48 protein-coding genes (2 of these 48 cut by a window edge) are annotated in these 57,671 nt (G+C 46.4%); 13 read left to right on the top strand and 35 right to left on the bottom strand.

The genetic code is table 11. The features are described 5' to 3' along the window. On the top strand, positions 1 to 1,616 hold the 3' portion of the coding sequence (locus tag Q4Q50_RS05380; RefSeq protein ID WP_311889227.1) for a methyl-accepting chemotaxis protein. Its footprint begins 31 nt before the window's first position; only the last 1,616 of its 1,647 coding nucleotides appear in the window; its start codon lies beyond the left edge, outside the window; its stop codon occupies positions 1,614 to 1,616. Between the two features lie 200 nt (positions 1,617 to 1,816). Here the strand turns inward: Q4Q50_RS05380 and metA are convergent, their stop codons facing one another. Both metA and Q4Q50_RS05390 read right to left on the bottom strand, forming a co-directional pair. Beyond that, positions 1,817 to 2,758, bottom strand: coding sequence for a homoserine O-acetyltransferase MetA (gene metA, locus Q4Q50_RS05385; RefSeq protein ID WP_311898726.1), 942 nt, complete (start codon positions 2,756 to 2,758; stop codon positions 1,817 to 1,819). A 70-nt stretch (positions 2,759 to 2,828) separates the two neighbouring features. Further along, a complete protein-coding gene (locus tag Q4Q50_RS05390; protein ID WP_173245790.1) occupies positions 2,829 to 3,248 on the bottom strand; it encodes a YbaY family lipoprotein in 420 nt (139 codons plus the stop codon). A gap of 117 nt (positions 3,249 to 3,365) precedes the next feature. On the opposite strand from Q4Q50_RS05390, the gene Q4Q50_RS05395 reads away from it, so the two are divergent. Next, positions 3,366 to 4,109 carry an SDR family NAD(P)-dependent oxidoreductase gene (locus Q4Q50_RS05395; RefSeq protein WP_311889230.1) on the top strand — a complete coding sequence of 248 codons (744 nt, stop codon included), beginning with the start codon at positions 3,366 to 3,368 and terminating at the stop codon, positions 4,107 to 4,109. A 99-nt stretch (positions 4,110 to 4,208) separates the two neighbouring features. On the opposite strand, the gene ompW is transcribed toward Q4Q50_RS05395, so the two are convergent. Both ompW and Q4Q50_RS05405 read right to left on the bottom strand, forming a co-directional pair. Then, the gene (gene ompW, locus Q4Q50_RS05400) at positions 4,209 to 4,856 is read right to left on the bottom strand and encodes an outer membrane protein OmpW (protein ID WP_306682539.1); all 648 of its coding nucleotides are present in this window, start codon (positions 4,854 to 4,856) and stop codon (positions 4,209 to 4,211) included. Positions 4,857 to 5,374: 518 nt separating this feature from the next. After that, positions 5,375 to 6,046 carry a nucleotidyltransferase family protein gene (locus tag Q4Q50_RS05405; protein ID WP_311889231.1) on the bottom strand — a complete coding sequence of 224 codons (672 nt, stop codon included), beginning with the start codon at positions 6,044 to 6,046 and terminating at the stop codon, positions 5,375 to 5,377. A 214-nt stretch (positions 6,047 to 6,260) separates the two neighbouring features. On the opposite strand from Q4Q50_RS05405, the gene Q4Q50_RS05410 reads away from it, so the two are divergent. After that, positions 6,261 to 6,404: a hypothetical protein gene (locus Q4Q50_RS05410; protein ID WP_259563244.1), complete on the top strand. Its 144-nt coding sequence runs from the start codon at positions 6,261 to 6,263 to the stop codon at positions 6,402 to 6,404. 92 nt (positions 6,405 to 6,496) lie between these two features. On the opposite strand, the gene maiA is transcribed toward Q4Q50_RS05410, so the two are convergent. From maiA to phhA, 5 genes are all read right to left on the bottom strand, one after another. Continuing rightward, on the bottom strand, positions 6,497 to 7,147 hold the full coding sequence (gene maiA, locus Q4Q50_RS05415) for a maleylacetoacetate isomerase (RefSeq protein WP_012196845.1): 651 nt from the start codon (positions 7,145 to 7,147) through the stop codon (positions 6,497 to 6,499). A gap of 87 nt (positions 7,148 to 7,234) precedes the next feature. Continuing rightward, the gene (locus Q4Q50_RS05420) at positions 7,235 to 8,221 is read right to left on the bottom strand and encodes a fumarylacetoacetate hydrolase family protein (RefSeq protein WP_006085272.1); all 987 of its coding nucleotides are present in this window, start codon (positions 8,219 to 8,221) and stop codon (positions 7,235 to 7,237) included. Positions 8,222 to 8,607: 386 nt separating this feature from the next. Beyond that, positions 8,608 to 10,146: a transcriptional regulator TyrR gene (gene tyrR / locus Q4Q50_RS05425; RefSeq protein ID WP_006085271.1), complete on the bottom strand. Its 1,539-nt coding sequence runs from the start codon at positions 10,144 to 10,146 to the stop codon at positions 8,608 to 8,610. 267 nt (positions 10,147 to 10,413) lie between these two features. Further along, the gene (locus Q4Q50_RS05430; RefSeq protein ID WP_006081014.1) at positions 10,414 to 10,752 is read right to left on the bottom strand and encodes a 4a-hydroxytetrahydrobiopterin dehydratase; all 339 of its coding nucleotides are present in this window, start codon (positions 10,750 to 10,752) and stop codon (positions 10,414 to 10,416) included. A 137-nt stretch (positions 10,753 to 10,889) separates the two neighbouring features. Next, positions 10,890 to 11,690, bottom strand: a complete 801-nt coding sequence (gene phhA, locus Q4Q50_RS05435) for a phenylalanine 4-monooxygenase (protein ID WP_311898727.1) — start codon at positions 11,688 to 11,690, stop codon at positions 10,890 to 10,892. A 323-nt stretch (positions 11,691 to 12,013) separates the two neighbouring features. Here phhA and galU point away from each other — a divergent pair, with 323 nt between their 5' ends. The 6 genes from galU (at position 12,014) to Q4Q50_RS05465 (ending at position 19,172) form a co-directional block, all read left to right on the top strand. Beyond that, the gene (gene galU / locus Q4Q50_RS05440) at positions 12,014 to 12,922 is read left to right on the top strand and encodes a UTP--glucose-1-phosphate uridylyltransferase GalU (protein ID WP_028760578.1); all 909 of its coding nucleotides are present in this window, start codon (positions 12,014 to 12,016) and stop codon (positions 12,920 to 12,922) included. Further along, positions 12,922 to 13,935 (top strand): UDP-glucose 4-epimerase GalE, encoded by a 1,014-nt coding sequence (gene galE, locus Q4Q50_RS05445; protein WP_126492368.1) that lies wholly within the window; start codon positions 12,922 to 12,924, stop codon positions 13,933 to 13,935. Before galU ends, galE begins: the two co-directional genes overlap by 1 nt. Positions 13,936 to 14,030: 95 nt before the next feature. After that, on the top strand, positions 14,031 to 14,513 hold the full coding sequence (napF, locus tag Q4Q50_RS05450) for a ferredoxin-type protein NapF (RefSeq protein WP_107946976.1): 483 nt from the start codon (positions 14,031 to 14,033) through the stop codon (positions 14,511 to 14,513). Between the two features lie 111 nt (positions 14,514 to 14,624). Next, entirely contained in the window at positions 14,625 to 15,074 is a 450-nt protein-coding gene (locus Q4Q50_RS05455; protein WP_126492369.1) for a bactofilin family protein, read from the top strand. Between the two features lie 316 nt (positions 15,075 to 15,390). Continuing rightward, a complete protein-coding gene (locus Q4Q50_RS05460) occupies positions 15,391 to 16,365 on the top strand; it encodes a LysR family transcriptional regulator (RefSeq protein WP_311898731.1) in 975 nt (324 codons plus the stop codon). A gap of 512 nt (positions 16,366 to 16,877) precedes the next feature. Next, complete coding sequence (locus Q4Q50_RS05465) at positions 16,878 to 19,172, top strand: OmcA/MtrC family decaheme c-type cytochrome (protein ID WP_012196837.1); 2,295 nt, start codon at positions 16,878 to 16,880, stop codon at positions 19,170 to 19,172. A gap of 151 nt (positions 19,173 to 19,323) precedes the next feature. On the opposite strand, the gene Q4Q50_RS05470 is transcribed toward Q4Q50_RS05465, so the two are convergent. The 8 genes from Q4Q50_RS05470 to Q4Q50_RS05505 form a co-directional block, all read right to left on the bottom strand. Further along, a complete protein-coding gene (locus tag Q4Q50_RS05470; protein WP_011846369.1) occupies positions 19,324 to 20,007 on the bottom strand; it encodes a DUF2982 domain-containing protein in 684 nt (227 codons plus the stop codon). Positions 20,008 to 20,077: 70 nt separating this feature from the next. Then, on the bottom strand, positions 20,078 to 20,779 hold the full coding sequence (locus Q4Q50_RS05475; protein WP_311898843.1) for a YdcF family protein: 702 nt from the start codon (positions 20,777 to 20,779) through the stop codon (positions 20,078 to 20,080). Positions 20,780 to 20,996: 217 nt separating this feature from the next. Continuing rightward, complete coding sequence (gene mak, locus Q4Q50_RS05480; RefSeq protein ID WP_006081004.1) at positions 20,997 to 21,914, bottom strand: fructokinase; 918 nt, start codon at positions 21,912 to 21,914, stop codon at positions 20,997 to 20,999. A gap of 60 nt (positions 21,915 to 21,974) precedes the next feature. After that, on the bottom strand, positions 21,975 to 22,781 hold the full coding sequence (cysQ, locus tag Q4Q50_RS05485) for a 3'(2'),5'-bisphosphate nucleotidase CysQ (RefSeq protein ID WP_311898733.1): 807 nt from the start codon (positions 22,779 to 22,781) through the stop codon (positions 21,975 to 21,977). A gap of 367 nt (positions 22,782 to 23,148) precedes the next feature. Beyond that, positions 23,149 to 24,312, bottom strand: coding sequence for an SDR family oxidoreductase (locus Q4Q50_RS05490; protein ID WP_311898734.1), 1,164 nt, complete (start codon positions 24,310 to 24,312; stop codon positions 23,149 to 23,151). Positions 24,313 to 24,318: 6 nt separating this feature from the next. Beyond that, the gene (locus Q4Q50_RS05495; RefSeq protein WP_311898735.1) at positions 24,319 to 25,083 is read right to left on the bottom strand and encodes a phosphatase; all 765 of its coding nucleotides are present in this window, start codon (positions 25,081 to 25,083) and stop codon (positions 24,319 to 24,321) included. Positions 25,084 to 25,133: 50 nt separating this feature from the next. Further along, positions 25,134 to 28,355: a DEAD/DEAH box helicase gene (locus Q4Q50_RS05500; protein WP_311898737.1), complete on the bottom strand. Its 3,222-nt coding sequence runs from the start codon at positions 28,353 to 28,355 to the stop codon at positions 25,134 to 25,136. 287 nt (positions 28,356 to 28,642) lie between these two features. After that, complete coding sequence (locus tag Q4Q50_RS05505; RefSeq protein ID WP_311898739.1) at positions 28,643 to 30,487, bottom strand: DUF885 domain-containing protein; 1,845 nt, start codon at positions 30,485 to 30,487, stop codon at positions 28,643 to 28,645. A 570-nt stretch (positions 30,488 to 31,057) separates the two neighbouring features. Here Q4Q50_RS05505 and cspE point away from each other — a divergent pair. Beyond that, entirely contained in the window at positions 31,058 to 31,267 is a 210-nt protein-coding gene (cspE, locus tag Q4Q50_RS05510) for a transcription antiterminator/RNA stability regulator CspE (RefSeq protein WP_006080998.1), read from the top strand. Between the two features lie 108 nt (positions 31,268 to 31,375). On the opposite strand, the gene Q4Q50_RS05515 is transcribed toward cspE, so the two are convergent. Next, the gene (locus tag Q4Q50_RS05515; RefSeq protein ID WP_311898741.1) at positions 31,376 to 33,322 is read right to left on the bottom strand and encodes a monovalent cation:proton antiporter family protein; all 1,947 of its coding nucleotides are present in this window, start codon (positions 33,320 to 33,322) and stop codon (positions 31,376 to 31,378) included. 171 nt (positions 33,323 to 33,493) lie between these two features. On the opposite strand from Q4Q50_RS05515, the gene dgcS reads away from it, so the two are divergent. Beyond that, positions 33,494 to 34,384, top strand: coding sequence for a diguanylate cyclase DgcS (dgcS, locus tag Q4Q50_RS05520; protein WP_006080996.1), 891 nt, complete (start codon positions 33,494 to 33,496; stop codon positions 34,382 to 34,384). Positions 34,385 to 34,665: 281 nt separating this feature from the next. On the opposite strand, the gene tilS is transcribed toward dgcS, so the two are convergent. The 17 genes from tilS to rpsB form a co-directional block, all read right to left on the bottom strand. Then, on the bottom strand, positions 34,666 to 36,096 hold the full coding sequence (gene tilS, locus Q4Q50_RS05525; RefSeq protein ID WP_311898743.1) for a tRNA lysidine(34) synthetase TilS: 1,431 nt from the start codon (positions 36,094 to 36,096) through the stop codon (positions 34,666 to 34,668). A gap of 41 nt (positions 36,097 to 36,137) precedes the next feature. Continuing rightward, complete coding sequence (gene dnaE, locus Q4Q50_RS05530) at positions 36,138 to 39,611, bottom strand: DNA polymerase III subunit alpha (protein ID WP_220592478.1); 3,474 nt, start codon at positions 39,609 to 39,611, stop codon at positions 36,138 to 36,140. 164 nt (positions 39,612 to 39,775) lie between these two features. Beyond that, a complete protein-coding gene (rnhB, locus tag Q4Q50_RS05535) occupies positions 39,776 to 40,408 on the bottom strand; it encodes a ribonuclease HII (protein WP_220775779.1) in 633 nt (210 codons plus the stop codon). Next, complete coding sequence (lpxB, locus tag Q4Q50_RS05540; protein WP_311898746.1) at positions 40,408 to 41,586, bottom strand: lipid-A-disaccharide synthase; 1,179 nt, start codon at positions 41,584 to 41,586, stop codon at positions 40,408 to 40,410. The genes rnhB and lpxB overlap by 1 nt, the downstream gene beginning before the upstream one ends. A 220-nt stretch (positions 41,587 to 41,806) precedes the next feature. Then, positions 41,807 to 42,577, bottom strand: a complete 771-nt coding sequence (gene lpxA, locus Q4Q50_RS05545) for an acyl-ACP--UDP-N-acetylglucosamine O-acyltransferase (protein WP_126492384.1) — start codon at positions 42,575 to 42,577, stop codon at positions 41,807 to 41,809. Then, a complete protein-coding gene (gene fabZ, locus Q4Q50_RS05550; protein WP_106650029.1) occupies positions 42,574 to 43,038 on the bottom strand; it encodes a 3-hydroxyacyl-ACP dehydratase FabZ in 465 nt (154 codons plus the stop codon). Before fabZ ends, lpxA begins: the two co-directional genes overlap by 4 nt. Positions 43,039 to 43,069: 31 nt before the next feature. Then, positions 43,070 to 44,095 (bottom strand): UDP-3-O-(3-hydroxymyristoyl)glucosamine N-acyltransferase, encoded by a 1,026-nt coding sequence (gene lpxD, locus Q4Q50_RS05555; RefSeq protein ID WP_311898749.1) that lies wholly within the window; start codon positions 44,093 to 44,095, stop codon positions 43,070 to 43,072. A gap of 3 nt (positions 44,096 to 44,098) precedes the next feature. Further along, positions 44,099 to 44,596, bottom strand: coding sequence for an OmpH/Skp family outer membrane protein (locus Q4Q50_RS05560; RefSeq protein WP_011846353.1), 498 nt, complete (start codon positions 44,594 to 44,596; stop codon positions 44,099 to 44,101). A gap of 64 nt (positions 44,597 to 44,660) precedes the next feature. After that, positions 44,661 to 47,144, bottom strand: coding sequence for an outer membrane protein assembly factor BamA (bamA, locus tag Q4Q50_RS05565; RefSeq protein ID WP_311898750.1), 2,484 nt, complete (start codon positions 47,142 to 47,144; stop codon positions 44,661 to 44,663). A gap of 31 nt (positions 47,145 to 47,175) precedes the next feature. Next, complete coding sequence (rseP, locus tag Q4Q50_RS05570; RefSeq protein WP_311898751.1) at positions 47,176 to 48,546, bottom strand: sigma E protease regulator RseP; 1,371 nt, start codon at positions 48,544 to 48,546, stop codon at positions 47,176 to 47,178. 39 nt (positions 48,547 to 48,585) lie between these two features. Beyond that, complete coding sequence (gene ispC, locus Q4Q50_RS05575) at positions 48,586 to 49,776, bottom strand: 1-deoxy-D-xylulose-5-phosphate reductoisomerase (protein WP_311898753.1); 1,191 nt, start codon at positions 49,774 to 49,776, stop codon at positions 48,586 to 48,588. 4 nt (positions 49,777 to 49,780) lie between these two features. Beyond that, positions 49,781 to 50,638 carry a phosphatidate cytidylyltransferase gene (locus Q4Q50_RS05580; protein ID WP_106650024.1) on the bottom strand — a complete coding sequence of 286 codons (858 nt, stop codon included), beginning with the start codon at positions 50,636 to 50,638 and terminating at the stop codon, positions 49,781 to 49,783. A gap of 20 nt (positions 50,639 to 50,658) precedes the next feature. Further along, positions 50,659 to 51,486: a polyprenyl diphosphate synthase gene (gene uppS, locus Q4Q50_RS05585; protein WP_106650023.1), complete on the bottom strand. Its 828-nt coding sequence runs from the start codon at positions 51,484 to 51,486 to the stop codon at positions 50,659 to 50,661. 82 nt (positions 51,487 to 51,568) lie between these two features. Then, positions 51,569 to 52,126, bottom strand: coding sequence for a ribosome recycling factor (gene frr, locus Q4Q50_RS05590; RefSeq protein WP_311898755.1), 558 nt, complete (start codon positions 52,124 to 52,126; stop codon positions 51,569 to 51,571). Positions 52,127 to 52,147: 21 nt separating this feature from the next. Beyond that, positions 52,148 to 52,885 carry a UMP kinase gene (gene pyrH / locus Q4Q50_RS05595; RefSeq protein WP_106650021.1) on the bottom strand — a complete coding sequence of 246 codons (738 nt, stop codon included), beginning with the start codon at positions 52,883 to 52,885 and terminating at the stop codon, positions 52,148 to 52,150. A gap of 68 nt (positions 52,886 to 52,953) precedes the next feature. After that, entirely contained in the window at positions 52,954 to 53,805 is an 852-nt protein-coding gene (gene tsf / locus Q4Q50_RS05600) for a translation elongation factor Ts (protein ID WP_106650020.1), read from the bottom strand. A gap of 120 nt (positions 53,806 to 53,925) precedes the next feature. Beyond that, positions 53,926 to 54,654 (bottom strand): 30S ribosomal protein S2, encoded by a 729-nt coding sequence (gene rpsB / locus Q4Q50_RS05605; RefSeq protein ID WP_037458301.1) that lies wholly within the window; start codon positions 54,652 to 54,654, stop codon positions 53,926 to 53,928. A gap of 283 nt (positions 54,655 to 54,937) precedes the next feature. Here rpsB and map point away from each other — a divergent pair, with 283 nt between their 5' ends. Both map and glnD read left to right on the top strand, forming a co-directional pair. Then, on the top strand, positions 54,938 to 55,768 hold the full coding sequence (map, locus tag Q4Q50_RS05610) for a type I methionyl aminopeptidase (RefSeq protein WP_281422414.1): 831 nt from the start codon (positions 54,938 to 54,940) through the stop codon (positions 55,766 to 55,768). 33 nt (positions 55,769 to 55,801) lie between these two features. After that, positions 55,802 to 57,671 carry the 5' portion of a bifunctional uridylyltransferase/uridylyl-removing protein GlnD gene (gene glnD / locus Q4Q50_RS05615; RefSeq protein ID WP_311898757.1) on the top strand. 716 nt of this gene lie beyond the right edge of the window, so 1,870 of the gene's 2,586 nt are visible here — the first part of the coding sequence; its start codon is at positions 55,802 to 55,804; its stop codon lies off the right edge, out of view.

Genomic DNA, 57,671 nt, shown 5'->3' on the forward strand with positions numbered 1-57,671 from the left:
TTATCGGGGTCATCGCTATTCCCTGTATTGCTCTTATCTTAATCAGCTTAACAGCCATTCAAGGCTTATCTGGTATGCAAGATCAAACTAAAACACTCGCCGAAAATACCAGCGCGCCATTAAGGTCGATGGCGGAAGTTGCGTCCCGTATTCCTCGTATGCGAGTGGGCATTGATATTATTATCTTACAAGAAATCCCGACGATGAAGGATCAAAAAGGCGTATTAACCCGAGTAACAGAAACCCGTGCTGAGGACATTCCAGAAATGGATGCGGCATTAAAAGCTGCCCGTGACGCTCAGGTAAACCCCATTACCCGTGCCGAAGTACAAAAGTTGATCGACCTCTTTGATAAAGTCAAAAGTGACGAACTCGCGCCTATGCTTACAGCGATGGAAAAGGGGGAAGTGGCAAAATCGCAAGAAATCTATCGTAACCAGTTCGCAGCTAGCTACAACATAATGAGAAAGAGTACCGATGCCATTCTTGACTCATTGCTACAACAAGGCAACGCCAGCTTCGTTGACAGTCAAAAAAACTACCAAGAAACACGCATGGAAATGTTTGTTGTTTTAACCATCGCTTTGATTATTTCAATATTTCTAGGTTTTATTATGCTGCGTCGTCTACGACTTCGCGTGGCATCGTTACAACAGCATATTTCTTCTGCCAGTGACAAACTTGATTTGCATAATATGATCGAGTTAAAAGGCCAAGATGAACTCAGTGATATTGCCCTGCACTTTAATCAGTTTGTACTGAAGATACGTAATGCGATTGAAGCCGTAGCTGACAACTCACGCCAACTCGCCCATACGGCAAACGATGTCGCCAGCAAAGCCCAAGCAACCCATAGAAATTGTATTAACGAGCGCGATCGCACCACGCAAATCGCAACGGCAATCCATGAGATGGGCACCACAGTGGACAATATTGCTGGCAACGCAACCCAAGCGGCTAATGCAGCCAAAGAAGCAGATAATCAAGCGCATAATGGCGCGAGTGTGGTCGCCAAAGCTCGCCAGGGTGTCAGCTCGTTATCCATCGAAATTCAACACATCAGCACTGACATTACTTCGCTCGCGACGCAAACCAATTCGATCGGCAGTATTTTGGACACCATACGCAGCATTTCAGAACAAACTAACTTGCTGGCACTCAACGCAGCCATTGAAGCTGCACGTGCTGGCGAGACAGGTCGAGGTTTTGCCGTCGTCGCCGACGAAGTCCGAAACCTTGCCAGTCGTTCAGCGTCATCGACAGATGAAATTCAAACAATGATTAACAAGCTGCAGGAGCAATCGTCCAAAACAGTTACTGCCATCAAGCGGGGTCACGAACAAAGCGGTATGGTCGTCAAGCAGGCTGATGATGCCAATGACTCCTTAACCCTGATTACTTCGCATATTAGCCAAATCAGCGACATGAACATTCAAGTCGCCACCGCGACAGAAGAGCAGTCTATGGTGGTAGCGGAGATAAGCCGTAACGTCGAAGAGATAAATCAATTAACCACCGAGACCTCTGAGATTGCCGACGAGTTAACGGCATCCAGCGCAAACTTACAAAAACTATCGGTTCACTTAGATAAATTAGTGACCCAATTTAAGTTATAAGCGGTAAAAGTCATCATATACCGCAGGACGCTTAGTGCATTCAATCAACATAATGCTTCAAAAACATAGTGACTTTAAAAAACAGTGTCTTAAAACAGTTACTTAAAAACACAGAGCTTTAAAAACAGTGCCTTAAATCAATAAGGCACTGAAGCACTAAACGCTATCTTGACAGGAACTCACAGAAATAACTGCGTGAATTAACGCGACTCCCACGGTGTCATCGCCGTCATATCGCTTAAGTCGTAAGGGGTTAACTGATAGACGTAATAATTAAGCCAATTACTCACCAACAAACTACCGTGGCTGTGCCAGCGGGCAATGGCGTCGGCTTTAGGATTATCATTACGATAATAATTCTGCGGCACATTCGGGTCTAAGCCTTGGCTTAAGTCTCGCTGATATTCCTCGTTTAAGGTCGACTTTTGATATTCAGGATGACCCATCACAAACAAGTTACGATTATTCCGACTTAACACCAAATAAGCCCCTGCCTCATCGGACTCGGCCAATAGCTGCAGCTGTGGATGTTGTCTAATTTCTTCGACATCCATTTCGGCAAAACGGGAATGGGGTGCGAAAAATTCATCATCAAAACCGCGCAGTAACGGGAAATGCTGAGAGGTACGGCGATGCACAAACACGCCTGAACGCTTCTGCGGCAATACTTTTCGATTTAAACCATAGAGATGATACAAACCCGCATGGGCTGCCCAGCATAAAAACAACACTGAGGTGACATGCTCTTGCGACCAGTCGATGATTTCACGGATATGGTCCCAATAAACCACATCTTCGAAATCGATTTGTCCAAGCGGCGCACCTGTAATGATAAGACCATCGTAATTTTTATGGCGCACGGCTTCAAAGTCACGGTAGAAAGTATTCATGTGATCGATGGAAGTATGCTTGGATTCTTTGTCGTGAATACGCAGTAAATCCACATCGACTTGTAAAGGCGTGTTGCCCAGTAAACGCAGTAACTGGGTTTCTGTCTCGATTTTGTTCGGCATCAAGTTCAAAATCAGCACCTTCATCGGTCTGATATCTTGATTAGCCGCCCGCGTCTCGGACATAACGAAAATATTTTCTGACTCTAACACTTCTGCTGCGGGCAGATGATCTGGAATTCTAACCGGCATACCGCGCCTCTTCTGTTCGTAAATACCAACGGATTCGGCGCGTATGTCAGCTCACTTCTGAGCGGGCTAACTAGCCACCGACTTTCTCTAGCAGTATCGTCATTGGCTCAGTCGAATTGAGGTCAATGTGATAGGCTTGAGTATTAATAAACAATAACTTATCACCCAACATAATCCGGGCACCTATGGCATAAGTGTGACCGGGTTGGAACTGATCGCTACCAATCGCAAAACTGAATGGCGCGGGTGTCGCAGCACCTTGTTGCACGCGCTCCGCCATCACTATGGCTGGCACATCCATTTTTGAGACATCAAGCAGTTGCACTATGACCTTAGCATCGGCAGGTAAGGCTATCCGTTCGCGATATAAGGTCTCGCCTTTTATCTCAACGATAGCATTCGGTGTCGCACAACCCGATAACACCCCCATTACGGCCATTAATGCTAAGGCTGTTAATCTCAACGCGCTTAAACGCAACCATTTGTTCATTTTGTATCTCCTAATCATACATAAAGACTTCTAGATGTCCATACGCCCAAGCTATAAATCTTGTCTTGGTGAACATAACTTTCTATCATAAGCCACCATTTCGTTGCCGAAAAATCTATGACCCAAGCAACTGCAATCATTGTGGGAGCTAGCTCACAATTAAGTCGTGAACTTGCAAAGCAATTGGCAGATCAACAGGTTGAATTAGTCTTATTCGCCCAAGATCCAGAATCACTGCGCGATTTTGCCTTATCCTTGCCAACAAAAGTACAAGTTTTTGCACTTCAAATTGAACAACCTAAAGCCATCATCAACCAACTTGAATCAGTCTGGCAAACTCTTGGCGGCGCGCACTTAGTCTTAGTTAATACAGGCCTCAATAGCTATGACCCCGAGTTGCCTTGGCTACCGGAGCAAGACATTATCGATGTCAATGTGCGAGGTTTTGCTGCCATCTGCAATACGGCATTTAGACTATTTCGCGAGCAAGGTTATGGACAACTGGCGGCAATCAACTCGATTGCGGGCCTGCGCGGCGGGCCGAGTGTGGCCTATCACGCCTCAAAAGCCTTTGGGCAAAATTACCTTGAGGGCTTAAGTATGCATGCTCAGCGCCTTAAGTTACCGATTACGATTACCGATATCCAACTTGGTTTGCTCGATAAAGCCGCTATGCAGCAAAGTGCGATGTGGCTTGCACCATTGCCACAAGTCGCAGCGCAAATCATCAAGGCAATGAAACAAGGCAAACGCCGCGTCTATGTGACCAAACGCTGGCGCCTCGTCGCTTGGCTTACTGTGTTATTACCCGAATTTATCTATAACACTCGCCACTGGAAAGCTAAAAAGCCAAAGCGCTAAATCAGCTTAGCCTAAGTGGAACAGAACATAGCGCGATAAAAAGTGCAGAAACGAAAAAGGAGCCTAAGGCTCCTTTTTTACGCTTATCTAATCAGTGGATTAGAAAGTGTAACCCACGCTGACCATATAAACCCATGGATCAATATCGGTTTCGATGGTAACTGGGGTACCTTGGTATTTAAATTTAACGTCACTATCAATTTTGGCGTACCAAACGGAAGCGTTCACTAACCAGTTTTTGTTAACCTGATAGTCAACACCTGCTTGTGCCGCTAAGCCCCACGAAGTGCTCATGCTCAAGTCAGTTAACGCACCATTTAAATCGTTGGTGAACTCATTGTCGAAGAAATTAGTATAGTTAACACCGACACCCACGTATGGACGTAATTTAGATTGCGCATCACCAAAGTAGTACTGCGCCACTAAAGTGGGTGGTAAATGTTTAGTTTCAGCAATCTTACCTACGCCAGCCAAAGAAACATCGTGGCTAAAAGGTGTGGCAGCTAATAACTCAACCCCAAAGTTATCTGTCAGCATGTAGCCAAAGTTTAAACCCACTTGAGTGTTATTGCTGATTTGGAACTCGCCGTTACCCGCAACATCATCACTTGATTCATTTGGCGCAACAACCACAGCACCCGCACGAACGATAATGTCACCCGCTTGATGAGCCGATACAGAGGCAGAAAAACCAGCGGCTAAAAGGGTGGCAGCGACCAGTGTAGAAACAGTGTTTTTATTCATCATCATACTCCATATGTACAACATAGGTTTTTGTTTTAAATTACATCCTTAACAATTGACGCCTACACTGCCAGAGAAGCGCGACCACTTTATTGATCCAAATCAAAGTGAAGGGCCAATACTCATTTCTAGGTACAACCTATGGGATCTAAATCACGAAATTCAAACATTTATCGACAGTACACCTTTGTTTTCTGTGAGATCAGTTCTGTATTAGTCATCACTAATGACTACAGCAAGAGGTAGAGAACACTAGTAAAATAAACATTTAAGTAACAATAAAAAGCACTTAGCTGAGGGGGATTTGGCCATTAAGTTCAAATTGATGGGACTAAATGAGGAAGAATAGAAGCAGAAAACGGCCGAACCCAAACGGCTTAAGGATGATACCCATACTGTTAGCGGTCTTAATTAGTGAGTAACTCAATTGAGTTGCTAAATTGAATAGCTTTATTGTGTCGCTAAATTGCTTGGGGCAATTGAGTGAGCAGCATGGTTCGAATTAAGAATGAGTGAGCAGATCAGCTTGTGCGGTAACACTCAAGCAAAGGGTACCGAGTGAGCCAACCCTTAGTCGCGACTCTGTGATCAAACACGGATAATCCCCGCTTTGGATTGGCGCTCAGTTTGAGTGCAAACAAAGAGTTCAGCCCAAAAGGAGCCACCAGCTCAATATCGTAAGACGCGGGATGATTTTTCATCCCAACACAAGTCTGAGTATCAGATTCTGTATCAACAACTTGATAGCTTACCCCGATTGCGGTTTCAAGCTCTGGCCAATAGGCCATAGCATCAACACAAGATGTGTAAGCCGTGTCTTGATTTCGAACATGCATGCGCGCCTGATTCTTCACCGACCAAGGTAACTCAGGGGCAAGCTGATTAAGATAGGTTTCAATTGCCAGATCCCGCTCGGGACTGATATCTAACGGGCAAAAATAGATCAGATCGATATCGTTCAGTGGACTCAACTCAAATCCGTGCAAGCGATCCCAGACTAGATTACGGACAAATCCCGCCGCAAGGCACCACTGCGGCATTGAGTGTACTTTGGCGCATTGGAGCGCAAGTTCAAGCGCCCTCACCCGCTCGCAATCCTGAACGATCCATTCGAGTAATCGATGCTTTAGCTCTGCTTCACACATAGCCTCATCCATAACATTATTCATAGCACCATTCAGAACATGACTCATACATTACTCATAACAGTATCGTTGGCTTCAATGTCAGATAACACCACGGGAATGACATTCGGCTTACTCCACTTCGCCATCGGTTTCTGAGCACTTTACGACCTCATGACAGAGTAGATAAACGAGACTATAAATAGGTACCATTACCGCAAAACAAATCCAAAACCCATAGACATCTTTGTCTAGCAGATTAACGCTAACAGTAAAGATGGGCATGAACAGTAGCATCCATTTTATTACATTGAGTTTGTACCGTATCGGCTGTTCACAGTGGCAGCAGCGTCCTTCCTTAATCGGCACATCCTTAGCGCCGAGTTTACCTTTGCAATACGGACATTTTTTACTGAAAAGCATTTAAACTCCATCGCTGAGATAAGACTCGCAAAACAAGCCTCATCATCCATTCTTTCAATTGGTAAACACTATATCCGCACTATTCGTTACAAAGCATCACACCGCATCCGCTTGGCGCTCTGGGGCCGCATCGGCAAAGGCTTCTAGCTGATTACACTCAGTCCACACGCGCATGATATTGGGATAAGGCGTTAAATCCACATTAAAACGCTGGGCGTTATACACCTGCGGCACTAAACATAAGTCGGCTAATGTCACTGTATCCCCAAAGCAATAACGACCGCTGTGCCTTACCAACAAGGTTTCTAGGGCTGCAAAGCCACTCGCGACCCAGTGGTGATACCAAGTATTTTTAGCCGCTTCATCGACCCCTAAGGTTTGGGTTAAATACTGCAATACCCGCAAATTGTTTAATGGGTGAATTTCACAGGCTACCGTGAGTGCCATGGCGCGCACATGGGCACGCTCAAGAGCCGATGCAGGCAATAATGGTGACTGAGGGTGTATCTCATCAAGATATTCGATAATGGCTAAGGATTGCGACAATGCATCCGCATCCAGCTCATCATCCAACGTTAAGGTTGGCACTAACTCCAGCGGATTAAGCGCACTGTAGGCCGCTTTATGTTGCTCGCCGCCATCACGTACAAGATGCACAGACAACTGCTCGGCTGAAATCCCCTTAAGATTGAGGGCGATGCGAACTCTGTACGCCGCGCTTGAGCGCCAATAACCATAAAGTTTCATATTTTCATGTCCTTATAAAAGTCTGTATAAAAACGGGGCAATTAAGCCCCGTTAGTTTGAGTCGATGTAGCCCTTTAAGGGAAAGCCTTAGGCTTTGTATTCAACCACTTTTTGATCGATAGAACCGAAAATCGTTACATCGTTGTCATCGAGCATTTCGATGCGCACAGTATCGCCAAAACGCATAAATGGCGTAGTAGCTTTGCCTTCAGCAATCACTTCTAACATACGTTTTTCCGCTAAACAGCTAGAGCCTGCGCTACGGTCATAGTTAGAAATAGTACCTGAGCCAATAATCGCGCCTGCACCCAATGGACGGGTTTTTGCAACATGTGAAACTAACTGGCTGAAATTAAAGGTCATATCGACGCCCGCATTCGGACGACCAAATAACTCACCGTTTAAATGGGTGATCAACGGTAAATGCACTTTAGAATCTTCCCAACGTGCGCCCAGTTCATCCGGCGTCACTGCCACAGGTGAAAAACTGCTCGATGGCTTAGATTGGAAGAAACCAAACCCTTTCGCCAACTCACCAGGGATTAAGTTACGCAGTGACACATCGTTCACTAACATCAACAATTTAATGTGCTTAGCCGCATTGTCGCTGCTCACGCCCATAGGCACATCATCGGTAATGATCGCGATTTCAGATTCGAAATCGATACCCCAGTCTTCACTCGCCAGTGGAATATCGGCTTTAGGGGCAATAAAACTGTCTGACCCACCTTGATAAAACAGCGGATCTGTCCAGAATGTTTCTGGCATTTCTGCGCCGCGAGCCTTACGGACTAGCTCAACGTGATTCACATAAGCGCTGCCATCGGCCCATTGATAAGCACGCGGTAGTGGCGACAAGCACTTAGCTTCGTCAAACGCTTGGGCGTTATCTAACATGCCTTCATTTAACGCGTCGTACAATTCTTGCAATTGCGGTTTCAGTAAATCCCAACCGTCGAGTAATTGCTGCATTGTGTGGGCAATAGCAGGAACGGCAACCGTTTTAGTGAGATCGCGGCTAACTAACATCAACTGACCATCGCGGCGACCATTGTTATAACTTGCAAGTTTCATATTGGCTCCAGTGCTTCTAAGGCTAGGCGTACAATTTTATTGTGCTGGAAAACGCGCGGCGTCATTCAGCTTATATTCGGCGATTTTAATCGAGCTCTTTGACTCATTAAGGGCGCACACGTTACGCACTCCGCGCCAACAGAGGCACGCCCTTTTGCTTGCTTTAACGTATTTGTTGCGCGTAGAAATACCCGAAGCTGGCGCAGATTCCTATAGCGTGACCCAAATCACATTTAGGTCAATTATTTCACATTTCGTAAACTAATCATTACGTTTATAACCTAGTTGCCGCTTATCAATATCTCGGTAAGCAATATGCCTGAAAAGTCGGCAACTAAGTGGAACGATACTGTTACATCTATCGCGTCAAGCTAGCAATACTCGGCTTAACGACGCTTGGCTATCTTGTACTCACGCAGCTTATTGGCAATAGCGGTGTGCGACACCCCGAGCTTTTTCGCTAACTGCCGAGTACTCGGATAGGCTGGATATAACCGACGCAACAGACTCGCTTCAAACTGCTTCATTGCATCGTCGAGATTGCCTTCAAACTCATTGTCAAAGTAACCAAAACCTTCGGCGTAGGACGGCAGTTTTAATTGTTCTACCGTCAACTCGGCCGAACCATCCCACATAGACACAGCTCTAAATACTGCGTTCTTTAATTGGCGTACGTTACCTGGCCAAGCGTAGGTGAGCAAATGATCACGGCACTGGGCCGAAATCCGCCGCACTGGGCTAGACAACTGTTGGCTATAATGTTCGAGGAACATTTCTGTCAGTGGAATGATATCGACTTTACGCTCGCGCAGTGACGGTATGTGATAACTCAGCACATGGATCCGATAGTACAAATCTTCCCTAAACTCACCGGTTTGGCACAGTTCGGCTAAATTTTTCTGGGTTGAGCAGATGATCCGCACATCGGCGCGGACTTCTTCATCGCCGCCTATGCGTCTAAAGGTACCATCTTGCAATAGCCGAAGCAGCTTAACTTGGGCGGCCTTAGACATTTCAGCTACTTCATCGAGAAATACTGTGCCGCCCTTGGCTTCTTCAAAGAATCCCCTTTTAACGACTTTACCTTGGCTGACATAACCGAATAGCTCTTCTTCGGCGGCGCTGTCGGGCAGCGCGGCGCAGTTGATGGCGATAAAGGGTTTCTCGCGGCGCATGCTGGCATCGTGGCTGGCTCTGGCCATTAATTCTTTGCCAGTGCCCGTTTCACCTGTGATCAATAAAGGCGCATCGAGCTGGGCCATACGCCGCGCTTGCTTAAGCACTTCCTTCATTTTGTCACTGCTGGCTAATACATTTTCAAAGCCAGTGGTTTGGTTCTGCAGCGCGTTAAATTGTTTTCCAACGCGCGCGGGGGATTTTAGCGACACCACAGCGCCAACTAAGATAGTTTTCTCATCCTCATCGGGCAGGTAAATCGGCAGCATTTCGGCTAAATATTCGTTTGGACCAATTTGTACCCTCGCCGCTTGCGGTAAGACTTGGCTTTCACTCAACCATCGGCTGAAGTTAAAACCTTGCACCCAATGATTGAGCGACTCTTCGAGCACTTCGTGCTCACCCATACCGATATTGAGCAAGGCGGACTCGTTAACGATACGGATACGCGCTTTAGCATCGATGGAGAAAACGGAATCGGGTAAGGTTTTGAGCAAGGTTTTAAGGGCGTAATGTTCTTGCTCTGAGGGCATAAACGAAACCGTACGCACATCATGGACACTTTCCACTTTGCGGATCTGCGGCATCAAGGCACTTAAGGTTTCAAAACTGATTTCGGCAAATTGTAAGTACAGGAATCCTTGGTTACTGGCATCAATGGCAATTAAATTAATACCATAACGCTCTAACACGACTAAGATATCTTTGGCTAAACCAACACGATCCTGACAGCTGACTTCCAAGCGCATAATGACTGATATTCCCTTTTTTGATTCGAATTTTGGGGATAAACCGTGCAGAGCTATTTTTCGCCTTAAGCTTTACAACAAAAATGACGCTTGCTAGGCAAGTTGTTACCTTAACGAAAACGTCAGCGATGAGGGTAAATAGCAGAGCCCGTATACGTTAGAAGGTTAAACAGAAAGTGGCAAGCCTAGTTTACAGTTGAATTGTAACAGGAAGAAAAAATCAGCATCGAAAAATAGATTAAGATGCTGATTAAATTGGCGAATTAATTAGACTAATAACTGGTCTGTCTTGGCGGCCATGATGAAGTCGTTCTTATGGAGACCCTTGATAGAGTGTGACCACCAAGTGACAGTCACTTTGCCCCATTCAGTGAAAATGCCTGGATGATGGAATTCTTCTTCCGCTAAATCCGCCAGCTTATTCGTGAATGCCATCGCCAGTTTAAAGTTTTTAAACTTGTAAACGCGCTCAAGCTGCATTACGCCGTCACGCACTTGCACGCCCCAGTCGGGGATCATACGAATAAGTTCGGCCAATTCTTCATCGGTCACTTTAGGTGCGTCGGCTTGGCACGCTTCACATTTCATATTCGATAACGCTGTCATACATACTCCTGTTGGCAACATTGATAGGGATATTCAGTTGCTCTTTACTCATTTTCTATTAATAACTTAAATCACATCACTCAATCAGATGGCTAAATTAGATGTCAGCTAAATAACGAGTCAACTCATCAACGAGGCTAACTCGCCTTGGCTTTTGGCGGAAACTTAGGGGCAAATAAACCTAACTGACGCGCCTTAGTGACATAAGCCATGATGTCCATCTTGGCAATTTCATCCAGCATATCAATGTGCTCAATCACATAATAAATCGGCTGCATAATGTCGATGCGATATGGGGTTCGCAGCACATCCAACAAATCAAAGGGTTGACGCTCTGGCACGTCACTTTCCATCGCATACAAGGTTTCACCGGGTGAGCTTAAAATGCCGCCGCCATAGATACATAAGGGACCATTTTTAGGTTGCAGTATGCCAAACTCAACCGTAAACCAGTATAAACGCGCTAAAAATACCCTTTCCTCTTTGCTGGCATGTAAACCTAACTGGCCATACATATGAGAGAAATTGGCAAATGAAGGATTGGTGAGCAAAGGGCAGTGACCAAAAATCTCGTGGAAAATATCTGGCTCTTGCAAGTAATCAAACTCTTCCTTGCGGCGAATAAAAGTGGCCACAGGAAACTCTTTATTGGCCAGCAATTCAAAGAAACGGCCGAAGGATATCAGCGCAGGTACCGCCGCCGTTTTCCAACCAGTGGTCGCTTGTAACACCGCATCAATTTCGGCAAGTTGCGGAATGCGATCCTTTGGCATCCCTAAGGCATCGAGCCCTTGCAGATATTCCTTGCAGGCACGACCAGGGAGATTAACGGCTTGACGGGCGTAAAGCTGACGCCAAATATCGTGTTCTTCTTGTGGGTAATGGATAAACCCAGTGTCATCGGCTCTGCGAGCGATGTACTCTGTTCCTTTCGTCATAATCTTCACTCGGTGGCTAACACTCATGGCTCCATAGTGATCTAAGGCTTTAAATTTGTTAACTCCCTCACACTTTATTCTTGTGCCGCCACTGTGACGTAAACGTAAAGCAAATATTACAAGGTCATTAAAATCACCCGGTTGCTGCACGCCATGGGTGCTGGATTAGATCCACTGTGCTACCTTTGCTAAAACTTATGCCCGAATTTGCCTTTAAAATACTTAGATTTCCTCAATTTTTTAGTGTTTGTAAATAGCTTTTCTGTGTAGGTCATTTACAATATTGGCCATTAATCGCATCTCCTTGACCTAAAAGGTTCGCAATGAAACAACATCAAATTCGTAAAGCCGTTATTCCCGTCGCAGGCCTAGGCACTCGTATGCTGCCAGCGACCAAAGCGATTCCAAAGGAAATGTTACCTGTTGTCGATAAACCATTGATCCAATACGTGGTCAGTGAAGCTATCGCTGCTGGGATCAAAGAAATTGTCTTAGTGACTCACGCCAGTAAAAACTCTATCGAAAACCACTTCGATACCAGTTTCGAATTAGAAGCCCAACTCGAGCGCCGTGTTAAACGTCAGTTACTCGAAGCCGTGCAATCTATCTGTCCTAAAGATGTAACAGTGATCAGTGTGCGCCAATCTCAAGCTAAAGGCTTAGGTCATGCGATTTTGTGTGCTAAATCTGTCGTCGGCGATGCACCATTTGCCGTATTGCTACCGGATGTGATCATAGATGAAGCCAGCTGTGACCTTCGTAGCGATAACTTAGCCGCTATGGTTGCCCTGTTTGATGAAACCCAAGTCGGTCAAATCATGGTGGAAGGCGTGCCACATAACGTCGTCAACCAATACGGTATTGCCGATGTGAATGGTCATGATTTACAACCTGGAGAGTCTGAACCATTAGTCGAACTGGTTGAGAAGCCAGCCGTGGATGAAGCGCCATCTAACTTAGCCGTTGTAGGCCGTTATGTGTTACCAGCCAGCATTTGGCCGCTACTGGCTAAAACCCCTGCGGGCGCAGGCGATGAAATTCAATTAACGGATGCGATTGCGATGTTAATGAAGCAAGAAACCGTAAATGCTTACTACATGGAAGGTAAGAGCCATGACTGTGGTAACAAGCAAGGTTATATGCGTGCTAACGTTGAATATGCCCTGCGCCACAGCGAAATCGGTGAAGATTTTGCGCACTATTTAAAAACCGTTGTAAAAGGAATTAAGTAATGACGATTTTAGTGACCGGTGGTGCTGGCTATATTGGCACTCACACTGTGGTAGAACTGCTCAATGCAGGCAGTGATGTGATTGTGTTAGACAACTTGTCTAATTCGAGCATAGAAGCCTTAAACCGAGTCGAGCGGATAACAGGTAAATCGGTCACTTTCTATCAGGGCGATATTCTTAATAAAGCCTTATTACAAAAAGTGTTTAACGATCATGCTATTGATTCCGTTATTCACTTTGCTGGATTAAAAGCAGTAGGTGAATCCGTCGCTAAACCCCTTAAGTATTATGAGAATAACGTCACAGGAACTCTTATCCTCTGCCAAGTTATGGCGGAGTTTAAGGTGAAAAATCTCGTTTTCAGCTCATCGGCTACTGTATATGGCGATCCAGCCAGTTTGCCAATCACCGAAGACTTTCCCACTGGGGCGACCAATCCCTATGGCCAATCTAAATTGATGGTTGAACATATACTGGCAGATGTACACAATGCCGATCCGAGCTGGAATATCGCTCGTCTGCGTTATTTTAATCCGGTTGGCGCCCATGCCAGTGGCTTAATCGGCGAAGATCCTAATGATATCCCTAACAACTTAATGCCCTTTATTGCGCAGGTTGCCGTGGGTAAACGTGCCGCCTTAAGTGTGTTTGGTGATGATTATCCGACTCATGATGGGACTGGTGTGCGTGACTATATCCATGTAGTGGATTTAGCCAATGGCCATTTAAAAGCGCTGGCCAAATTGGCCACTAAACCAGGTCTGGTCACCTATAACTTAGGCACAGGCCAAGGATATAGTGTTTTAGACATGGTTCACGCCTTTGAAAAAGCCTGTGGTAACACCATTGCCTACCAAATTGCGCCACGTCGCCCTGGTGATATTGCCGCCTGCTTCGCCGATCCAACCCATGCACGGGAAGATCTTGGCTGGCAAGCAACGCATACGCTAGCAGATATGGCCAACAGTAGCTGGCATTGGCAATCGACCAATCCCAATGGTTATAACGGCTAACAAATTGAATGGCTTGTGGAAATATCCCAAGCCATTTTTCTTTATCACTGTAAATACACCCATCACTTTAAATAACTAACCGTTCGAGGAGCAACATGACTCAAAGTATTAATCACAGTCGTCGTAACCTCTTTCGCCGCCGTAAAGATAATGCCTTGAGGCCACCTTGGGTGCGTGATGATATCGAGTTCACCGATGTGTGCACGCGCTGTTCAGCCTGTATTGAGGTGTGTGAAACGCAGATCATCATCAAAGGCGATGGTGGATTTCCTGAAGTGTCCTTTAAGGACAATGAGTGTACTTTTTGTACGCTGTGCGCTAAGGCATGCCCTGAGAATATCTTCGATTTAGCCCAAATACCTTGGTCGTATCAAGCCCATATTCAAGAAAGCTGTTTAACTTTTCAAGGGATCTGGTGTCAAAGTTGTAAGGATGCCTGTGAGCCTAGAGCCATCAGTTTTGAGTTCAATATTGGCCAGGCTCCACGTCCGCAAATAGACCTTGAACTTTGTACCGGATGCGGCGCCTGTGTGGCTCCCTGCCCTAGCAAGGCCATTGAAATAACCCGACCGACTTAATGCAGCAAAGCCATCACATTAACCCATACAGAGCTGTGCATATCATCGATTTTACGCTAGTATCGCGCCTCTATTGAACTCTGTTAATCCCTTCTCGAATTAAGTTAATTTATGATGATTTTTGTAAAAAAACTGTTCTTCCCCCCTAAAAAAAGTCCCTCTTTTAGTTTTATTTCTCGAGGCACTAAACTCACGGGGAATATTGAATTAACGGGCGATGTGCTTGTTGGCGGTGATATCCAAGGTCAACTGCTTTCTGAGGCTAATATCACTATAGAACAGGGCGGTACGATTCAAGGCGAAATCAAGTGCCATGAGTTTGTCGTGGACGGACACTTCAAAGGCAGACTCATTTGTGAACGCTTAGTGATCCAGCATAATGGTGTTGTCGATGGCGAAGTGGCGAGCACTTCAATGCAAATTTTTGAGGGCGGCCAGTTTATTGGCATGCGGATTAAAGAAGATGCGCCAACCATTTATTCCCATGCTATAGGCCACTCCCCTGTAACAGCCAATGGTAACTTATCGCACGTACAAAACGATGCTATAGAATCTCGCTAAAACAGCGAATAAATGATGCTCGCAAGCTCACCCACTTAGGCGAGCTTGTATTTTTAACGCATTATTTGCTCGATTTTTTTAATACCCCGACTCAAAACCCTTACCAGCCAAATAACTGCCTGCGAAATAGCACTCTTTACAATGGTTAAATAATTGTTATTTTGCCGAGAGTGATCACAGTTAATCCGCACGACTGCTGTTAATCTCACGACTAATAGCGATGTTAGGGGAATAGCAAGGAGCAGAGTCAGGGCCACAGAATGCCCCTAATAACCCCGCAAAAAATAGTTAAGACTCATATAGGGCAACATACAAAATGAGCAACGTATTACTCAAACAAATCTGTGAACTCGATGTTTTTACCTTGCTGGTATTTAAAAGTATTTTCGACACTGGGCACGCGAACAGTGCCGCCAAAGCGTTGGATGTTTCAGCACCTAAAATCAGCCGTTGTCTCAACGCATTACGCCTGACCTTTAACGATGAACTCTTCTATCGCCGACAACAGGGACTAAAACCCACTCCTTTAGCAGAAAGCCTGTATGTGGCGATTTGCCAGTTTACTGAATCGGTTTATCACCTCGAACAATCTGCAACTCAGATACAAAATGCAGCCATCAATGCCGATTTACCACTACATATCGCCGCCTGTAATGGACTATTGAGCTTTTTAGCGCCGCAATTAAGCACGCCTGAAGTCGCCCAAGCATTAGGACAAATACGTTTACATAAATGGCAGGAAAATAGCGCAGAGTTAATTCACGCAGGTGTACTGGATTTTGGCATCACCTTAGAAAGCGCTGAAAATAAAGAATTAAGTTACACCAAACTTGGCACAATCAATGGTGTTTACATCGTTGCCACCAAACAACATCCTCTGTGGCAGATTGAGACCGATATTACCTTAGAGCAAATCTGTCGCCATCCATTCCTCTACCAAGAAGTGAAGGGCTTTAATAGCAAAATTGACCCCTTAGAATTATTTTGCCAGCGCCAAGGCCTCTTGCTGCCAGCGGTGGATAAAGTCATCGACAGGGAGGAGTGGTACGCCCATTTACTCACCATGAAGAGTGTGGCTTTTTGTTCCAGCATTGATATGCACACAGTAAAACACATGCCCGGATTACACTTAGAACGCCTAAGCGATACAGAGCTCAATCGACTCCACGATACTATGATGGCGCCACAATATTATCTTATTGAAAAACCAGCCATTCATCGGCGCTACAGCCAAAGTCAAAGCGCGCTTGTCGTGCGTTCCTTACTTGCCGCGCTCGACCCCGCACGCTAACACGAGACAATAAGCTCAGCCAAGCTCGTGGATATATCATTCACTAAACCTTGTTTACATCATTGCGATAAGTCGATGTTAAACGGGGTTTAGGTAGTAAAATACCGAAGTTTAAAACAGCAAAATTTCATCGATATTTTCTCTCTTAACAAGGCTTATCCTCATCCTCAGACGACAGTACCGCTTATTTTTCCCGTCGCTTTAATGCTTAAAACGTCAATTCCATCACTGAGATTTAGGCTATCTTAGCCTCAAGCATTTTGCTTAACCGAAAATGAATTCTTCACTAAAGCCCAAGTTGAAAAATATAAATTGTGATGCCCATCATGGCTTTCCAGCTGAATTTCATTATTTAAAATATCAAAATGCAAATTTTAGAATTCCCATTCGCGTTTGTTAAATCATCGTTCACATATCAGATACAAACTTGCAAATACCACTTTATAAGTAGGTGAATCCTCCTATATTAGAGGCACTGCACACGCAGTCTTATAGAAAGAAAAAGGGACGCGATGATGAAAAACTACAATAAATCTCTACTGGCACTGGCTCTCGTCAGTACCTTAAGCCTTACCGCCTGCGGGGACGGAAGCGATGGTCAAGATGGGGCACCTGGCACACCAGGTACACCCGGAACACCAGGCACTCCCGGAACACCAGGTACACCGGGAACCCCTGCGGGATCCTTCGCAACGACAGCTCAATCTATTACTGATCTGGCTTTCACTTTAAGTCCAGCTGACATTAAAGTGACCAGCAGTGAAGGCTTCAGCGTTAAATTTACTGTTACCGGAAAAAATGCTAACAAAGATGTTCCTTTTACAGGACTCGATAAAGTTGCGCTTTATTCTTTAACGGCAAATGAAAATACCTCAGGTACTGGCGCCCCTATTCAATGGCAAAACAATGCCATGGCGAACGCCGCAGGTACTTCGCTAACTTGTACCTTAGATGGTCTTAACGGTACTAAAAATGCTTGTACTTTAACCGAAGATACAGCAACACCAGGCACTTACACTGCAACTTGGGCACATGATGGCGCAGCGCCAATCATTAATCCCAATGATAATCCAAATGCAGTACACAGAATATTTCTACGTGCTTACAACGTCACTGACAGTGCAGGCGTAGCCTTATCTGACAAGATTTTATCTGTACCCGTTGACTTTATCCCTGCCACTGATGAACTTGCATCATCAGGTAAAGATACCGTCAGTAGCGCAGCCTGTGAAAAATGTCACGGTGAAGCAGATGGCCATATCGCCAATATTTCAGCCCACCATAACTACCAAGGCGTTAAAAATTGTGTGACCTGTCATAACCCAGATCAAATCCCAAGTGATGCAGATCTGGCCGCAGGTTTGATATTTGACTTTGCACCTATGATCCACAGGATCCACTCTGGCGCAGAAAACGCAGCAAACTTCGATACTAGCAATAATACAGCTAAAGAATGGAGTGAAATTGGCTTCCCATCTGATCTGAAAGAATGTACGACCTGTCATACTACAGACCAGCCTAGCTATAACACTATTTACGCCCAAGCTTGTGTAGGCTGCCATATGACAGTCAACTTTGCGACTGGTGAAAACCACTCTGAATTTGCCCTAGCTCAAGCAGATGATACTCAATGTAGCTCTTGCCACGGCACAGGTAACTTGTCACCTGCGGTGGTACATAGTGTTGGTAAACGTGCAGAGTATGCATCTCTGTTCAAAGTTGACTTCACCAGTGCTACAACAGTTCCATCAGCGACTCTAGGCATGAAAACCTTAACCTTAACAGCCAATGTCACCTTAAATGGTGCGCCAATTGCTGATGGTACATCGTTAAAAGCCTACAACGCGACCACTAACCCAACAGCGATGTTTGTCGCTAATGGTCTATTGATCGGTAATGTGGCCACTGACGGTACTGTGTACTCTTGGAGAGATGTTAAACCTGCAGCAATCAGCCTGAAACTGGAAAACGGTACACTTGCTGGTGGCGTGTTAACTATCGTTAAAGATATCCCAGATGCGCAAGCTGTGGGCACTCTCTATGTAGGTTCAGAAGCCAACTTCTGTGCTAAAGCGGGTAAAGTGGTTAGCTGTAATACTACAAACTTAGAGTTTGGTCCAACTAGCCCTATCGGTAACGAAGCTGCAGTGAAATTCTATAGCCCTGATGGTAGCGCAGTCACTAAAGCCCGTATGACTGATCCTACTCGTATCACAGTCGCAGAAACTAAGTGTAATGCTTGTCATGGCACCTTAGATTATGCAAAAGGTTCAAGACACGGCGCTTACACCTTCGACCAATGTATGCACTGCCATAACGACACCACAGGCGCTTCTGGCCACGGTGCAACTGGCTATAAAGGCGATGATGGTAAGTTAGTTGTTAATCCTGAAGTGACCTTCAATAACAAAGACCTATTCACAGTTGCTCACCGTTTCCACAGTGGTAACTTCGGTGTAGTAGAAGGTATCTTCCGCGATGCGAAAGGTGGCTTGTTCGGTTATCCAGCAGTTGAAACAGATTGTGCGGCTTGTCATAAAGACAATGCCAAACTGTTTGCAACTGACGGTGGGTTAACTTCAGGCAAACGCTCAATCAAAGTAGGTGCTTACTACATTAGCCCAGTCGCTGAATCATGCCGTACTTGTCACGCTCACTCTGATGCGGCAGCTGTCGCTCACTTTAGAAGTAACGGTGCGGTAGTTGAAGCGGATGCAATGACAGATCCTAACCTACCAGTAGAATCTTGCGCGACCTGTCATGCTGAAGGAAAAACCTACGGCGTAGATAAGGTACACGCAGAGTAGCACAGCAGTACTAGTACCTTTGGGTTGCCCCTGCACAACCCAAACTTCATCTCTGCAACTCATTGGGGACCCTTAGGGTCCCCTTTTTTATTGCCAATTATCTTCACGTAAAAATGCAATATCAATCCGTATTAATAACTGTGATAAAGACTTAATCCGCTAAGCGACTGGCTTGTGCAATACGTTGTCTAAGCAGCTTAATAAAGTCCTTAGCTTCTCTGTCCAAACTGTCGTGGGGAATATACAAGTGATAACCTAAACGCGTATCTAACATCACGCAGCGATGCCCAAACATCGCCAATACACCGCGATAACGATCCCCTTCTATCACCAAAGGACCAAACTCTGCGCCGAGATAAGTTTCTAAAGTCGCTAAGTCTTCATCTTGCGAGGCTGCAGTCACCAATAAAGGCCGCTGCTCGGTTAATAAGCCGGTGGCTAAGCGCAGGGAGATATTGTCCAAAATAGGATTTAAGTGCTTTAGCTTAATGCCTAAATAAGATAACTCTATGGTATCTAATCCATTAGTCACCCGCGGGATATCGACCCTTTGAATATTATCCCAACCGATAGACACTTTGCCGCGGCGATGAAAATAGGTCAGCCCCTTGTCATCTAATGCTAGGGTCGTTTCCGGCTCATACACCTTAGCTAAACCGAGAATGAGTGAAATAGCGCCCAAACTAAAAAACATCAAACCCACGGCAAACAAGGCTGGCCACGTTAGAAAAAGTCCCAACCCCAGCAGCAGACTTAAACCGCCCAGCCAAGTTAAGGTTAACCCATTTCGTTTTGATAAAGGACGCACAGACATTATTTCTGACTCAATTGTCATTGTTCATCTTCCTGTTAACACTCACTATCTTTAGATTGAAGTCGGAAACCACACCCTTAACTTGCCATTTTTAACTTACGGTCTTTAACCATAACCACAAACGGCCAATGTATTCATGAATCGCCCGCTGAGAAGCCACTAGATTATCCGCCGTCAAACGCCACCAAAAATCATCTCTCCCAATAAAATCCGTTGGTGCGGCTTCAGGATGTAAACCTTTAGTGGTGAAGATAGCCATAGCCCGTGGCATATGAGTGGCCGATGTGACTAAGCGAAAAGGTTCTTCGCCTAATTCCCACTGTAAATATTGCGCTTCTTCTATCGTATCTCGCGCTAAAGGGAATTGAATGATCCGACGTTTATCAACGCCCAGTTCAACTGCGGCATTCGCCATCATTTCAGCATGGGAAACCTGCGTGAGTTCTCCGCCCCAACCGCTGACGATCAACATACACTCTTGACCCAACTTAAGTTGCCGAATTCCTTCAGTTAACCTTGCAAGCGCTACTGCAGACAAGGATTGCACCGCAGTCGCGCCTTGAATATCCGAGTGTGCCGAACCTAATACCATCACAAAACAAGCGCCGGTGATGGGTGTGGAATTAATGGGGTAAGCCGATTCTAATGGCCGTACTAAGGTATTCACACCCAGTTGACTGCTTAAAAAGAGTAAGAGAAAGAAGGCGCACGATACTAAGTATTTCGCCATACTCCGACGGCGCCATACCAGAATAGAAATGAGTAATAACAATAGGATAAAGGGAATCGGCATTATCCCCTGTGAAACAACTTTCTTAACCCAAAACATGATGTCCATGCCAAGCAACCCAAAAGAGCGCAATCATAGCATCAAAATACGGCGAAACGCATAGCAGATAACATTAGCCCAGCGTTTTGCTGGGCTAATGTTTATAAAACGTATAGGCCATTAAGCATTGATTTCAAAGCTGAATAAGCTCACTAGATAAGTACAAATATCCAAGCAAAGATTACTTTTCCCATAACCAAGCGGCGCCGCGCACACCCGATGAACAACCATAAAGATTCTGCACCACAGGCGTATGGCACTCACGCCCCACCACATAATGGGCCAGCAATGCCGGTAATCTTGGGTAAATCGCCGCGACATTCGACATACCGCCGCCCAGCACTATAGCATCGGGATCGAGCATATTGATCACATGGGCGAGTGAACGAGCGAGCCTATCCATATAACGATCAAACGCAGCGACCGCAATCGCATCCCCCTCATCGACTAACAACATAATATCGGCACCTGATTTTGCAGCAGCACGCACTGTGCCCGCCGCCGTCAATGCCGCATTAAAATCACGCACAAAGCCAGTGCCAGAGATAAAGGTCTCGATACAATCGGGATTGCCACAGAAGCAACGGGTGGTATTAAACTCTTCCTTGGTCATCCAAGGCAGAGGATTATGACCCCATTCACCGCCAATACCATTACCCCCACCGTGCACTTTGCCGTTAATTGCCACGCCAGCGCCACAGCCAGTACCGATAATCACACCAAACACCACAGATGCGCCAGCGGCGGCACCATCGACCGACTCTGATACCGCAAAGCAGTTTGCATCATTGGCAACCCGCACTTCACGCTGCAACAATTCCCCTAAATCCACATCAAGGGGATGACCATTGATCCACGTTGAATTGGCGTTTTTCACTAAACCTGAATAGGGCGATACCACACCAGGAATTCCCACACCGACTGTGCCTTGCTCGCCGAGTGTAGCTTCCGCTTCCTTGACCAGGTTGACAACCGCAGCTAGCGTGCCCTGATAGTCACGCGGCGTCGTCACACGTTTGCGAAATAGCTCATTGCCTTCATCACTCAGTGCGACTAATTCTATTTTTGTTCCGCCTAAATCGACGCCCATGCGCATCATGAATACTACTCCAGTGTTTAGCCCGCCCTTTCATCAACGAATATCGATGCTAGACGGTCGTTATTTCACCCAGCCTGGGGCTGTGGCAATAAAGTAAGGGTTTAAAATGTCAGGTTTTTGATTATAAGTTAATGGTTCACCTGAGTCGTAACAGACAACTGTGCCGCCAGCACTTTCGAGCACAGCTTGCGCCGCCGCAGTATCCCATTCGCTAGTTGGGCCAAGTCTGGGGTACAGATCGGCACTGCCTTCTGCCAACATACAAAACTTAAGCGAGCTACCCACGCTTAAGATGTCATGCTCGCCAAACTGTTGTAAATATTGCGCTAAACCTGGGCTCAAGTGCGAGCGACTGCCAACAATCATCGGCATCGCGCGTGGCGCTTTAGCGCCCAGTAAGGGACTTTCTTGACCCGCTTGTTGACGCCATGCACCTAAATGCTTAGCGCCGTAATAATAGGTATCGAGCACAGGCGCATATACCACACCTGCGATAGCACCCCCTTGATGGATAAGCGCAATATTGACGGTAAACTCACCATTGCGCTTAATAAATTCCTTAGTGCCATCTAAAGGGTCAATTAACCAATAGGTTTGCCATTGACGACGCTCATCCCACGCAATATCCGCCGCTTCCTCAGACATAATAGGAATACCGACAAACTGCTTTGCCAATGCCGCCACTATTACGTGGTGCGCGGCTAAATCGGCGGCAGTCACGGGACTATCGTCGCCCTTGTGGCTCACCGAAAAGTCATCTTGACCATAAACCGTCATAATGACATCGCCCGCCGCTTTGGCAATCGCGACCACTTGCAATAAATCTTGTTTGGTCAATGTCTGTGCTATTGTCGTCTTGTCTGTCACTGAAACGTCCTTAATGCATTAAATATTCTGGCATTATGCCATTGTCATCCAAGGGGAATTTAGAACAAATTCATCATACATCAAGCAAAATAGACTAAGACTCACGGCTTGAACCGCTGCGTACAAAACCACAGATAAACAAAGTGATTACGATACTAAGGCAAGCCATCGGCGCTGAGAAGAGCCTTGAGTCCAGCTGCATTCGTATTCACAGCCCATGTTTTCATACGGATAGTCTAAAGCCGTCGCTTAAATCTGATTATTGGCGGGCTTATTGTTTTCGACAGCGTTAATCACTTAGATGACGTAAACGCTTAAAGCGTGATTAAAGCAGCCTAAAGCAAAATGTGAGTCACGCTCATTATCGTCAAGATAACTGCCCCAACATGCAATTCAGTTGCTGACGCCAATCTTGCCACTCCACGTTATCAGGTATCGACTGTGTGTTATTGGTCACCAAAGTGGAGCGTAATTTACCACTGTTCAACACACTATAACTCGGCCTTTTTGCCAAACTCACGCCGCGGTTTAGTGCCTGCTTAGCATAATCCGCACTGGTAATCGGCTGGATAACCACAGGTAGACTTATCAGATTGAGCGCTAGGGCTTGTCGCTGGATTTCACTGGCAAATTCATACCAACTGCACTGGCCTTGAGCGCTGTAATGAAATACGCCCGAGCGCTGCTGCATGACTAATTGCCAAATCACCTTAGCGAGTGCATCACTCCAAGTCGGGCAGCCGATTTGATCGGCTATCACCTGCAAACTTGACTGAGTACGCATCAAGTTCAGCATGGTGTTGACAAAATTATGCCCATCTTGACCGTAAAGCCATGAGGTGCGCACAATCGTTGCGCAATCACCCAAGACCGCCACTACCCTCTGCTCACCAAGCAACTTACTCGTACCGTAAGCAGACAACGGCTCGGGAGCATCGAGTTCAGCAAATGGCCTTGGTAAATGGTTTGGATTTGAATTTGGAGCTAAGTCAGGGTTTTGATGTTGTTCAACGCCACTTTCTCTAGCATCGCAAACAACACGTTCAGCAGCATGAGCAATCTCGCAAACAGCTTGACCACCAAACACATAATCGCTCGACACATGCAGCAAGCGGGCGCCCGACAACAAACATTGCTGCGCCAATAACTCAGGGCCGAGTGCATTCACCCGATGCGCTTCGATTGCGTCATGCTCAGCAGCGTCTACCGCATTATAGGCCGCGCAATTGATCACCCAGCTTGGTCGATATTGATCAAACACTGCTGCAATATTGGCGGCATCGGTAATATCTAACTGACTGCGACTTAACTCATACAGCTTCAGCGGTGCGCCTGTGTTTGCACTTATGTTTGTGTTTGTGTTTGCGTTGCTATTTAAGGCTAGCTCGCCAATATCGGCAGCGACTCTCAGCAAAGCCTGTGCGAGCTGACTCTTCGCGCCAGTGATTAACACGACTTGCGGGATGTTAGCTTCTGTAGTGCTCGCCTCAGCGCATTGAGTTGGTGTCACTTTAATTGCCACTATTTTCATCACGGATCAACAGCATGGCTCATCGTCGCTAAATAAGGGGATCAAATCGGCGACGGTTTCATGACCACGTGCGGCTAAAAAGGCCAAGAGTGCAGAAGGACTGCGATTGAGTAATCGTGATGGCGGATAAGCCACTTCATCGATGATCGCTTGCGCCCGCGCAAAACCGCCCAAACTAAAAGCCACATGGGAATCAGAGCCCATAACTAAAATAGTGCCAAATTCCTTGGCCGCTTTAGCAATCGCAGTGCAATTGGCTTCGCTGCCCTTACGGGACACTTCAAAGGAGGAATTGTTAATTTCGAGCGCTACACTGTATTCGGCAGCGGCGCGGGCAACGGCTTCAATATCAATCGGATAGGCTGGGTTTCCCGGATGGGTAATGATGTCGACCTTGCCACTCTTAATCGCATTAATCATAGCCTCTGTGTGGGTTGCCTTATCAGATGGCGGATAAACCGGCTCATGAAATCCCGCAAGCACAATATCCAGCTGCTTTAGATAATCGCCAAAGAAATCAATCTCGCCGTCGATATTTTTAATATTGGCTTCGATACCGCGCAAAATCCCGACGCCATCGACCATACGTGGCAGCACTCTTAAATTCACAAAGTGCCAAAAATGCGGCGCATCCGCCATCGCAGGCCCATGATCTGTATTCGCAAATAGGCGGATACCCTTTTGTTTTGCGACGGCAATATAGTCATGAATCGTGCTATAAGCATGGCTCGAAGCCACAGTATGGGTATGAGTGTCGACTTGGTACTGCATGGTTCACCTCAGTCAAATGATTCAATCAATTTAGATAAACTGGCCACGATTTAGCTAAAAAGCGATAACAATTCATCGGCGCTTCCTTGCCATGTGCCCTTACCTTTACCTTCGAGAATACTGTCCGCCAGGCTTTGCTTATGCTGCTGCATTTCTTGGATTTTTTCTTCTACAGTCCCTTCGGCAATCAGCTTATACACAAACACTGGCTTATCTTGGCCGATACGATGGGCTCTGTCCGTAGCCTGTTTTTCCGCCGCTGGATTCCACCAAGGATCATAATGGATCACAGTATCGGCCGCGGTGAGATTGAGCCCAGTACCGCCCGCTTTTAAGCTAATTAAGAACACAGGCGTATCGCCCTCTTGGAACTTATCTATCTGGGCTTGACGCAGGCGAGTTTGCCCTGTGAGCTTACTGTAATCGAGCCCCAAGTCCACCAGCTCAGCTTCAATCAGGCTAAGCATGCTAGTGAACTGGCTGAAGATCAATATCTTACGTCCCTCTTGCACCATCTCGGGCAAGTTCTGTTTTAGCCAGTCTAACTTAGCATTACTCTTCACTTTTTGCGCTTGTTCTAACTTTACCAAGCGCGGATCGCAGCAGGCTTGGCGTAGCTTAAGTAAAGCATCGAGAAACTCAATATGACTGCTGCCAACGCCTTGAGTGGCAAATAAATCCCGCAGTTTTTTCTCCATCACCAGTCGAATACTCTCGTAGAGATTTCGCTGATCTTTTTCTAACTCTAAGCTCTGGGAGATTTCGGTTTTAGGGGGTAATTCACCGACCACTTCATCTTTGGTTCGGCGCAGCACAAAAGGCGCAATCCGCTGGCTCAAGATTTGCGCTTGATCCCTATCGCCATAACGTTCAATTTTGTGCCTAAAGGATTTATTAAAGAAAGCATTCGTGCCGAGTAAGCCGGGCAAACAAAAATCCATCAAAGACTTAAGTTCGCCTAAGTGATTTTCAAGCGGCGTACCCGACAGACACAATCTAAACGGCGCTTTAAGATCTTTAATCACTTGAGTCACTTTCGCCTGCGCATTTTTAATCTGCTGCGCTTCATCGAGCACGATATGTTCAAACACCTGCTGTTGATAATAGTCACTGTCGCGCACAATCAGCGGATAGGTCGTCACCACAATATCAAACTCACCTAAGCGTTCGAGCAAAGGCTTACGCAAGGCGCCATGAATGACGACAAGCTTTAACGAAGGCGCAAATTTCGCGGCTTCTTTCGCCCAATTACCCACCAAGCTCGTTGGGCAAATAATGAGGCTCGGTGCATGGTTCGCCCCTGCGGGTTTTAACGCTTGCTGCTTAAGTAAAAAAGCCAAGGTTTGAATGGTTTTACCCAGTCCCATATCGTCGGCCAAAATACCGCCAAGCTGATATTCCTTTAAAAAACAGAGCCAATTTAAGCCTTGCTGTTGATACTGGCGTAACTCAGCATGTAAGTTGTCTGGGACTGCGACCTCTAACACACCGTTAAAATTTTCAAGCTTAGTTGCTAAACTGCGTACCCGTTCACCATTAAGCAGACGAATATCGCTGTCGGCAAAATCATTTAATAGGTGGGCACGGTATTTAGGCAAAGACACGCTATTGCCTTTATGGCTGTCGAACAGTTCTAAAATTATGCTGATCAGCGGCTTAATCACGCTGGCTTTGACTTTTAACCAATCGCCATTCGGGCTGGGTAGCAGTAATTCTGCATCGTCTGCCGGTTCACCATACTGCTTAAGCCAAGTGGCAATTAACGGCAGCATAGGCACCATTTGGCCATCGATATCGGCATTCAGTGACAGGGAGAACCAACCCTCTTGGGCATCATCCAGTTCAATCGCCAGCGGGGTATCAATCACATTCAAACTGAAATGGTCGGCAAAATGCACTTGGTAGCCTAAGGCCTCTAGCGCCGGGATTTCCTGTTGAATAAAGTGCAACCAAGCATCAATGGTTTCTGGCAGTGACCCTAAACCCCAAATGCTAACATAGCTGCCACTGTTAGGGATAAAAGAAGGCGCCAGCTCCACCAGTTCCAATGCCATTAAACGATTAATCGCATCCATTTCCGCATCGAGTTGACGCGCGACTTGATAGGTTTTGCCTTGATGGGTAACTAAGGACAAGGGCTCGTCGGGATATTGGCCGCCAAGTACCACGTCTTGATAGACAAACTCCAGCAGCACCAGTGGCTGCGCCATAGCAAACTCAGGTAAATCCTGCGAGGTTAAGGTCAACCTGACTTGCAGCGGCGCTTGCAGCTCGACAAAATCAATCGAAGCGGGCGTAGGTACGGTTTTTGCCGAAAAATGCTTAATCAGTTTGTGACTCACCATTTCAATCTGCGAGCTAGGCACTGGCGGCATCTGGCTGAGTAACAACAGTTTTTCAACGCTGATCTCTGTCTCTAATGCGCCTATCTTAAAATAATCTAAATCGATATAAGTCGGCGGCTCGCAGGGGATCAGCTCCCAATTGTCCTTATTGGGCAGCGTTAACTGCATCTGCTTATGCTCGGCATCCTTATCCAGCCAAATAAATTCAGGCTTTAACGGTTCACCTCGGGTGAGCGCTAAACGGCTCTCTTCCCAAAAACACCGCCCAGTGACGAGCATTTTTTCCAGCGCCATGGCACCTAACTGAGCTTTAAGATACAGACGCGAGGCACCGTGGCGGCGAGTCGACATAATAAGATTGATGATGAGCACGTCTTCGGCGCCAATCCAAGCGGGCATATAGTATTGCACATCGGATAACGCGATTTTCGAGCCTTTGTTATAGCCGCCCTTCTTCGCCAGCTTGCCTTTTCTTAGTTCAAGGAAAACGCCGTTATCATCTTTGGATAACACGTACAGCACGCGATCGTCATAAAGTAAATCGACATTTGAAACCGTGAGATCATCACTTTCGTCTAGCAGATGTAACCACTGGGCAATACGTTGATCTTCAACGGTTCTATCACTCAGTAAACTGTAAAGCACGGCGGCAATATGCTTGCAATGCCCAGTGGCGGGGCATGAACAGAAGCCATTCATGATCAACTTATGGTTAACACTCACGAGGCGAATATCTTGCCGATAGGGCTGGGATTCCGTCCCCATGACGCGACCTTCAATATGACGAAAATCAGCATTCGCTTTGGCGCTCAAGACCCGTCCCTTCATCACATAATCACGGGCGCGCATTAAGGTTGGCGGCGTGAATAATGACTCAATAGTGGTGCGAGTCAATTGGATAGGTTCTTGGGGGGACAAGCGATTCATGTAAAAACCTTGAAACTAAAAATATCGATACCTAACAATAGCAAGCCATTGCCGAGCGACATTTATCAATGAGTTGTGTGGGATTGTATTGAAAGCCTTGGCCGAAAGCCAGAATGATAGCCTCTATCGATAAACCCACCCTGCCTGCAAGATTAAGAGAACACACTTACTCGCAGACAGGATATGGATTTAAACTCGCATAAAGCCATTGATAAATCAGGTGTTAGCCTTGCATTAATCACTAAGCGTTAACGGTTACAACCAAGGGCTAAACTTTTGCTTTAGCTTTAGCTTTTTGCTTTAGCTTCAGTACTTTTTGTATCAGCAATGTAGCGATCGACCAATGTTTCTAAGATATCCAAGGGCACAGCGCCATTTTTCAGCACCACATCATGGAAGTCTCTGAGATCAAACTTATCCCCTAGGGCAGACTTGGCTTTTTCGCGCAGTTCGAGAATTTTCATCATGCCGACTTTATAGGCCGTCGCTTGGCCTGGCATAACGATATAACGCTCAATCTCTGCCGTGACATCACGATCGGACATGCCAGTATTTTTCTTCATATAGTCGATCGCTTGCTCGCGAGTCCAACGGCTATGGTGAATGCCCGTATCTACCACTAAACGCACAGCACGGAACAATTCAGCCTGCAGACGACCGATATTATCAAAGGGATCCTTTTGAAAACCAAGTTCCCACGCCAAACGTTCGCTATATAAAGCCCAACCTTCAATGTACGCCGTAAAAGGCGCCATCTTACGAATAAGTGGCATACCCTCTAACTCCATCGCCACTGCGATTTGGAAATGATGCCCAGGGATCCCCTCGTGATAGGCTAAAGTGCGCATACCGTATTTAGGCGTTGCCTTGATGTCATATAAATTGGCATAGAAACGCCCCGGACGACTGCCGTCAATCGCGGGCTGCTGATAATAGGCACCCGGTGCTGTTTTCTCTTTAAATTCAGGGATTCGTACTACTTCCATGCCCGCTTCGGGTCGAATACGGAAGGCATCACCGAGTCCCGCATTCACTTCATCAAGAATATGCTGATAATCAACCAGAATTTGCGCCCTACCCGCATCGCTATCTTCGTAGTAAAACTTAGGATCGGCGGCTAATGCTTCAATCGCGACCGAGAAACCTTGGCTCACATCGTAACCTTCAGCGGCTAAGATAGTCATGATCTCGCTCTGAATGCGATCCACCTCTGCCAGCCCTTTGGCATGGATTTCGTCAGCAGTGTAATTAGTGGTCGTAAAGAACTTCAGCAATTGCTCATAGGCAAGGTCGCCATTTGGCAGCGCCCAATAACCATCATCCGTCCCCGCTTTGGCTTGTAACTGGGTAAAGTAGTCGATAAATAATTGATACGCTGGATGCACGTAACCTTTAATGTCCGCTTCGGCGGCGGCCAATAACCGTGCTTGCTCATCGGCACTGATATCCGTGTCAGCTAATTTGGTTTTGAATGAACTGTATAGGATATTGTCTTGAATCGGCGTCGCGACAAAATCATTCATCTCGGTCAGTACCCGCTCAATCACAAACTTAGGTGGAATAATCCCTTTAGCTTCACGGATTTTTAAGCCTTCGAGAGTTTGCGCAAACTTAAGTTTCACCTTTTGTAAACGCGACAGATAGTTTTCAGCATCGCCAACAGAATGGACTTGGTGCTGCGCCTGCATAAAGCTGGGATACCCGTTTTGCACACCAAACAACTGATTCAGCGGATAGTTATGGTAACGATACGGCTCAGAGACCAATGCGAAATCGGCAAGATATAAGGCAATATCCTTGGAGATACGTTGATTTTCATCTAAATCCGCATCGGAATAGCTCAATAAGGTTTCACGCAGATCTCGCACTTGCGCGAAAGTCTTATCCATCGCCTCTGGACTATCATCATCCAACTCGGCGTTATGGCCTGTAATTCCTACCGATTCTAAGAAGCCCAATGAGGTCAAGGTTTCAGGGCTTTCGAAAGCCATCTTGACCACACTTCTGTCTAGAAACGCGCGAAAGAAAAACGGCTTTTTCGCAAACCATTCATGGGCGGCCAGCGCCACGAATAACAGCACTAAGACTAAGCTACCGAGTCCAATCCGTTTTAGTAGTGTTTTCAACATCATTCTCCCTTCTTATTATATTGGTCTACAGTTTTCGCACTGAATCTAAATCTAAAGCTCAAGCACGCTGTTATTTTGCTGACGAGAATATCACCAACACAAATAAGCAACAATTTAATAACGTAACTAAGCGTGACTGAATCCTGTCTCTGGCATTCAGGTCGCCTTTCAACATCCACAGACACCTAATAGGCAAACTGTCACTAAGTCGCGACAAACAGACAAAATATTTTTTACGCTCGATAACTTTCAAACTAGCTTCGTATCCATTTGAATATAAACAGTTATAAAGAATAGCTTTCCAAAAATCTTTCCATAATTCTCTCTATAGATGAAAGGTATTTCAAAATAAAGCTATACAAACCCCTAGAGTGTGTTAATCTGCACTCCGGCCTGTGATTCAGACCTATTTATAAGCAATATTATGTATTTGAAAACCTTCGCTACGCCTGTAATATTTTTTGCTGTCATGAAGCTTTCCACTCATAACTTATCATCAATGTAAATAATTCTATTTCTGGCTAACATCCCGCATAATTGCGAATTATTTGTTTGAAAATTTTGGAGACATTCATGTCTAAAACTACTGGTGTAGTTAAATGGTTTAACGAAGATAAAGGTTTTGGTTTTATTTCTCCTGACAATGGTGGCGCTGACGCATTCGTTCATTTCCGCGCAATCGTTTCAGAAGGCTTTAAAACTCTTGCTGAAGGTCAAAAGGTTTCTTTTGATATCGAACAAGGCCAAAAAGGTCCTCAAGCTGCGAACGTAGTTATTCTGTAATTAGACTTTGTCTAATTTAAGTTAACAAGTTCCAGACAAAAATGCCGACATTATGTCGGCATTTTTATATCTGCGTTTTCATCCATCACTCACGCTGACCATTAACCTTTAGCCGTGCAGCAGTTTAGCTTCCGCTTTCTCAAGTCTTCGTGGTTTACCCACTATCAGTAAGATATCCCCTGCACGAAAAACCCAGTCCTGCTCAGGATGTTCCACTTCGGCGCCACTGCGACGAATCGCCCTTAACTCAACTCTTAAGGTTTCCCACATAATATCGGCAACGGTTTTACCAATCGCATCTGCGCCACGCGGTAACGCCACCGCATGCAATGACTCTAAGGTGAAGTCGGTTTCTGTACCGGAAAAAAAACCATGTAAAAATTGATAATGATTGCGCCGCTCTGACTCTAAACGTTTTAAAATCCGCGCTAATGGCACACCGCATTGATGCAATACCTGTGACACTAGCATCAAACTACCTTCTAAAGATTCTGGGATCACTTGATTGGCACCCGCTTTTTTCAGCAAGTCTAGATCACTGTCGTCTTTAGTTCTGACTAAAATTTTAGCTTCTGGCGCCAATAACTTACATAAGGGTAGGACTTCTTCTAAACTGCGCGATTCACAAAAAGTGATGACGATCATCTTGGCCTGCTTAACGCCTATTTGTTTTAACATCGCCCGTTTACACACATCCCCGAAGTAAATAGGTTCGCCGGCACGACGCGCCTCAGAGACACGAGTCGGATCGAGATCCATGACCAGATAAGGTACAGCTTCAGTTTTCAAAAAACGGGCGATAGTCTGCCCGACTCGGCCGTAACCAAAAATCATCACCAGATCATGCTCATCCATCAAGAGTGGCACAGCTTCATCCACATGTTTTGCCTGCCTTATTCCTAACACCCACTTAGCAATATCCACACTATGGCGAACTAACCACGGGGCTATCGTCATGGAAAGTACGGCGACCATGACTAACATGGTACTGATTTCATTGTCTAAAAGTTGATAGTTAACCGCTAAAGCCAACACCACAAAACTAAATTCGCCCACTTGGGCTAGGCTCATGGCGGTGCTCATCGCAATCCGAAAGGGTTCACCAACCAATCTTAAGATCCCATGAATGATCAGCGCCTTACCTATTACAACGGCCACTAAGATCAACAATATCTGCCACCAGAAACGCATCACTAAGGTAAAGTCCAGCATCATGCCGATGGAGATGAAAAACAGCCCCATCAATAGATCGCGAAACGGCCGGATATCCGCCTCAAGTTGGCGACGGTACTGGCTTTCTCCTAGTAGCATACCCGCCATAAATGCCCCCAATGCCATAGATAACCCCAACCATTGGGTAAATGCGCCTGTCACTAAGGCCACCACCAGTGTTGATAACACGAAGAGTTCGTTAGAGCGGGAGCGGGCAACTTCGTCAAAAATCCGCGGCAGTGCCCATTTGCCAAAAGCCATCAAGAGGAAAAAGGCCAAAATACCTTTGAGTAAGGCAAAGGCGATATCCGCAAGCATCAAAGGTTCGCCGCCATTGGCCAATAATGGCAATAGGATCAACAGCGGCACAACCGCTAAATCTTGGAATAATAAGACACTGACGGATAGCTCACCATGACGACGACGCAACCATCCTTGCTCATTGAGTAATTTAAGGACTATGGCAGTGGATGATAAGGCAATGGCAGCTCCGATAACCAAGGCTTCTACCCAATTAAGACCACACAACAGGGCCACGCCCATAGTCAACAGGGTCGTTATTACCATCTGTGCACTGCCTAAGCCAAATACGGTACGGCGCATGGCCCACAGCCGCGGCACAGAGAACTCTAAGCCTAAGGTAAACATCAGTAGCACTACCCCAAGTTCAGCGACAGATTGCATTTGATGCTGGGTAAACCAATGAAAACCGCTCGGTCCACTCACTACACCAGTGAGTAAATAAGCCAGAATTGCGGGTAAGCCCAAACGGCGCAGCACAGCAATAGCCACAATGGCAATCACTAGCATAAGTAGTACTTGGATTAAGAAGCTATGTTCCATTGGGGCTATGACTCCTGTCAAAATGCTGACGTGTCAAAAAAAACTAACGCTGAGTTTTAAGCTTAACTGAATGACTAACAAAGACAAATTTTATTAACAAATATAACGGCACGGTATTTGCTTAGACTAGGTAAGAGATGTATCGCACTAACATTTGCTGGAGTGATGATTATGGACTTTGGCCTAGCGACCGAGCTATATCCCGACGAATATCGCTATCAAACAGAACATTATAGTCCCAATGATAATCCATTGGACTTGGTACAAGTGATCCAACAACTGCACGCCAGTTTAGATCCAAGGACAGTCTTTGCCTGCTATGGCAAAGTGCTGGGACAACACTTGCCGATCCAAGGTGTGCGCTTAAGTTATGGCGAACATAAATTAAGCTGGGGCAAACGTTATGGTATCAGCGTCAAACGACAGCTGATATGTGCTGGTATGCCGCTGACGATTCAGTACCAGTTATTGACGCCACTGACGCCATCGCAAACCTCGAACCTGAAAGAGATTGAGCCGCTGTTATTGCAACCGTTATTAAATGCGATGCAATACCAAGAAATGTCGATGCAAGCCATGTTTGACTCGCTCACAGGTTTAGGTAATCGCCATTACTACAGTCAAAGTCTCAGCAATGCGACCGCCAGAGCCCATAGAAAACAAGGCTCTGTCGCACTCATAGTGCTCGATTTAGATAACTTTAAACAGCTAAATGATAAATTCGGCCATAAGTGCGGTGATTATATTCTGAAGGAATTTGGCGACATCATTCGTGCGACCATACGTAATACGGATCAAGCATTCCGGATTGGTGGTGACGAATTCGTTATTATTGTCCAAGGTAATATTCATGCGGCAGGCTTGTTGTGCGAACGGATTGTGTCGGCCATCAATCAGCACAGTAGTTTCACTCAGTTTGGAGTGAGCTGTAGTCTAGGTGCGGCAGAATCACACGATACCATTGAAGCCGAACAACTTTATGAACTTGCCGATAAGGCACTATATCAAGCCAAAGCAGCCGGGCGTAACTGCTATAAACTCAGCCAAAATCAATTAGTTTAGACACGCAGGGATGCCAAATGAAATGCGATAACTCACTCGCAGCGCGTAATCGGTGAAGGTTCAAAACTAAAGGAAGGTTAATATCTCAATGTAGATCTCAAGGAAGATTCGAATCAAACTGACGTGCTGCGACCTACTCTTTCTTACTTTGCTGCTTTCCTACTTAAAAAGAATAACGCCGCAACGACTCACAAAAACTCCAGCGACAACTCCCAACCCAAACCCCTTGCTTCGCCAACAGGCACTTGAACAAGCTCTTGAAAAAAAGCTTAAACAAGCACTTAAACAGAAGTTTGAGAGACCTGCAAACCTAGTCCATTCGACTCAAGAATAAAGCTTTTTTCAACCCACAGCCCAATCGCCATCACCAGTTGCTCGTTATAGAACACGAAACCGATCTTTTCACGTACCCAAGGCGGAACGGCAAACTCTTGCCACAGTTTCTTTAATTCTCGGCCCTTGCCACGGGAATGGGGATGACAGCGACATTGACCCGCAAGTTGATAACGCACGCTAACCACTTCATCTGGCCGAGGAAAGCGAGCTCTAGCCCCTTGCTTTGTCACTATCAGCCTAATCTGCTCACCATTTGCTAAGCCCGCTGGCGACACGACTAATTCGGCACTATCTCCCTGTAATAAAGAAATAAAGTCATGCTGTGTCAACGTCCAACTCACAGGCTGAGTGTGACGTTTGTGAGTTTGATACTTAAATAAATACACTTGATTAGCAAAGCGGCGGATTTCACACTCACCGACACGAATATGCACTTTGGCATCATCTTTCGCGGTTAACAGCTGAGTGATGATCTGATTAAGCAGCACCTTTGAGGGCAAGGCAAAACCTTGTGATTCGATAAATCCCCGCAAGAGTAACGCTTGCCAGTCGGCTGACTGCTCGGCAAAACCCTCGAGTTTAAATACACTTTGAGTATGGTAAGGCGCTTGGGTTAACCATAAAGGTAAACGTTCACTCACCTGTAAATCCAGCGTTGCCTGTTGCTCGGCGCACAATGCCGCGCTACGACTCGCGGTTGCAGCGATACTCGGCCAACGCGCTTTTAAACGGGGAATGATTTCTAAACGTAAAAAATTACGATCGAACTTATCGTCTTGATTACTTTCATCTTCGATATGCACTAAGCCTTGCTGTTTTGCGTAGGCTTCAATTTGCTCACGGCTGATATCCAATAACGGCCGCAGTTGTCTGCCATGTGCTAATGCTTGCACTTGTCCCATGGCCGCCAGCCCTTTAGGCCCCTGACCCCGCTTGAGTGCCAGTAAGATAGTCTCAAGCTGATCGTCTTCATGGTGAGCCGTCAGCAACACATCATTGGCACTTAAATGCCGCTCAATCGCCAGATAACGCGCTTTGCGCGCTTCGGCTTCAAGGCTCAATCTTGGCCCACGATTAACCGTGACTCGCTCAACCGTCACGGGCAGATCGTAATACAGGCCCCGCTCAAGGCAATGCAGTGCCCAAGCCTCAGCGTTATCGCTTAGGCCATGGTGTACATACACTAGCTGATAATTAAACTCCGGATGTTGCCGTGCAAACTGGCTTAAACCAAAGGCCAAGACTTCGGAATCAACTCCGCCACTGTAAGCCAGCACTAACTTGCTGTCAGGCGCTAAGGATTGCGCTGCCAAAAAATCACAGATATGCGCGCTGAGATCGCCAGCAGTCAACGCTTCGTCACGCTTAGCCGACATAAGTTAACTTCATCTGTTTACACCTAAGACATTCGCCAACATTAGAATAAAATTCTCACCTTGTTTGGCCCGAGGAGCGATTCGAGCGAGAGCATCAAGTCATCGGTCGGATTCACTCGCCAAGCATCGGCTAACCTAAACTGACCTTTGGCTTGAGCTTGAGTGTAATTGATCACCACAGGCACAGCACCGTTACGCCACGGGCTTAGGGCTTGCTCGAAAGTGTCTAACGCCGATGGTGTTAACTCGCTGCCATCCATATCAATTTCCAGCGCTTTGGCAAAGTGGCTGCGCGCCTCACTGATATCTATAATGTTACGCGCCGTCATACGGTTACCGCCGGCAAAATCATCATAACTCACCTCACCTTCACAAATGAGGATGCGGTCTTTCTCCAGCAGATGATTAAACTTTTCAAAGGCTTCGGTAAACAACATGATTTCAAGACGCGCGCTCTTATCATCAAGCGTCAACAGGCCCATTTTCGAGCCGCGCTTAGTCAACATCACGCGTGTTGCCACCACTAATCCCGCAGCCTTAGCGGTTTTACCGCGCTCGGTCGGATGCACATCTTTCAAACGGCCAGAAGTGTAATGCTTAAGCTCTTTTAAATATTGATTGATCGGATGACCGGTCAAATACAAGCCTAAGGTTTCACGCTCGCCTTCGAGCCAAATTTTATCCGGCCAAGGGGTACATTCAACAAACTGCTGCTTACTATCTTCGGGTTCACTGTTGAGCAAACCAAACATATCGTGTTGACCAATCGCCTCAGCTTTAGCGTGTTGATCGGCGGCGCGAATCGCTTCGGGCAAGGTTGCCATCATAGACGCACGATGTGGTCCAAGAGTATCGAGTGCCCCCGCGCAGATAAGCTTTTCAATCACGCGCTTATTGAGCTTTTTCAAATCGATACGGGCGCAAAAATCGAATAGATCCACGAAGGGGCCATCCTTACGCGCCTCTAAAATCGATTCAACTGGGCCTTCACCCACACCTTTAATGGCACCAATGCCATAAACAATGCGCAGATCATCATCAACGGTAAATTTGAACAAGCCTTTGTTCACATCCGGAGGAATGAGCGGTAGCCCCATACGCTCACATTCATCGACCAAGGTCACAATTTTATCTGTGTTGTCCATATCAGCCGACATTACCGCCGCCATAAACTGCGCAGGATAATGGGTTTTTAGCCATAAGGTCTGATAAGACACCAACGCATAGGCGGCTGAGTGAGATTTGTTAAAACCGTAGCCGGCGAACTTTTCCACTAAGTCGAAGATCTTCATCGACAAATCGCCGTCGACGCCGTTATTGATTGCGCCTTCTTTAAAAATGCTGCGCTGCTTGGCCATCTCTTCGGGCTTTTTCTTACCCATAGCACGGCGGAGCATATCGGCGCCACCAAGGGTGTAACCCGACAGCACCTGTGCAATCTGCATCACTTGCTCTTGATACAGAATAATGCCGTAGGTTGGCGATAACAGTTCTTTTAGTGATTCATGCTGGTACTGAGAATCGGGATAAGATACTTCCTCGCGCCCATGCTTACGCTCGATAAAGTTATCTACCATGCCCGATTGCAACGGACCGGGTCGGAACAATGCCACCAGTGCGATCATGTCTTCAAAACAGTCGGGCTGCAGACGCTTAATCAAATCCTTCATACCACGGGATTCCAGCTGGAATACTGCTGTGGTTTCATACTTTTGCAACAGGCGGAACGACGCAGGATCCGTTAACGGAATCGCTTCAATACGCACAGGCGGACGACCGTTTTTGACTTCGACCTTATTCACCATCTCCAGTGCCCAGTCGATGATAGTCAAAGTACGTAAACCCAAAAAGTCGAATTTAACCAGACCTGCAGTTTCGACGTCGTTTTTATCGAATTGGGTTACTGGGTTTTTACCTTCAGCGTCGCAATAGAGCGGCGCAAAATCGGTAATTTTTGTCGGTGCAATCACCACACCACCCGCGTGCTTACCGGCGTTACGGGTCACACCTTCTAGCTTACGGCACATGTCGATCAGATCTTTGACGTCTTCATCGGCATCATAGGATTCTTGCAGTGCAGGCTCAACCTCAAACGCTTTCGCCAGCGTCATGCCTGGTTCTGGTGGAATGAGTTTAGAAATTCGGTCAACAAAACCATAGGGATGACCCAGCACACGGCCAACGTCACGGATAACCGCTTTCGCCGCCATAGTACCGAAGGTGATGATTTGCGATACCGCTTCACGGCCGTACAATTCGGCCACGTGATCAATAACCTCATCACGTCTATCCATACAAAAGTCGACGTCAAAGTCGGGCATGGAAACCCGCTCTGGATTGAGGAATCGCTCGAATAGCAGATCAAATTCCAATGGGTCTAAATCGGTAATCTTAAGCGCATAGGCCACGAGTGAACCCGCGCCCGAGCCACGACCAGGCCCTACTGGAATACCGTTATCTTTACCCCATTGGATGAACTCCATTACGATCAAGAAGTAACCAGGGAAACCCATCTGGTTGATCACTTTAAGTTCAATGTCGAGGCGCTCATCGTATTCGCCGCGTTTCTCGGCGCGCACTTCAGGATCGGGGAACAAAAACTCGAGCCGCTCTTCAAGACCCTTCTTCGAACAATCGACCAGAAAGTCTTCGATGGACATATCGCCCGTCGGGAAGTTGGGCAGGAAATATTCGTATAAACGGATCGTTACATTACAGCGTTTAGCGATTTCGACACTGTTCGCCAACGCCGCAGGAATGTCGGCGAATAGTTCACACATTTCCTCTTCGCTACGCAAATACTGCTGTTCACTGTATTTTTTAGGTCGGCGAGGATCGGCAAGGGTAAAGCCATCGTGGATAGCGACGCGAATTTCATGGGCATCGAAATCTTCAGGTTTAAGGAACACCACCTGATTGGTGGCGACCACGGGAATCCCTTTCTCCTGCGCTAAGGCCACAGCCATGTGCAGATAGCGCTCTTCGTCTGGGCGTCCAGTGCGGATAAGTTCAAGAAAATAGCGATCGGCGAAATGGGTTTGATAAAACTCACATAAAGATTCGACTTGTGTGCCATTGCCCTTGAGCAGCGCCTTACCCAGATCGCCTTCTTTGGCGCCTGATAACAACAAAATGCCTTCGTTATAGGTGAGTAACCACTCTTGGTCTATCACTACACGGCCGGCCACTTGGCCACGCAAATAGGCTTGACTGATAATTTGGGTCAGATTCTGATAACCGACATTGTTCATCGCAATGATGGTCAAGGCGCATAATTCGCCTTCAAATCCAGGCACTTGCATCCAAAAATCGGCGCCGATTATCGGCTTGATCCCCGCACCATGGCAACCACTGTAAAACTTCACCAAACCACAAAAGTTGTTTTGATCAGTCAGGGCGACAGCCGCCATTCCCTGCGCTTCCACCTGCGCCAAAATCGGCTTAACCTTGGCCACGCCATCGGTCATAGAGAAGTCACTGTGGACACGAAGATGCACAAAACGAGGATCGGACATAATTAGGATTATCTTTGAATAGCAGGTTAACAATAACTAGAAAGCAGCCTAACAAAGTCACGCAGCCAGAGCCAGTGACTTTGCAGGATAACGGCAACTATATACCCAAACAACCTCAAGATACCTATTTCGGCTTGTTTGGATCAAATGCTAAAAATCAGCGCTCACAGTCCCAGTAATGCTTTGACGGGTTTGAAACTTTTACGATATTGGTCAAATACCCCATGTTCGGCGATGGCCTCAAAATGTGCCTTTGTTGGATAGCCTTTATGCTGAGCAAAACCATATTGCGGATAAGCAGCATCGAGCACATCCATCTCACGATCCCGCGTCACTTTGGCGATAATCGATGCGGCACTAATACTGGCAATTAAACCATCACCTTTAATGATGCTGTGACTGGTAAGCGAGACGCCATTATGGGCAATAAAGATGGGGCTACGATTACCATCCACAAGCACAAGCTCAGGGGCAATATTAAGCCCAGCAACCGCGCGCTGCATCGCCAACATAGTGGCGTGCAGAATATTCAGCTCATCGATTTCAGCAGGACTGGCGCGGCCAACGTGATAACACAAAGCTTTATCACAAATCTCATCGAACAGAGTTTCGCGGCGCTTCTCAGTGAGTTTTTTCGAATCATTCAGGCCACTGATGGGCTTGCTCGGATCCAAAATCACTGCGGCAGTGACGACGTCGCCGACTAAGGGGCCACGGCCGACTTCATCCACTCCGGCAATCAACCCCGTCGAAAAGGCCAGCAAATCGGCTTCAGTTAAACTTTTATAGGTTGCCACTAATTAGCCTCCGGTAATTTAGCCTGAGTGTGTTTAGGCTCAACCAGCGCCATTACCGCTTCTGCAGCTTTTAAGCTCGCATCACGACGTAATACTTGGTGTAGTGCTTCAAACTCAGCTTTAAGCGGCGCAAAATCGCGATTGAGCTCAAGGGTCACGGCCGCCGCAATTTTCTCTGGGGTGCAATCTTCTTGGATAAGTTCTGGGACGAGATCTTTTCCAGCAAGCAAATTCGGTAACGAGAAACGCTCGACCTGCATCATGCGCTTAGCAATGCGATAGGTTATCGGGCTCACACGATAAGCCACCACCATAGGACGCTTGACCAACATGGCTTCTAACGTCGCAGTGCCAGAGGCCAATAAAATGCCATCGGCCGCTGCCATCACTTCACGGGACTGGCCTTCAATCATGTGGATTTCAAGATCAGGCGCAAAATCCTTCAGTGCTTGCTCAAATTGGTCACGGCGTTTTTGATTCACCAGCGGGGTCACAAAACGTATATCAGGGAAGTTCTGTTTAATCAGTAAAGCCGCCTTAACAAAAGGCTCAGCCAGTTGCTTTAGCTCTCCACCACGGGAACCGGGCAGAATCGCTAAGTATTCAGCATCGGCATCTAATCCAAGCAAGGCACGGGCTGCAGCTTTATCACTTTGGAAAGGAATATCGTCAGCCAAAGTATGACCCACAAAGGTACAAGGCACCTGATGCTGATCGTAAAACGCTTTCTCAAAGGGCAACAGCGATAGCACCATATGAGTAGCCTTGGCGATTTTGAATATCCGTTTTGGGCGCCACGCCCACACAGACGGACTCACATAATGGACCGTCTTAATGCCGCGCGCTTTGAGTTTAAGCTCAAGACCAATATTAAAGTCCGGTGCATCAATGCCAATAAAACAATCGGGCTTAAGCGCGGTAATCTCTTTAATCAGGGAGGCACGTACTGTTAATAAACGAGGCAAACGGGATAGCACTTCAACAATTCCCATCACGGCGAGTTCTTCCATCGCAAACAGGGATTTAAAGCCAAGGGCTTCCATGCGGGGACCACCGATACCGACAAAATGCGCATCGGGATGAGTCTTTTGCAGCGCCGCCATTAAACCTGCGCCTAAAATATCGCCCGAGAGTTCTCCGGCAACCATGGCAAACACTAATGGAGTTTTATTGCTCATAAACCAATCATGTCTCATGAATGAATGACATTGGATGACGGGGCGAACAACAGCTAAAACGCATCATGCCAAGCCATACTGCTGTAAATTAATGATTAAGCTCATTGATGGTTGAATACACAAGGACATTGCTAACGACAACGTCTAACCACCCAATAGGCTTAAGCCAATAATACAAAAGGGCATAAAAATGCCCTTTTGTTGTCGTGTGGTCATCAAGTTAGCGAATAATGCCGCGATTCGATGACTTTACAAATTCAAGGAACAATTTCACTTGCTCATCGCTCTGCGCATCTTCAGCCAACGCTTCAATCGCTTCTTCAACTGTCAAGCTGCTGCGATATAAGGTTTTATAAGCACGGCGCACTGCCAATTGGCTTTCTTTAGAAAAACCACGACGTTTCATGCCTTCGCTGTTTAAACCGCGTGGAATCGTCGGTTGACCCGCCGCCATCACAAAGGGAGGTACATCCTGCAGCACTAAAGAACAACCTGCAGTAAACGCATGGGCACCGATATGCACAAACTGGTGAACACCTGTCATGCCGCCTAAAATCGCCCAATCACCCACATGTACGTGACCCGCGATAGAAGCGTTATTGGCCATGATCACATTGTCGCCGACCACACAGTCATGGGCGATATGCACATAGTTCATAAACAGGTTGTTCGACCCAATACGCGTCTCACTGTTATCTTGGACTGTACCGCGGTGGATAGTCACGTTTTCACGGATGACGTTATTGTCACCAATGATCAGTCGTGTGGGTTCGCCAGCGTACTTTTTGTCTTGGCACTCTTCACCTACTGAGGCGAATTGAAAAATACGATTACCTTTGCCAATAATCGTTGGGCCTTTGACCACCACATGGGAACTCAACCAACAATCATCACCAATTTCAACGCCTGCACCGATATAAGTCCAAGGGCCAATGGTGACGTTATTGCCAATTTTTGCATCGGGATGCACAAACGCTAATGTATCTATCACTGACTAATCTCTCTGCGGGCACACATGATTTCAGCGGAACAAACCACTTCACCATCCACTTTGGCCTCACCGTAGAAGACGCCAATCCCGCGGCGCTCTTTAATCATTTTGACATCAAAATGGATTTGATCTCCTGGCTCAACCACACGTCTAAAACGCGCATTGTCGATACCAGCAAAGTAATACAACACCCCTGGAGGTGGCACATCACTGCTCATGGTTTTGAAGGCTAACAGGCCAGTTGCCTGCGCCATGGCTTCTAAAATAAGCACGCCTGGCATCACAGGCTGAACCGGGAAATGTCCCTGAAAAAATGGCTCATTTATTGAAACGTTTTTGATCGCCTGCAGACTAACACCAGGAGTGTAATCAAGCACACGATCGATCAATAGGAATGGATATCTATGGGGTAGATATTTAAGTATTTCTTTAATATCCATAGTGTTCATTTGATTAGACACGAACCGAGTTCCTCAAATTGCCTTGGAGCAATTAATCTGGTGTTTTTAAATTTTTTTCCAACGTTTTAACACGCTGGAACAGTTCATCTAACTGACGAAAACGAACTGTATTTTTACGCCAAAGTTTATTGTCCATTGCCACTGTGGCAGAAGAGTATAAACCGGGCTCACGCATATTAGTGGTAATATTGGTAGCACCAGACACATGCACACCATCGGCAATGCTCAAATGACCTGCGATGGCACAACTACCGCCAATAATGCAATATTTACCAATAGTGACACTGCCAGCGATAGTCGTACTGCCAGCGATTGCGGTATTTTCACCGATAATATCGTTATGGGCAATTTGTACTTGGTTATCGATAATCACCCCATCGTGGATCTCGGTATGGCCTAATGCACCCCGATCTACCGTTGAATTCGCACCTATCTCAACCCGATCGCCGATACGAACGCCGCCCGTTTGTGGGATTTTAATCCACTGACCGCGTTCATTGGCATAACCAAAACCATCGGAGCCTAATACAGCGCCCGAATGGATAATACAATCTTGTCCTAAATGCACATCGTGATAGACGGTAACATTAGCCCACAAACGCGTTTTTGAGCCAATAACCACATCTTGTCCGAGCACTACACCGGCACCTATCTGGACATTTTCACCCAAAATGACGTTCGCACCAATAACCGCATTCGCCCCAATCGCAACACCTTCACCTATATGGGCAGAAGCGTCAATTTGAGCCGAAGGATGGATACCCACCGCCGCTTTAGGCGTAGTGTCCAAATACTGGGCAACACGGGCAAAACCGACATAAGGATCTTTTACAATTAACGCAGTACCTTGATAATCCTGCGCATCTTTAGCTGACAATAACACCGCGCTCGCTTGAGTCTCCTCAAGCTGAGAGCGATATTTACTGTTGGCTAAAAAAGAGATTTGACCTGCTTTGGCATGTTCCAAGGTCGCCACACTATCAATAATTAGCGTTTCGTCGCCTTGGATATCACCGTCTAATAACAGGCCTAGCTCTTTTAAAGTCACACTATTCATCTATTACTTGCCTTTGCTTAAGGCTTCAACCACTTTGCCACTGATGTCAGCGTTAGGCTTAACATAAATGACTGCACCACGTTGTAATACCAAATCATATTGGTCTTTTTCAGCGATAGTGTTGATGGCTTTCTGCACTTTAACTAACAGTTTATTTTGCTCTTCACCTTGGCGACGACGTAAGTCTTCATCCAATGCTTTGCCTTTTAACTGATATTCAGATTTTAGCGATTCCATTTTACGAACCAGTTCCGTTTTTTGTGCATCGTTCATTAACGCACCGTCACGTTGCTGCTTCTCCATTAGAGAGCGCATTTCTTCTTGCATTTTTTGGACATCAGCCATGCGATCGCCAAACTCTTTCTTCAGAGATTGAGAGATCTGTTCACGTTGTGGTAGCTGTTCGAACACAGCGCCCATATCCACTACGGCAATTTTCTCAGCATGTGCCATTAACGGCGCGCCTAACAAAACTAACGTCATCAGCGCGCGATTTACCATCTTGTTCAAAATAAACTCCTTGTTACCTTGTTATAGTCAGCAAAACTTGCCGAGTGTATGCCTTTTAAAAAGTTTTGCCAATATTGAAAGAGAAGATCTCTGTTTGGTCGCCTTCGTATTCTTTAATCGGCCACGCTAAGCTAAACACCATAGGACCCATAGGTGATAACCACTGCACACTTAAGCCCCAAGAGGCGCGTAAACGTGCTGGATCACTGTAATCCTGTAACTTAGCAAACTCGTCTGCTGGCAAGCTATTTTTATAATAATCGTAATCAAACTCAGTATCCCAGACGTTACCCGCATCAACGAAGAAACTTGTACGCACTGAGTTTGTGTAAGCCTCATCCAAGAATGGTGTTGGGACAATCAACTCCATGCTCGCTGTCGCAAGGGCGTTACCACCGATTGAGCGACCAGAACTCACTTGAATACTATCAGGATCCGGCTGAGGGAAATTGCAGCCGTCACCGGATGGATCGAAGCAAGGTTCGCTGCCACTATACATATAGAAGGAGCGAGGACCGACTGAGTTTGACTTAAAGCCACGTAGCGAGCTACTACCACCTGAGTAATAGTTTTCCCAGAAAGGCAGAATTTGGTCGTTATCATTAAACTGACCATAACCGTTACCATAACCTAATCGACCACGGGCCAAAAACACAAAGCTCTGACTACGGTTTATAGGGAAATAGAAGTTAGTGTCAAAGTCTGTCTTAAAGTACTGTAAATCAGACCCTGGCGAGGTCATTTTACCGTTTAAACGTTGAGACGAACCGTCTGTTGGGAAAGTCCCACGGTTCAAGGTGCTACGAGACCAACCCAAACTCAGTTCAAAGTTATCGAAACTTAGGTCCGCATTTGGATCGTTATCACGGTAGATGTTATAGAAACGACGCGCTTGCTCATAGGCAGAAATCTCAGAAATCGTGTTATGACGATAACCGATACCACCGTTGATACGGTTGTATTCGTTAATTGGGAAACCCGAGTTCAACGCCACACCGTAAGAACTGTTTTTATAACGTTCTAAGTTAGCTTCATTGGCGTCAAACTCGCTCCAATAAATACTACCGCCTAAACTGACATGGTCTTTAGTCCAATACGGATCGGTATAGGATAAGTTAACGTTCTTAGAGTACTTGTTGGTGCTCAAACTCACGCCAGCCTGATTACCAGTGCCTAAAAAGTTATTTTGCTGCACACCAAACTGCAAGCTCAAACCTGATTCAGTACCATAACCGACACCGGCGTTGAATGAGCCCGACGGCTGCTCTTTCACTTTAACCGCGACATCGACTAAATCATCAGTGCCAGGCACTTGAATGGTTTCAGTGTCAACGGTTTCAAAAAATCCAAGACGGTTAAGGTTAGCTTTTGAAAGCTCTACTTGCGCAGAGTTTAACCAAGCCCCTTCCATCTGACGCAGTTCACGGCGCATCACTTCATCTTTGGTCACTGTGTTACCAGTGAAGTTAATCGAACGCACGTAAACACGTTTACCCGGTTTAACATTGATGTTTAAGGTGACTTCTTTGGTCTTATCATCAATTTCTGGGTACGTTTTCACTTCTGGGTAGGCATAACCGAAGCGGCCTAAATATTTGCTGTACATTTCTTCGGTGAAAGTCACATCGCCGCCGTTGTACATATCACCCGCTTTGATTGGCAGAATTGATTTCATCAACTCTTCACGGCCCATCAAATCACCCGTCAGGTTTACTTCTTTAACTTTATACTTCTCACCTTCATCTACGTTGATGGTGATATATAAACCTTTACGGTCAGGCGTCATCGCCACTTGAGTCGAGGTGACTTCAAAGCGGATATAACCTTTATTGTGATAATAGGTTTTGATGGTCTCGAGATCGGCCTGCAGCTTTTGCTTCTGATAACGGCGTTCGCCAAACAGATCCCACCAAGCCACATAATCTTTAAGTTCCAGCATGCCAATCAACTCAGCATCGGTGAACTCATGATTACCGACCACGTTAATTTGGCGGATTTCGGCCGCTAAACCTTCGGTGAACTTAAATTTCAGCTCAACCCGGTTACGGGGCAAGTTGATCACTTGAGCTTCCACTTTAGCGCCGTATTTACCCACGCCGTAGTAGAAATCCTGCAGACCCTTTTCAATACCGGTCAACATAGTGCGATCGAGCGACTCACCGACTTTAACGCCAGAACCGTCCAGACTTTCCTGTAACTGTTCGTCTTTAATGTCTTTGTTGCCATCAAATGTCACGGCACTGATGGTAGGACGTTCAGTGACTTTCACCACTAATACGCCGCCATCTCGGCTCACGGAGACATTTTCAAAGTTAGTCGATGCATACAAGCTTTTAATGGCTTGTTGAATTCTTAACTGGTCAACAGTGTCACCTACTTTTACTGGTAAGCTTAACAGGGCAGCACCGAGTGCAACTCGCTGCAAACCTTCAACTTGGATGTCGGTCACTTCAAACGGTTGGAAAGTATCAGCCAACACAGTCCCTGAAAACGACGCACCGACGAATAACATCGAGGCAAAAAGTTTATTCAATCTCATAGAGCACTTCTAATTATTAGTCTGTCCTTGCTCAGAGTCGGGCAAAATCATTGAAAAGCGCAATGCTCATCAACATCAGCAGTATTGCTGCCCCAAATCTGAATCCTATTTCCTGCACCTTTTCAGGTACAGGTTTACCAGTTATTACTTCAATAAAGTAATACAGCAGGTGTCCCCCATCGAGCACAGGTAAAGGCAACAAGTTAATGATGCCTAAATTGACGCTGATGAGCGCGAGGAACCCGAGAAAATAGACCAGACCATAGTTTGCACTACTGCCCGCACCCTGTGCGATCGAGATGGGTCCACTCAGGTTTTTCACCGACACATCGCCGGTAAATAATTTGCCAATCATCTTAAAGCTCACAGCAACAAGTTGCCATGTTTTATCCGCTGCGATGCCGAAAGAATCGATTGGTCCATATTCAAGTTGTAAACGCATATTGTCTGGCCATGGCGCTTGGATTGGGCTCACCCCCAGCATACCTATCTCTTGGCCATCGGCGTTTTTACTGCTTAACGGTGTCACTGCCACGTTAAACTGCTCGCCATTGCGACGCACAGTTAAGCTCACAGGCACATTGGCAGAATGTTGAATAATGTCAACAAAAGCCTGCCAATCGGTATAATTTTTACCATTTATCGCCACTAAGGTATCGCCGACTTTCAGCTCGCTCTTGGCAGCGGCGCTGTCAGGGCTAATTGCAGCTATTGTCGGGACAATTTCAGGGCGATAAATCCCTAAACCTAAGGTGGTAATCGGCGATTCTTTTTCAGGATCAAAATGCCAATTGCGGGTATCTAAGGTATAAGAGCGCGCGCTGGAATCTAGGCCCTGCAAACCGCTCAATGGCGTCAGCGATACACTCAGGCTTTCATCGCCTATGTGGCCCGCTAAGGCTAAATTCACTTCTTCCCAGTTACGCACAGCCTGACCGGAAATGGCCGTAATTTGCATGGGCTCAGTAACTTGAATTTGCGCGGCGGCAGTCCCAGGCGTTGTCGATGTGATAACAGGTTTCAGTGAGGGCACACCAATCAAATACATAAAATACAGGGCAACAATAGCAAAAATAAAATTCGCAATCGGTCCAGCAGCCACAATCGCAATACGTTGCCATACGGTTTTACGATTGAACGCTTGATCTTTTAATTCATCGGGAACGTCTTCAACACGCTCATCAAGCATTTTGACATAGCCGCCAAGGGGGATCATGGCTAACACATATTCAGTGCCGTCTTTACCAACACGGCGCCAAATAGCCTTACCAAAACCAATGGAGAAACGTTCGACTTTCACGCCACAACGTCGCGCGATATAGAAATGGCCGTATTCGTGGGCAGTAATTAACAGACCCAGTGCAACGATGAAAGAACCTAAGTTCCATAAAAAATCTAACATCCCACTCCTTACGTTATAAATTTCATCACTCAGCTATAGCTAAGCGATGCTTGCTAATGTCTCACGCGCATAGACGCGGGTTTGCGCATCTAAGGCTAAAATATCTTCTATGCTGCCCATAGGACGTTTAGGCACAGTGACTAAACAAGCCTCATTCACTTTTGCAATTTGCGTAAAACCAATTTGCCCCTGCAAGAATGCTTCAACAGCGACCTCATTGGCAGCATTTAATACGGTTGTTGCCTCTTGGCCTTGGGCACACGCCTCCATAGCCAAAGCCAAACAAGGGAAACGTTCAAAATCAGGTTCATAAAAGCTTAACTGTCCGACTTTGAAAAAATCTAAAGGTTCAACGCCCGAATGAATTCTTTGCGGATAAGCCATGCAATGGGCAATCGGTGTGCGCATATCTGGGTTACCCATTTGGGCGATAACCGAACCATCACGGTACTGCACCATAGAGTGGATCACGCTTTGCGGGTGGATAACCACCTTCAGTTGCTCAGCCTGAGTGTTAAACAACCAACGCGCCTCAATAAACTCTAAGCCCTTATTCATCATAGTGGCGGAGTCGACGGAGATTTTAGGTCCCATGGACCAATTAGGATGTTTACAGGCCTGAGCTGGCGTCATGGCGGCCAGTGTCGCCAAATCCGAGCGCAGGAAAGGCCCGCCAGAACCGGTTAACAGAATATGGGAAATACCCGATGCCGCTAAGTCACAACGGCCAAGGTTGGCTTGCACTTCTTGGGGGAGACATTGGAAGATGGCATTATGCTCACTATCCACAGGCAAGAGCACAGCACCAGAGCGCTTAGTCGCCTCAATAAACAGCTCACCTGACATGACTAAGGCTTCTTTGTTGGCCAGTAATACCCGCTTACCCGCCTTTACGGCTTCAAGCGTCGGTACTAGCCCTGCAGCCCCAACAATCGCCGCCATCACAGTATCCACTTCGGCAGCGGTCACTAAACCGAGTAAATCATTCATGCCTGTGGTGACTTGGATATTGAGCGTCGCAGGTAAAACGGCACGCAACTGTTTTGCTGCCGCTTCATCCACCATATGCGCCACTTTTGGTCTGTGAGCAACACAAAGTGCGAGCATCTTATCGACGCTGGCGTTAGCCACTAGTCCATACACGCGATAAGCGAGTGGATTCGCTGAGATCACACTTAAGGTACTGGCACCTATAGAGCCGGTAGCACCCAAAATCACCATATTTTGCATAGCGTTACATCCAGAATGCAATGTAGATCAGGGTAAACACCGGCAAGGCTGCGGTCAGGCTGTCGATGCGGTCTAGCACGCCGCCGTGACCTGGCAAAATGGTGCCAGAATCTTTGATACAGGCCGCACGCTTAAACATACTTTCAGATAAATCACCCAGTGCTGACACTAAGGCAACAAATAAGGTCACGGCCACAACTAAGCCCAGTTCTTGCTCAGGCGAATAATACATCACAATCGCAACCACTATCATGGTGGTAGCTAAACCACCGAGTAGGCCTTCAAGCGTTTTCGCTGGGCTCACCGCGGGCATTAGTTTGGTTTTACCTATCGCCTTACCAACAAAGTAAGCGCCAGAATCGGCAGCCCACACAATCAACATCACCAATAATACCAATACTGGGCCAAAATAAGGCGAAGCTTGTGAACCAATAGATTTGAGCGCGATAAGAGCGACAAAGCAAGGGATTAAGGTTAACTGTCCAAACATGGACTTAAACATAGGATTTTTTTGCCAGAACTTAGCGCTTTTCGGATAAGTCACCACTAATAATAGTGAGGCTAACCACCAAAGTGCGCCAATATAGAGAATGGCTAAATAGATAGGGTGTAATTGATGGCTTAACCAAACCGCATCGATGGGCACAATCAGATTCAGTGCCACCAACAAGATACCGACCGTACAGGTGAAACTCCACTGGGTGACGTCACACTGATTATCGATAATTCTTCCCCATTCCTTTGCTGCAATGAGAAAGACGCCGACCAAAGCCCAAGCGAAGTAGCTGGCAGGGAGCAAGAATATCGCCCCCAAAACTAATGGAACTAACCAAATTGCTGTTATTATTCGTTGTTTTAGCAAAAAAAATCCCTCATGAGGTTTTACAATGCACGCATCTCATCAATCTGACTTCCAGTCAAACCAAAGCGGCGCTGGCGACTTGCAAAAATGGCAATCGCTTCATGAAAAGCCTGTTCATCGAAATCAGGCCAAAGGGTGTCGGTAAACACCAATTCTGCATAGGCCGCCTGCCACAGCACAAAATTGCTGATGCGACAGTCCCCGCCCGTGCGGATCATTAAATCAACTTCACTCTGATTTTGCATGCACAAATGTGCACTTAAGGCTTCTTCGGTGAACTGACTGCTGGTCATTTCGCCAGTTTCAACCTTTTCAGCTAATTTTTGGGCTGCTTGAAGTATGTCCCAACGGCCACCATAGTTAGCGGCGACATTCAAAACTAAGCCTGTATTGCCTGATGTCTTCTCTTGCGCGGCAGCAATTTGCTTCTGTAATCGCGCCGAAAACCGGCTGATATCACCAATAATCTTCAGCTTAACCTGGTTCTTATGCAGCAATTTAATTTCGCGCTGTAATACGGTAAAAAACAATTCCATCAGCAAGCTGACTTCTTTATCAGGTCTACGCCAATTCTCGCTAGAAAATGCAAATAACGTTAGCGATTCAATACCTAATTGGCTTGCCGTGCTTACGGCTCTTCTAACGGCCTTAACACCGGCCTTATGCCCCAACACTCGTGGCTTACCTTGGGTTTGTGCCCAACGCCCATTGCCATCCATAATAATGGCGACATGCTTAGGTAACGACTGTTTCACGAGTTCGGGTAATTGTCCCGGCAAGGTCGTTTGAGTGTATAAATCACTCTCACTCGTCCTAGGGTGCGGATCAAGTTCCACTGTGGATGACATCTAATACAGCCCTTTAAAATAGACAAACGCCGTGTAGTATACCCCTACACGGCGCATCAACTCTAGCTTATCGAACTTGAGATTAGACTTCCATCAACTCAATTTCTTTGGCTGCTAAAATCTCATCAACCTTTTTAATGTGAGTATCGGTGAACTTTTGTACTTCTTCTTCGCTACGACGAACGTCATCTTCTGTACATTCTTTAGCTTTCTCAAGCTTTTTCACTTCAGAAATGGCATCACGACGTACGTTGCGGATAGCGATACGACCGTTTTCGGCTTCGTTACGCACCACTTTGATGAAGTCTTTACGACGCTCTTCGGTCAGCGCGGGTAATGGAATACGCAAGGTCGCGCCAGCAGACATAGGGTTCAGACCTAAATCTGAGCTCATAATGGCCTTTTCAACGGCTTGGATAGCACTACGATCGAATACAGTCACAGACAGAGTGCGTGAATCTTCAACACCGACGTTTGCCACTTGGTTCAGTGGTGTCATAGTACCGTAGTAAGAAACCTGAATTGAATCAAGCAGGCTTGGGTGAGCACGACCTGTACGTACTTTCGCCATTTGGTTTTTAGTCGCTTCTACACATTTGCCCATGCGTTCTTGCGCATCTTTCTTAATGTTCTCAATCACGTTAAATGTCCTTCTTGGTCATTAAATAACTTTTTTTGCTCTGATCAGCGTGCCTTCCTCTTCACCCATGATAACGCGGCGAAGAGCGCCAGGCTTGTTCATGTTGAAGACTAAAATAGGCATGTCGTGATCACGCGCCAGAGTAAAGGCTGCTAAGTCCATTACTTTTAATTCTTTTTCCAGAATTTCCGCATAAGTGACTTCATCATACTTAACGGCGTCTGGGTTTTTCATTGGGTCTTCGGAGTATACACCGTCGACTTTCGTCCCTTTCAACACGACTTCAGCTTCAATTTCAATGCCGCGTAAACAGGCAGCAGAATCGGTCGTGCAGAATGGATTACCTGTACCGGCAGCAAAAATAACCACTCGGCCAGATTTTAGCAAGCTGATCGCTTCAGCCCAATTGTAATCGTCACACACACCCTTTAACGGGATAGCTGACATCAGACGGGCATTAACATAGGCACGGTGCAAGGCGTCGCGCATTGCCAAGCCGTTCATAACCGTTGCCAGCATACCCATGTGATCGCCCACCACACGGTTCATGCCAGCTTTTGCTAAGCCTTCACCGCGAAACAGATTGCCACCACCAATAACCACACCCACCTGAATACCCAGTTCAACCAGCTCTTTCACTTCCTGAGCCATGCGATCTAATACTTTAGGGTCGATGCCGAAGCCTTCGTCGCCCATCAGTGCTTCGCCACTTAATTTAAGAAGAATGCGTCTAAATGCGGGTTTTGGATTGGTGCTCATAATTTTTATCCTGGTTATAACAAGACCGCAGCGAATGCCACGGTCTTGGGGGTATTTAGCGTTGGCGATTAAGCCTTTTTAGAAGCAGCGATTTGAGCAGCAACTTCAGCTGCAAAATCTTCTTCTTTCTTCTCAATACCTTCACCAACTTCTAAACGAATGAAGTTAGTCACTGTAGCGCCTTTCTCTTTCAGAACTTCGCCAACAGTTTTCTTTGGTTCCATGATGTAAGCTTGGCCAGTCAGAGAAATCTCACCGGTGAACTTCTTCATACGACCCAGAACCATCTTCTCAGCGATCTCAGCAGATTTGCCTTCGTTCATAGAGATTTCGATTTGCAGTGCTTGCTCTCTTGCAACAAGATCAGCAGGCACATCTTCTGGATTAACGAATTCAGGCTTAGAAGCAGCAACGTGCATTGCGATGTGCTTTAGGGTTTCTTCGTCAGCTTCACCGGCTACAACAACACCAATGCGCTCACCGTGACGGTATGAAGACAGGTTTGCACCATCGATGTACTCAACACGACGAATGTTGATGTTCTCACCGATTTTAGTTACCAGAGCAACACGTGCATCTTCGAACTGTGCTTTTAAATCTTCAAGTGTCACTTTAGATGCTGCAGCAACATCTAACACTGCGTTTGCGAAGCCTAAGAAGTTAGAATCTTTAGCAACGAAGTCAGTTTGACAGTTAACTTCTAACAGAGCAGCGAAACCTTCGCCATTCTTGATTAAAATAGTACCGTCAGCAGCGATGTTACCCGCTTTTTTAGCCGCTTTAGCAGCGCCAGACTTACGCATGTTGTCAATCGCTAACTCCATGTCGCCGTTAGCTTCTGTCAGAGCGTTTTTACAATCCATCATGCCTGCGCCAGTACGGTCGCGCAGTTCTTTAACTTGGGCAGCAGTAATTGCCATTGTTAAATCCTCTATAAAAAATCGACTAATTTGCAGATATAAAACAGGGGCCGAATGGCCCCTGTTAACCAATCAAAAATCTTGGTTAATAAGGGTGATGAAACTCATCCCGCCTTATTATTATTCGGCTTCTACGAAACCGTCTTGCTCAGCTTGAACAGCCAAATCTTGACCACGGCCAGCTTTAGCAGCAGCAGCAACAGAAGTAGTGTACAGGCGGATAGCACGCATAGCGTCGTCGTTACCAGGAACGATGTAGTTAACACCATCTGGCGCAGAGTTAGTATCAACAACTGCAACAACAGGGATACCCAGGTTGTTAGCTTCTTTAATAGCGATATGCTCATGGTCAGCACCGATGACGAATAATACGTCTGGCAGGCCGCCCATATTTTTAATACCACCTAAAGATTTTTCCAGCTTTTCAAGCTCACGAGTACGCATCAGCGCTTCTTTCTTGGTCAGCTTGTCGAAAGTACCATCTACTGATTGGCTTTCCAGTTCTTTCAGACGTTTGATTGACTGACGAACGGTTTTCCAGTTAGTCAGCATACCGCCTAACCAGCGGTGATCAACATAGTACTGGTCACAAGACAGAGCAGCTTCTTTGATCGCTTCGCCAGCAGCACGTTTAGTACCAACGAATAATACTTTACCTTTCTTTGAAGCTACGTTGCTGATGAAAGCCAGCGCTTCATTGAACATTGGCACAGTATGCTCAAGGTTGATGATGTGAACACCGTTGCGAGCACCGAAAATGAATGGCTTCATTTTTGGGTTCCAGTAACGGGTTTGGTGACCGAAGTGGACACCGGCCTGAAGCATATCGCGCATTGAAACTGTAGTCATTTCTATTACCTTAAAATTTAGGGGGTTAGACCTCCACGTATCCCATGTCTTCGACCCCGCAGTTAACAGCTGAGGGCACCCCGAAGAATGTGTCGACACGTGTGTGATTTAGTATTTAGACAAATAGCCATGTATAATGGCCGCCATCTTTAGTCTTGCAAGTATCTAAACAGAGCAAATGCTGGCTTAGGCAATTCATCAAGACTTAAACATAACGGCGCGCTTTATACCATAAATAGCCCTAAAGCACAAATTTTTGCATTAGGTTGCGTGGCCAACAGACATTAAAGACACAAGAGAAAACGCAATGAGTATAGTCATCAAGACAGCTGAAGAAATTGAAAAAATGCGTGCTGCGGGCAAACTTGCCGCACAGGTATTAGAAATGATCGCCCCGTATGTTAAGCCGGGCGTGACCACCAATGAACTCAATGATCTCTGCGCCAAATATACCGAAGAGCAAGGTGCGATTTCGGCGCCGCTTAACTACCATGGTTTTCCTAAGTCCATTTGTACTTCAGTAAACAATGTGATTTGCCACGGTATTCCGAACGATAACCCACCATTGAAAGAAGGCGATATTCTCAATATCGACATCACAGTGATTAAAGACGGCTATCACGGTGATACTTCGATGATGTTTTTAATTGGTGAAGTGAGCGCTAAGGACAAACGCCTGTGCCGCATCGCGCAAGAAAGCCTGTATTTAGCCATTCGCAAGGTGCGTCCAGGTTTAAAACTGGGTGAAATTGGCAATACTATCGAAAAATTCATCAAAGCAAGCAAAACAGGCCTTGAGAAATATTCCATCGTGCAAGATTATTGTGGCCACGGTATTGGCTCGGGTTTCCATGAAGAACCTCAGGTCATGCACTACCGTAACGGCGATAACACAGTATTACGCCCAGGCATGTGTTTCACCATTGAACCTATGATCAATGCCGGTCGCCACACGACCATACTCGATCGTGATGATAAGTGGACGGTTACCACCTCCGATGGAAAAAACTCTGCCCAGTGGGAACACACTCTTCTGGTAACAGAAAAAGGGGTTGAAGTACTGACTCTGCGTGAGGATGAAGATTTCCCGCGTATCATCAATCACGAGCGATAGGCCAAACTAACAAGCATAAAAACAAGGGACTCGATGAATATAGCTCTGCTCGCTAAACAATCATTAATCGAACAGAATCAGACTCTTTTAGCCAGTTTCAAGGCTAAAACCCCGATTGAAGAGCTAGTCACGCAGCGCTGTCAATTTGTCGATACCCTTGTAAAGCAAGCTTGGGAACAGCACGGTCTAAGGGAATTTGATATTTCCCTGATTGCCGTAGGCGGCTATGGCCGTGGGGAGCTGCATCCCCACTCAGATGTCGACTTGCTGTTCCTGTTTAATGATATCTTGTCACCCGCCGCCGAAGCGGCACTCAGTCAGTTTATTGCCTTTCTGTGGGATGCTAATCTCGAAATCGGCCACAGTGTCCGTACGTTAAACGACACTATTACTCTCGGCCGTGAAGACATCACCATAGCCACTAACCTGTTAGAGGCACGACTGCTCGAAGGGCCCGAGTTTTTATTCGACCAACTTTACGATGCCATTCGTCAGAGTGACTTTTGGACCTCAAGCGACTTCTTTATCGCTAAGCGTGACGAACAAAATGCTCGCCATGCCAGAGCCAGTGCCTTCGATTTAGAACCCAATATCAAGAGTTGTCCCGGTGGCCTTAGGGATATTCAAACCATTGCTTGGGTGGCCATGCGTCACTTTGGCGCCGCTCGCCTCGAAGAATTAGTCCAATACGCCTTTTTAGAGCAAGGTGAATTAGAAGAATTGCTCGAATGTCAGCACTTTTTATGGAAGCTGCGCTTTGCCCTGCACATGGTGGTGGGGCGCGATGAAAATCGCTTACTCTTTGATGTACAACGCCAAGTTGCTGAACTTATGGGGTATGAAGACGCCACCCAGCTTGCTGTTGAGCAGATGATGAAACGCTACTATCGCACGGTACGCCGAGTGATGGAGCTGAACGAAATGTTGCTGCAGCTATTTAAACGGGCAACATTGGGGCACACAAAAGCCTTAGAAATTCAATCGATAGACAAACACTACCAGCGCCGTGGCACCTTTATTGAAGCGCTCAGCGATGATCTGTTCGATAGCGGCGAAGAAATTGTCCGGCTGTTTTTGTTGGTCGCTAAAAACTCCAACATCAAAGGCATTTACGCGCCAACACTGCGTTCACTGCGCCGTGCAAGGCGTGCTCAGCCGCAAGCGCTGCAAGAAAATCCGCTCTGTCGCCAAGCCTTTATGGAAATTCTGCGCCACCCTCGCGGCATTGTTGCCCTCTCGTTAATGCATAAACACGGTGTGTTATCGGCCTATTTACCCGCATGGCGAAATATTGAAGGCCAGATGCAGTTTGACCTATTCCACGCCTACACAGTCGATGAACATACTCACAGATTGCTGCTCAATATCGAACGATTCTCCCAGCCCGAACAAAAAGAAGAATTTCCCTTAGGCTCGATTCTCATCAACCAACTGCCGAAAAAGGGCTTACTGGTATTAGGCGCGATCTTCCACGATATTGCCAAAGGTCGCGGCGGCGATCACAGTAAATTGGGCTCAAGCGACGCCCTCGCCTTTTGTAAGCTGCACGGGTTAAACGATCACGATGGCCGTTTAGTCGCTTGGCTGGTCGAGAATCATCTGGTGATGTCTGTCACCGCCCAGCGCCGCGATATTTCCGACCCCGATGTGGTGGCCGATTTTGCTAATAAAGTCCGCGATGCCGTGCATTTAAGTTATCTGTACTGCTTAACCGTGGCCGATATCTGCGCCACCAATGAAAAAACCTGGAACAACTGGAAAGGCTCACTGCTGCGTGACTTGTACTTTTCGACCCAAAGGGTACTCGCCCGCGGTAAAGAAAAACCCGTCGACATTCGTGCCAGAGTACGTGAATACCAAGCCAAGGCGAAAAAAGAACTGCTGCGCCGTGGACTGAAAGAGA

The organism is Shewanella scandinavica (genome assembly GCF_031932065.1).
Taxonomy (GTDB): Bacteria; Pseudomonadota; Gammaproteobacteria; order Enterobacterales; family Shewanellaceae; genus Shewanella; species Shewanella baltica.

Excerpts from the sequence above, each read along its gene's own strand:
- metA (WP_311898726.1), bottom strand. The coding sequence starts at position 2,758 with ATGCCGGTTAGAATTCCAGATCATCTGCCCGCAGCAGAAGTGTTAGAG.
- Q4Q50_RS05390 (WP_173245790.1), bottom strand. The coding sequence starts at position 3,248 with ATGAACAAATGGTTGCGTTTAAGCGCGTTGAGATTAACAGCCTTAGCA.
- Q4Q50_RS05395 (WP_311889230.1), top strand. The coding sequence starts at position 3,366 with ATGACCCAAGCAACTGCAATCATTGTGGGAGCTAGCTCACAATTAAGT.
- ompW (WP_306682539.1), bottom strand. The coding sequence starts at position 4,856 with ATGATGAATAAAAACACTGTTTCTACACTGGTCGCTGCCACCCTTTTA.
- Q4Q50_RS05405 (WP_311889231.1), bottom strand. The coding sequence starts at position 6,046 with ATGAGTCATGTTCTGAATGGTGCTATGAATAATGTTATGGATGAGGCT.
- Q4Q50_RS05410 (WP_259563244.1), top strand. The coding sequence starts at position 6,261 with ATGAACAGTAGCATCCATTTTATTACATTGAGTTTGTACCGTATCGGC.
- maiA (WP_012196845.1), bottom strand. The coding sequence starts at position 7,147 with ATGAAACTTTATGGTTATTGGCGCTCAAGCGCGGCGTACAGAGTTCGC.
- Q4Q50_RS05420 (WP_006085272.1), bottom strand. The coding sequence starts at position 8,221 with ATGAAACTTGCAAGTTATAACAATGGTCGCCGCGATGGTCAGTTGATG.
- tyrR (WP_006085271.1), bottom strand. The coding sequence starts at position 10,146 with ATGCGCTTGGAAGTCAGCTGTCAGGATCGTGTTGGTTTAGCCAAAGAT.
- Q4Q50_RS05430 (WP_006081014.1), bottom strand. The coding sequence starts at position 10,752 with ATGACAGCGTTATCGAATATGAAATGTGAAGCGTGCCAAGCCGACGCA.
- phhA (WP_311898727.1), bottom strand. The coding sequence starts at position 11,690 with ATGACGAAAGGAACAGAGTACATCGCTCGCAGAGCCGATGACACTGGG.
- galU (WP_028760578.1), top strand. The coding sequence starts at position 12,014 with ATGAAACAACATCAAATTCGTAAAGCCGTTATTCCCGTCGCAGGCCTA.
- galE (WP_126492368.1), top strand. The coding sequence starts at position 12,922 with ATGACGATTTTAGTGACCGGTGGTGCTGGCTATATTGGCACTCACACT.
- napF (WP_107946976.1), top strand. The coding sequence starts at position 14,031 with ATGACTCAAAGTATTAATCACAGTCGTCGTAACCTCTTTCGCCGCCGT.
- Q4Q50_RS05455 (WP_126492369.1), top strand. The coding sequence starts at position 14,625 with ATGATGATTTTTGTAAAAAAACTGTTCTTCCCCCCTAAAAAAAGTCCC.
- Q4Q50_RS05460 (WP_311898731.1), top strand. The coding sequence starts at position 15,391 with ATGAGCAACGTATTACTCAAACAAATCTGTGAACTCGATGTTTTTACC.
- Q4Q50_RS05465 (WP_012196837.1), top strand. The coding sequence starts at position 16,878 with ATGATGAAAAACTACAATAAATCTCTACTGGCACTGGCTCTCGTCAGT.
- Q4Q50_RS05470 (WP_011846369.1), bottom strand. The coding sequence starts at position 20,007 with ATGACAATTGAGTCAGAAATAATGTCTGTGCGTCCTTTATCAAAACGA.
- Q4Q50_RS05475 (WP_311898843.1), bottom strand. The coding sequence starts at position 20,779 with ATGCCGATTCCCTTTATCCTATTGTTATTACTCATTTCTATTCTGGTA.
- mak (WP_006081004.1), bottom strand. The coding sequence starts at position 21,914 with ATGATGCGCATGGGCGTCGATTTAGGCGGAACAAAAATAGAATTAGTC.
- Q4Q50_RS05490 (WP_311898734.1), bottom strand. The coding sequence starts at position 24,312 with ATGAAAATAGTGGCAATTAAAGTGACACCAACTCAATGCGCTGAGGCG.
- Q4Q50_RS05495 (WP_311898735.1), bottom strand. The coding sequence starts at position 25,083 with ATGCAGTACCAAGTCGACACTCATACCCATACTGTGGCTTCGAGCCAT.
- Q4Q50_RS05500 (WP_311898737.1), bottom strand. The coding sequence starts at position 28,355 with ATGAATCGCTTGTCCCCCCAAGAACCTATCCAATTGACTCGCACCACT.
- Q4Q50_RS05505 (WP_311898739.1), bottom strand. The coding sequence starts at position 30,487 with ATGATGTTGAAAACACTACTAAAACGGATTGGACTCGGTAGCTTAGTC.
- cspE (WP_006080998.1), top strand. The coding sequence starts at position 31,058 with ATGTCTAAAACTACTGGTGTAGTTAAATGGTTTAACGAAGATAAAGGT.
- Q4Q50_RS05515 (WP_311898741.1), bottom strand. The coding sequence starts at position 33,322 with ATGGAACATAGCTTCTTAATCCAAGTACTACTTATGCTAGTGATTGCC.
- dgcS (WP_006080996.1), top strand. The coding sequence starts at position 33,494 with ATGGACTTTGGCCTAGCGACCGAGCTATATCCCGACGAATATCGCTAT.
- tilS (WP_311898743.1), bottom strand. The coding sequence starts at position 36,096 with ATGTCGGCTAAGCGTGACGAAGCGTTGACTGCTGGCGATCTCAGCGCG.
- dnaE (WP_220592478.1), bottom strand. The coding sequence starts at position 39,611 with ATGTCCGATCCTCGTTTTGTGCATCTTCGTGTCCACAGTGACTTCTCT.
- lpxB (WP_311898746.1), bottom strand. The coding sequence starts at position 41,586 with ATGAGCAATAAAACTCCATTAGTGTTTGCCATGGTTGCCGGAGAACTC.
- lpxD (WP_311898749.1), bottom strand. The coding sequence starts at position 44,095 with ATGAATAGTGTGACTTTAAAAGAGCTAGGCCTGTTATTAGACGGTGAT.
- Q4Q50_RS05560 (WP_011846353.1), bottom strand. The coding sequence starts at position 44,596 with ATGGTAAATCGCGCGCTGATGACGTTAGTTTTGTTAGGCGCGCCGTTA.
- bamA (WP_311898750.1), bottom strand. The coding sequence starts at position 47,144 with ATGAGATTGAATAAACTTTTTGCCTCGATGTTATTCGTCGGTGCGTCG.
- rseP (WP_311898751.1), bottom strand. The coding sequence starts at position 48,546 with ATGTTAGATTTTTTATGGAACTTAGGTTCTTTCATCGTTGCACTGGGT.
- ispC (WP_311898753.1), bottom strand. The coding sequence starts at position 49,776 with ATGCAAAATATGGTGATTTTGGGTGCTACCGGCTCTATAGGTGCCAGT.
- uppS (WP_106650023.1), bottom strand. The coding sequence starts at position 51,486 with ATGTCATCCACAGTGGAACTTGATCCGCACCCTAGGACGAGTGAGAGT.
- pyrH (WP_106650021.1), bottom strand. The coding sequence starts at position 52,885 with ATGAGCACCAATCCAAAACCCGCATTTAGACGCATTCTTCTTAAATTA.
- tsf (WP_106650020.1), bottom strand. The coding sequence starts at position 53,805 with ATGGCAATTACTGCTGCCCAAGTTAAAGAACTGCGCGACCGTACTGGC.
- rpsB (WP_037458301.1), bottom strand. The coding sequence starts at position 54,654 with ATGACTACAGTTTCAATGCGCGATATGCTTCAGGCCGGTGTCCACTTC.